At 36.1% G+C, this 57671-nt stretch carries 41 protein-coding genes and 8 pseudogenes (2 of these 49 running past the window's edge); all 49 read right to left on the reverse strand.

The window, feature by feature from the left end:
• Nucleotides 1-2347, reverse strand: a pseudogene (mutS, locus tag LC087_RS04685) (DNA mismatch repair protein MutS) (it extends 208 nt beyond the left edge of the window).
• A gap of 166 nt (nucleotides 2348-2513) precedes the next feature.
• The gene (locus LC087_RS04690; RefSeq protein WP_226538264.1) at nucleotides 2514-3056 is read right to left on the reverse strand and encodes an outer spore coat protein CotE; all 543 of its coding nucleotides are present in this window, start codon (nucleotides 3054-3056) and stop codon (nucleotides 2514-2516) included.
• A 213-nt stretch (nucleotides 3057-3269) separates the two neighbouring features.
• The gene (locus LC087_RS04695) at nucleotides 3270-3701 is read right to left on the reverse strand and encodes a YlbF/YmcA family competence regulator (RefSeq protein WP_226538265.1); all 432 of its coding nucleotides are present in this window, start codon (nucleotides 3699-3701) and stop codon (nucleotides 3270-3272) included.
• A gap of 3 nt (nucleotides 3702-3704) precedes the next feature.
• A complete protein-coding gene (gene miaB / locus LC087_RS04700) occupies nucleotides 3705-5237 on the reverse strand; it encodes a tRNA (N6-isopentenyl adenosine(37)-C2)-methylthiotransferase MiaB (protein ID WP_226538266.1) in 1533 nt (510 codons plus the stop codon).
• Between the two features lie 310 nt (nucleotides 5238-5547).
• A complete protein-coding gene (locus tag LC087_RS04705) occupies nucleotides 5548-6015 on the reverse strand; it encodes a hypothetical protein (protein ID WP_226538267.1) in 468 nt (155 codons plus the stop codon).
• 63 nt (nucleotides 6016-6078) lie between these two features.
• Nucleotides 6079-6945: a 2-oxoacid:ferredoxin oxidoreductase subunit beta gene (locus LC087_RS04710; protein ID WP_226538268.1), complete on the reverse strand. Its 867-nt coding sequence runs from the start codon at nucleotides 6943-6945 to the stop codon at nucleotides 6079-6081.
• The gene (locus tag LC087_RS04715; RefSeq protein ID WP_226538269.1) at nucleotides 6946-8682 is read right to left on the reverse strand and encodes a 2-oxoacid:acceptor oxidoreductase subunit alpha; all 1737 of its coding nucleotides are present in this window, start codon (nucleotides 8680-8682) and stop codon (nucleotides 6946-6948) included. It lies immediately after the preceding gene.
• Between the two features lie 173 nt (nucleotides 8683-8855).
• Nucleotides 8856-9779: a dipeptidase gene (locus tag LC087_RS04720; RefSeq protein WP_226538270.1), complete on the reverse strand. Its 924-nt coding sequence runs from the start codon at nucleotides 9777-9779 to the stop codon at nucleotides 8856-8858.
• Between the two features lie 271 nt (nucleotides 9780-10050).
• The gene (gene spoVS, locus LC087_RS04725) at nucleotides 10051-10311 is read right to left on the reverse strand and encodes a stage V sporulation protein SpoVS (RefSeq protein WP_119116493.1); all 261 of its coding nucleotides are present in this window, start codon (nucleotides 10309-10311) and stop codon (nucleotides 10051-10053) included.
• A gap of 174 nt (nucleotides 10312-10485) precedes the next feature.
• Nucleotides 10486-11285, reverse strand: a pseudogene (locus LC087_RS04730) (TIGR00282 family metallophosphoesterase).
• 84 nt (nucleotides 11286-11369) lie between these two features.
• Nucleotides 11370-12933 (reverse strand): annotated as a pseudogene (gene rny, locus LC087_RS04735) (ribonuclease Y).
• A gap of 302 nt (nucleotides 12934-13235) precedes the next feature.
• The gene (gene recA / locus LC087_RS04740) at nucleotides 13236-14279 is read right to left on the reverse strand and encodes a recombinase RecA (protein WP_226538272.1); all 1044 of its coding nucleotides are present in this window, start codon (nucleotides 14277-14279) and stop codon (nucleotides 13236-13238) included.
• A 571-nt stretch (nucleotides 14280-14850) separates the two neighbouring features.
• Complete coding sequence (locus tag LC087_RS04745) at nucleotides 14851-16095, reverse strand: competence/damage-inducible protein A (protein ID WP_226538273.1); 1245 nt, start codon at nucleotides 16093-16095, stop codon at nucleotides 14851-14853.
• A 40-nt stretch (nucleotides 16096-16135) separates the two neighbouring features.
• On the reverse strand, nucleotides 16136-16714 hold the full coding sequence (pgsA, locus tag LC087_RS04750; protein WP_226538274.1) for a CDP-diacylglycerol--glycerol-3-phosphate 3-phosphatidyltransferase: 579 nt from the start codon (nucleotides 16712-16714) through the stop codon (nucleotides 16136-16138).
• A 52-nt stretch (nucleotides 16715-16766) separates the two neighbouring features.
• Nucleotides 16767-17636 carry a helix-turn-helix domain-containing protein gene (locus LC087_RS04755; RefSeq protein ID WP_226538275.1) on the reverse strand — a complete coding sequence of 290 codons (870 nt, stop codon included), beginning with the start codon at nucleotides 17634-17636 and terminating at the stop codon, nucleotides 16767-16769.
• 20 nt (nucleotides 17637-17656) lie between these two features.
• Nucleotides 17657-18446 (reverse strand): annotated as a pseudogene (locus tag LC087_RS04760) (DUF3388 domain-containing protein).
• Nucleotides 18447-18762: 316 nt separating this feature from the next.
• The gene (locus LC087_RS04765) at nucleotides 18763-19020 is read right to left on the reverse strand and encodes a DUF3243 domain-containing protein (RefSeq protein ID WP_226538277.1); all 258 of its coding nucleotides are present in this window, start codon (nucleotides 19018-19020) and stop codon (nucleotides 18763-18765) included.
• A 97-nt stretch (nucleotides 19021-19117) separates the two neighbouring features.
• Nucleotides 19118-19819 carry an elongation factor P 5-aminopentanone reductase gene (gene ymfI / locus LC087_RS04770; protein ID WP_226538278.1) on the reverse strand — a complete coding sequence of 234 codons (702 nt, stop codon included), beginning with the start codon at nucleotides 19817-19819 and terminating at the stop codon, nucleotides 19118-19120.
• 227 nt (nucleotides 19820-20046) lie between these two features.
• Nucleotides 20047-21329: pseudogene (yfmH, locus tag LC087_RS04775) on the reverse strand (EF-P 5-aminopentanol modification-associated protein YfmH).
• Entirely contained in the window at nucleotides 21326-22597 is a 1272-nt protein-coding gene (gene yfmF, locus LC087_RS04780) for an EF-P 5-aminopentanol modification-associated protein YfmF (RefSeq protein WP_226538280.1), read from the reverse strand. Before yfmF ends, yfmH begins: the two are co-directional and overlap by 4 nt.
• A 361-nt stretch (nucleotides 22598-22958) precedes the next feature.
• Nucleotides 22959-23918: an ABC transporter permease gene (locus LC087_RS04785; RefSeq protein ID WP_226538281.1), complete on the reverse strand. Its 960-nt coding sequence runs from the start codon at nucleotides 23916-23918 to the stop codon at nucleotides 22959-22961.
• The gene (locus LC087_RS04790; RefSeq protein WP_306020768.1) at nucleotides 23919-24959 is read right to left on the reverse strand and encodes an ABC transporter permease; all 1041 of its coding nucleotides are present in this window, start codon (nucleotides 24957-24959) and stop codon (nucleotides 23919-23921) included.
• Between the two features lie 13 nt (nucleotides 24960-24972).
• A pseudogene (locus tag LC087_RS04795) lies at nucleotides 24973-26503 on the reverse strand (ABC transporter ATP-binding protein).
• 97 nt (nucleotides 26504-26600) lie between these two features.
• Nucleotides 26601-27686, reverse strand: coding sequence for a BMP family lipoprotein (locus tag LC087_RS04800; protein WP_226538283.1), 1086 nt, complete (start codon nucleotides 27684-27686; stop codon nucleotides 26601-26603).
• A 205-nt stretch (nucleotides 27687-27891) separates the two neighbouring features.
• On the reverse strand, nucleotides 27892-28620 hold the full coding sequence (locus LC087_RS04805; RefSeq protein ID WP_226538284.1) for a GntR family transcriptional regulator: 729 nt from the start codon (nucleotides 28618-28620) through the stop codon (nucleotides 27892-27894).
• Between the two features lie 312 nt (nucleotides 28621-28932).
• Nucleotides 28933-31272 carry an FtsK/SpoIIIE family DNA translocase gene (locus tag LC087_RS04810; protein ID WP_226538285.1) on the reverse strand — a complete coding sequence of 780 codons (2340 nt, stop codon included), beginning with the start codon at nucleotides 31270-31272 and terminating at the stop codon, nucleotides 28933-28935.
• A 186-nt stretch (nucleotides 31273-31458) separates the two neighbouring features.
• Nucleotides 31459-31692, reverse strand: coding sequence for a YlzJ-like family protein (locus LC087_RS04815; RefSeq protein WP_226538286.1), 234 nt, complete (start codon nucleotides 31690-31692; stop codon nucleotides 31459-31461).
• The gene (locus LC087_RS04820) at nucleotides 31689-32447 is read right to left on the reverse strand and encodes a ClpP family protease (protein WP_371932651.1); all 759 of its coding nucleotides are present in this window, start codon (nucleotides 32445-32447) and stop codon (nucleotides 31689-31691) included. Before LC087_RS04820 ends, LC087_RS04815 begins: the two co-directional genes overlap by 4 nt.
• A gap of 121 nt (nucleotides 32448-32568) precedes the next feature.
• A complete protein-coding gene (locus tag LC087_RS04825; RefSeq protein ID WP_226538287.1) occupies nucleotides 32569-34221 on the reverse strand; it encodes a ribonuclease J in 1653 nt (550 codons plus the stop codon).
• A gap of 562 nt (nucleotides 34222-34783) precedes the next feature.
• Nucleotides 34784-35656 carry a 4-hydroxy-tetrahydrodipicolinate synthase gene (gene dapA / locus LC087_RS04830; RefSeq protein ID WP_226538288.1) on the reverse strand — a complete coding sequence of 291 codons (873 nt, stop codon included), beginning with the start codon at nucleotides 35654-35656 and terminating at the stop codon, nucleotides 34784-34786.
• A gap of 114 nt (nucleotides 35657-35770) precedes the next feature.
• Complete coding sequence (gene dapG / locus LC087_RS04835) at nucleotides 35771-36985, reverse strand: aspartate kinase (RefSeq protein ID WP_226538289.1); 1215 nt, start codon at nucleotides 36983-36985, stop codon at nucleotides 35771-35773.
• 97 nt (nucleotides 36986-37082) lie between these two features.
• Nucleotides 37083-38126, reverse strand: coding sequence for an aspartate-semialdehyde dehydrogenase (locus LC087_RS04840; RefSeq protein WP_226538290.1), 1044 nt, complete (start codon nucleotides 38124-38126; stop codon nucleotides 37083-37085).
• A 241-nt stretch (nucleotides 38127-38367) separates the two neighbouring features.
• A pseudogene (dpaB, locus tag LC087_RS04845) lies at nucleotides 38368-38965 on the reverse strand (dipicolinate synthase subunit B).
• A 125-nt stretch (nucleotides 38966-39090) separates the two neighbouring features.
• A complete protein-coding gene (dpaA, locus tag LC087_RS04850; protein ID WP_226538292.1) occupies nucleotides 39091-39969 on the reverse strand; it encodes a dipicolinic acid synthetase subunit A in 879 nt (292 codons plus the stop codon).
• 197 nt (nucleotides 39970-40166) lie between these two features.
• Nucleotides 40167-40421 (reverse strand): YlmC/YmxH family sporulation protein, encoded by a 255-nt coding sequence (locus LC087_RS04855; protein WP_226538293.1) that lies wholly within the window; start codon nucleotides 40419-40421, stop codon nucleotides 40167-40169.
• Between the two features lie 98 nt (nucleotides 40422-40519).
• Nucleotides 40520-41752, reverse strand: coding sequence for a M16 family metallopeptidase (locus LC087_RS04860; protein ID WP_226538294.1), 1233 nt, complete (start codon nucleotides 41750-41752; stop codon nucleotides 40520-40522).
• 76 nt (nucleotides 41753-41828) lie between these two features.
• Nucleotides 41829-42791, reverse strand: coding sequence for a polysaccharide deacetylase family protein (locus LC087_RS04865; RefSeq protein ID WP_226538295.1), 963 nt, complete (start codon nucleotides 42789-42791; stop codon nucleotides 41829-41831).
• 304 nt (nucleotides 42792-43095) lie between these two features.
• Nucleotides 43096-45207, reverse strand: a complete 2112-nt coding sequence (pnp, locus tag LC087_RS04870; protein ID WP_226538296.1) for a polyribonucleotide nucleotidyltransferase — start codon at nucleotides 45205-45207, stop codon at nucleotides 43096-43098.
• A 466-nt stretch (nucleotides 45208-45673) separates the two neighbouring features.
• Nucleotides 45674-45943, reverse strand: a complete 270-nt coding sequence (gene rpsO, locus LC087_RS04875; RefSeq protein ID WP_226538297.1) for a 30S ribosomal protein S15 — start codon at nucleotides 45941-45943, stop codon at nucleotides 45674-45676.
• 159 nt (nucleotides 45944-46102) lie between these two features.
• Nucleotides 46103-47047 (reverse strand): bifunctional riboflavin kinase/FAD synthetase, encoded by a 945-nt coding sequence (ribF, locus tag LC087_RS04880; protein ID WP_226538298.1) that lies wholly within the window; start codon nucleotides 47045-47047, stop codon nucleotides 46103-46105.
• A gap of 51 nt (nucleotides 47048-47098) precedes the next feature.
• The gene (truB, locus tag LC087_RS04885; RefSeq protein ID WP_226538299.1) at nucleotides 47099-48010 is read right to left on the reverse strand and encodes a tRNA pseudouridine(55) synthase TruB; all 912 of its coding nucleotides are present in this window, start codon (nucleotides 48008-48010) and stop codon (nucleotides 47099-47101) included.
• Between the two features lie 70 nt (nucleotides 48011-48080).
• Nucleotides 48081-48437 carry a 30S ribosome-binding factor RbfA gene (rbfA, locus tag LC087_RS04890; RefSeq protein ID WP_226538300.1) on the reverse strand — a complete coding sequence of 119 codons (357 nt, stop codon included), beginning with the start codon at nucleotides 48435-48437 and terminating at the stop codon, nucleotides 48081-48083.
• An 89-nt stretch (nucleotides 48438-48526) separates the two neighbouring features.
• Entirely contained in the window at nucleotides 48527-50620 is a 2094-nt protein-coding gene (gene infB / locus LC087_RS04895) for a translation initiation factor IF-2 (RefSeq protein WP_226538301.1), read from the reverse strand.
• Between the two features lie 19 nt (nucleotides 50621-50639).
• Complete coding sequence (locus LC087_RS04900; protein ID WP_226538665.1) at nucleotides 50640-50942, reverse strand: YlxQ family RNA-binding protein; 303 nt, start codon at nucleotides 50940-50942, stop codon at nucleotides 50640-50642.
• Nucleotides 50942-51220, reverse strand: coding sequence for an RNase P modulator RnpM (gene rnpM / locus LC087_RS04905; protein WP_226538302.1), 279 nt, complete (start codon nucleotides 51218-51220; stop codon nucleotides 50942-50944). The genes LC087_RS04900 and rnpM overlap by 1 nt, the downstream gene beginning before the upstream one ends.
• A 15-nt stretch (nucleotides 51221-51235) precedes the next feature.
• On the reverse strand, nucleotides 51236-52351 hold the full coding sequence (gene nusA, locus LC087_RS04910) for a transcription termination factor NusA (protein WP_226538303.1): 1116 nt from the start codon (nucleotides 52349-52351) through the stop codon (nucleotides 51236-51238).
• A 19-nt stretch (nucleotides 52352-52370) separates the two neighbouring features.
• Nucleotides 52371-52838, reverse strand: a complete 468-nt coding sequence (gene rimP / locus LC087_RS04915; RefSeq protein WP_226538304.1) for a ribosome maturation factor RimP — start codon at nucleotides 52836-52838, stop codon at nucleotides 52371-52373.
• A 269-nt stretch (nucleotides 52839-53107) separates the two neighbouring features.
• Nucleotides 53108-57418, reverse strand: a complete 4311-nt coding sequence (locus LC087_RS04920) for a PolC-type DNA polymerase III (RefSeq protein WP_226538305.1) — start codon at nucleotides 57416-57418, stop codon at nucleotides 53108-53110.
• A gap of 89 nt (nucleotides 57419-57507) precedes the next feature.
• Nucleotides 57508-57671, reverse strand: a pseudogene (locus LC087_RS04925) (proline--tRNA ligase); it runs 1541 nt beyond the window's last position.

Here is a 57671-nt window from a genome sequence, read left to right on the forward strand (position 1 = left end):
ATATGGTTGGCTCTCTCAATTAACGATTTTGGTACTCTGCTAATTGTGCGACATGAATTCCGTAACTTTTATCCGCTGCTCCTTCGGCAATCTTATGAAGAAAAACAACTTTTCCATTTTCCTCAATAGCTTGCACATGAACATTTTGCAGGTTTGTTAATGCTTGATCGAGCTCCGTTAATTCGTGGTAATGAGTAGAAAACAACGTCTTTGCACCGATATGGTTATGAATATACTCTAGCATCGCTTGAGCTAAAGCCATCCCATCATAGGTAGATGTCCCTCTTCCAATTTCATCGAAAATGATTAAACTATTGGATGTCGCATTTACGATCGCATTTTTTGCTTCAAGCATTTCAACCATGAACGTACTTTGTCCAGAAATTAAATCGTCTGCTGCTCCGATTCTCGTGAAAATTTGATCAAATATTGGTAACGTCGCTTCTTTTGCGGGTACAAAGCAGCCTATTTGTGCTAGTATCGCCGTTAAGGCTACTTGCCTCATATACGTACTTTTCCCTGACATATTCGGTCCGGTAATTAACAGCATGTTTTGATTTTCTTTCATTATGCAATCATTGTTTACATATTCTTGTGTATCCATGACTTTTTCAACAACGGGGTGTCTACCTTCTATAATGACTAACTCGTTATCCTCAGACAAGTTTGGTTTCGAATAACTTCTTTGTTCACTGATGACAGCAAAGCATTGAAGGACATCCAGTTCACTAATCAGCTTCGCTAACTGCTGAAGTTTCGGGATATATTCTTTTATTTGTTCGCGAATTTGGATAAATAATTGATACTCAAGCTCAACCATTTTATCTTCGGCATCTAAAATAAGTCTCTCTTTTTCTTTTAGTTCTGGCGTTATATACCTTTCTGCGTTTGCTAACGTTTGTTTTCGTTCGTAACGTCCTTCTTCTAACAAATGCAGATTGGCTTTTGTCACTTCAATGTAGTAACCAAATACTTTGTTGAATCCAATTTTTAAAGATTTAATGCCCGTTTTTTCCCGCTCTTGCTGTTGAAGTTCAGCGATCCACTTCTTTCCATTCCGACTAGCATCACGGTATTGATCCAATTCCTGATGAAATTGATCTTTTATAATATTTCCTTCTTTTATGGAGAGTGGTGGTTCTTCTAAAATAGACTTGTCTAAGATGGAAACAACATCTTCACAGGGGTCCATTTCATTAGCTAAGTTTCGTATATCTGCATTGTCAAAGGAAGTAAGCAAGCCTTTTATAGAAGGAACTTGCATTAATGAATGCTTTAATTGAACGAGATCACGCGCATTCACATTCCCAAAAGCAACCCTTCCAGATAGTCTTTCTAGATCATAAACACTTTTTAACCGATCTCTTAATTCTTCGCGTTCAAAAAAGCGTTCTAGTAAAGCATCTACCATGTTTAAACGTTTTTGAATTTCCATGCGACTGAGCAAAGGACGATCAAGCCAATTTTTTAACATGCGTCCCCCCATCGCTGTTTTCGTTTCGTCAAGAAGCCATAGTAAGGAACCTTTCTTTCCTTTCGATCGAATCGTCTCGGTTATTTCTAGGTTGCGTCTAGAATACATGTCCATTTTCATGAAGCTTTCCATTTCATAAAAATGAACTGGCTGAAGATGATCAAGACCTCTTTTTTGCGTATGATTTAAATAGTGATAAAGGAGACTGAACGTTTTAACTTTTAACTGACTGTTCGCCTGTTTTGTTAATCTAATAACCTCTTCATTTTGTTCTACATGGTCTTGATAAGAAAAAGTCACTTGACATCGCCCTGATATTTGCTTTTTAAACTCTTCTGGAAAATCAGTCGCAATAACCACTTCTTTTGCTCCAACTGAGTATAATTCATTTATGATGCTCTCTTTTTCGAGCGCTGTTGTTAAAAAAGATTCCCCTGTTGTTAAATCGGTATAGGTTAACCCATACTCTTCATCCGCTTTAGAAATTGAAGAAATATAGTTGTTTTCTTTCTCACGAATTCCTTTTCCGTCCATCTGTGTACCAGGTGTAATCATTTGCACAACTTCTCTTTTGACCACACCTTTTGCGTGTTTTGGGTCCTCCACTTGCTCGCAGATTGCTACTTTGTAACCTGCTTCTATTAAGGGTTCAATGTAATTCATGGAAGAATGGTAAGGAACACCGCACATTGGAATTCGTTCCTTTCCTCCTCCATCTCTACTCGTCAAGGTGATCTCTAAAAGCTGAGAAGCTTTTAATGCATCTTCAAAAAACATTTCATAAAAGTCCCCTAAACGAAAAAATAAAAAAGCATCCTTGTATTGTGATTTTATTTTTAAATATTGCTGTATCATTGGTGTGTAAGCTGACATTTTTTAATCCTCCAACTGCAAAATATCCGTCTATTTCCATTTACATGAAAAGAGAGTCTTAGTTTATTAAACTAAAAGACTCCTCAAAGTATAGTTTATTATAACATATAAGCAACAGTAATTAGTCCACATAAAAAACTAGGAAGCAATCACTCCCTAGTTTTTATTATTCTTCGACGTCGCCTACTAAAAAGTCGGGGTCGATATCTTCTACTTCACTTTCTAAATCGTCTTCCCAGTTGTCTTCCTCTTCAGATAAACCATCTGGATCGATCATTACCACTAATTTCGTTTCTCCTACACATTCAACAAGGTGTTCTCTTTCCACTTGAACAACGATATTTTCTCCACTTGGAGAGATTGTTACCTCTAGACAATTAGGCTGTTGAAGAACACTTGCGATAACTTCCTGTTCATCATCCAAATAATCTTCATCTCGATATCTTAGTTTAATAACATCTTTGTAAGATACTGTCTCCGTCACGACTTCTGTTTTTGTATTATCATCGAACGAATACCAAATATTGCAATCATAAGTACCGTTAATTTCAACTTTTTTCCCCTGTTTTTCAGCTTCATATTTATGGTTAATACACCAACCACCTAAAATACTCGATGGTTTTTCACTTGGGGATAAAGTATGTGTCGCTTGTGTGAATTTACGCCCTTTTGCAACCACTGCCTTTGCAATAATTTCTCTTCCCGCCATACGAGCATATCCCTCCTCAAACAATCTTCAATTCTATCCTATGCTGGGGAATCATCATATGTGCCAAAATTTTATATACGTCTCTTAACTCATACATAAGACTTTATAATTTATTGTATGCGCGTGTGGGCGAAAATGTACAAAAATATTCATAGAAAAAGAAAAAAGAAACGATTTTATAAATCATCGCTTCTTTTTTACTATCATTTTCTTTTATGAACAAGATCTACCGAAAGAATTTTTTACTTTCGAACCCGTTTCTCCTCTTAATAAGTCTCCATCAGTAGACTTGATGATTTCTTTAGTCACATGATTAGAGATCGTATTGGAGACAAGTTGTAGTAATTCATTTACTTCTACTTGTGACTCCTTGAACTCTTGGATGATCGGAATTTCATCTAACTCTTCGTAAATCTTATCAATTTTCGCTTCTACCTGCTTTAACGCTTCAGTTTTCCCATAATGTTGAAAATTGACCGCTTGTTTTTGCAAGCTTTTAATACTTGCTATTTTTTCGCGAACTTTTTGATTTTCATTTAATTTCGCTTCCGCCTTTTTAAAGATGTCAACTTGCTCCATCTCAGAAATAACTTGAGCTAGTTCCTGTGCCTTGGTAATAATATCGTCTTTTGTATAATGACTCATAAATTATTCCACCCCGATTTCTTCCTCAATCATTTCTCCATTTAAGGACCATGTTTTCGTTTCTGTTATTTTCACTTTAACAATTTGTCCGATAGAAGTTTTTGGACCTTTGAAATTGACTAGCTTATTTTTTTCAGTATATCCAGCTAAAACATCCGGATTGTTTTTACTTTCTCCTTCAACTAATACGTTAACAATTTTTCCGTCATATTCCTTCATTTTTTGTGCAGAAGTTTCATTCACTAGTGCGTTTAAGCGTTGAAGGCGTTGTTTTTTCACATTCATTGGAACATTATCTTTCATTTTGGCAGCCGGAGTTCCTTCGCGAGGTGAATAAATAAACGTGTAGGCACTATCAAAACCTACTTCTTTATAAAGCGATATTGTTTCTTCAAATTGTTCGTCAGTTTCATTTGGAAAGCCGACGATAATATCTGTTGTTAAAGAAGCATTTGGAATCGCCTCTTTTATTTTACGAACAAGTTCTAAATAATGCTCTCTCGTATATTTACGAGCCATAATCTTTAAGCACTCTGAACTTCCAGATTGAACGGGTAAATGAATATGGTCCAGTAAATTTCCGCCTTTTGCTAATACGTCAATCAGATGGTCGTCGAAATCTCTAGGATGACTTGTTGTAAAGCGAATCCTTGGAATATCAATTTTGCGAAGTTCATCCATTAAGTGACCTAACCCATATTCCATATCTTTAAAATCTTTTCCATACGCATTCACATTTTGCCCAAGGAGCGTCACTTCTTTATATCCTTGAGCAGCTAGGTGACGAACCTCTTGAATAATATCTTCAGGTCTTCGGCTTCTTTCTTTCCCTCTCGTGTAAGGAACGATACAGTACGTGCAAAATTTATCACACCCGTACATGATATTAACCCAAGCTTTTATATTTCCTTTTCTTTTACGAGGAAGGTTTTCAATGACATCGCCTTCTTTAGACCATACCTCAACTACCATTTCTTTAGACTTATAGGCATTATCTAAAATTTCTGGTAAACGGTGAATATTGTGTGTACCAAAAATCATATCCACGTGCTGATACGTTTTTAAAATTTTGGACACGACAGACTCTTCTTGCGACATACAGCCACAAACCCCTAATAATAAATCTGGACGCTCTCTTTTTAATGCTTTAAAATGACCAAGTTCACCAAACACTTTGTTTTCCGCATTTTCCCTAATGGCACACGTATTGAGCAAGATCACATTTGCGTCGTCTACTGAATCCGTATGTTCGAAACCTAAAGCAGTAAAAATCCCTGCCATGACTTCTGTATCATGTTCGTTCATTTGACAGCCATACGTGCGAATGTAAAACTTTTTCCCTGTTCCTAGACCACGATACTGCTCTGAAATTTGGAAGTTCTCTTGGTAAGCAACCTCTTCTTTTCCCCTTTTCTTTGCTTCTTTTAAAGAAGGAGGTACATACGTTGTATCAAAATACTTGCTGTAATCTTTAACGGATTTTTTGTCCGGTGATTTAACAGCCGTTTGTTGTTGTTTTCTTTGTTCTTCGTTCATGGTTATTCTCCTTTCAAAAAACCCCAGTTGTTCTTTCCAATCACAAGTACACAACTTCACTTACGGATTTCGAACATCCTCTAGTATATAAGGAATGTGGCGATAATACAATAATAGGGCCATCATTGTCACTAACTGATCAAATAAAAACTTATTATTTAAAGAAGGAAGAGGATCATTTTTAGAAATCAAGAATCTATATGTTTCGATTTTATTTTTCAAACTATGTGTAGCATTATAAGTGTAAAAAGTGATAGATTTTACTACCTAGCAATATTGTACGAAAAAAACCCATTCATAAAGAATGAGCTTAAGATTGTGACAGTTGTTTTTTCGTCACAATCATTTTTGTTGATAATTGTTTGGATCGATCAACTATTTTGCCAGTGTAATAATTAAGTTCAAAAAGTAACGATACTAACCTCTGTTCATCAATAGGTGTTTGTTCGCTCTTAAGCTTACTTACTGTATCATTCCAATTCATAACTACTGTAGCATAAGTAGAGGACAATCTTTTAGCTGAGAGATTTTTCACAGGAAAGTAGTTTTCTAAACTTTTATAATGAGTATGTGGGTTATGAAGTTGTAACGTATGAAGTTTGATTTCTTCAAGACAATGTAGAACAATTGATCCAATAGAATATTGATTAGGAGGAGCTTTCCATAAATCATTATCACTTAATTGGTCTAAACAAATGATAATATTAGGGGCAATTATTGATGTCATTCGTTCTTTACATAGTTGAATAAGGTCTCTTTCATATTGATTTTCTTTCATCCTTTAACCTCCATATTAATATCTTTTTGGGACCTACCATAAAAAAGTAGGCCCCCTATAAGTTTACATAAACTCTGAAACTAACTTGTCAAATTGATTCTTCTCTAAGGATAATTCTAGATCTTTTAACGGTTTTTCACTGTAACCTTCTAAAAGCTCTTGGTAGGAAGGTTGGTTTTTGTTCTGATAGATAAGACCTGTTACCAAACCGTCGTGCTCCATGACCGTTTGCATTGCTTTTAAGCGGTCATTTGGATTATAATCCTCAATATCTTTCAATTTTGTTAAATTTTTCTTAAACCAGTCATATGTGTTCACTTTATTGTACGTCACACAAGGGCTAAAGACATTGATAAATGAAAAACCTTTATGATTGATTCCTTGCTCAATTAATGATGTTAAATCTTTTAAATCTGTGGAAAAACTTTGGGCTATGAAGGTAGAACCAGCGGTTAAAGCCATTTCAATAACAGAAACAGGCGCCTCGATTGACCCTTCAGGTGTACTTTTCGTTTTAAAGCCAACTTCACTACGAGGAGAGGTTTGCCCTTTTGTTAAACCGTATATTTGATTATCCATGACAATATAGGTAATATCTATATTTCTACGAATGGCATGAATCGTATGTCCCATCCCAATCGCAAAGCCATCACCATCTCCACCAGAGGCAATAACCGTTAAATCGCGATTGGCCATTTTCACACCTTGCGCAATCGGCAACGCTCTTCCGTGAATTCCATGAAAACCATACGAGTTAATATAGCCTGATATTCTCCCTGAGCATCCAATACCTGAGACAATGGATAATTGATGTGGTTCTAATCCAGTATTTGCTGCTGCCCGCTGAATAGCCGCTTGAACAGAAAAATCACCACAGCCTGGACACCAATTCGGCTTTACTTGATTACGAAACTCTTTAAACGTAGCCATTTATTTAAACTCCTTTACAAAAGAATAAATATCACTAGGTAAAAATGGAGTGCCGTCATATTTCAGAAGGGAAGTAATCTTTTCTGAAAAACCAACATTCATTTTGATTAAATTAGCCAATTGAGCTGTTGCATTATTTTCGACAACAATTACTTTCTTCGCCTTTTGCATTTCTTTGAAAACTTCTTCATTAGGAAACGGATGAATGAGTCTAATATGAACGTGATTGACAGATAAACCTTCTTCTATTAATCTATTCATCGCTTCTTCAATTGCTCCTCTAGTAGAAATAAAACCGATTAACAACACATCAGGACTCTCAAAGTTTTCAACCGAATGGATCGCATTTTTAAAAGAAAGGTTCTGTAGCTTCCTCATTCGCTTTTCCATTTGTTGCTTGCGGTTAAGCGCAGATTCCGAAGGTTTTCCAGTTTCATCATGTTCAACACCTGTCACATGAAAAATAGCGTCTTTCGTTCCTGGAAGTACTCGTTCTGAAACACCTTCCTCCGTCAACTCGTATCTCTTAAAATATTCTTTTTCCTCTGTATTTCCGACTCCATCTGTCATGAGCTTTCCACGTCTAATATGAATCTTGCTATAATCTAAAGGTTCAACCGTTTGTTTCCCTAACGAAAGTTGCAAGTCAGTCAAAATGATAACTGGGCACTGGAATTCTTCCGCAATATTAAAAGCTTCAATCGTATCGTAAAACGCCTCTTGTACGGTACTTGGTGCAATCACCACTTTCGGAATTTCTCCATGCGTACCATAAACTATGGCTAACAAATCGGATTGTTCTTGTTTTGTTGGTAAACCCGTACTCGGTCCCCCTCTTTGGGTATCTATAATAACGAGAGGGGTCTCCGTCATCCCTGCTAATCCAATGGCTTCCATCATCAATGATAAACCAGGACCTGCTGAGGCAGTAAAACTTCTAGCTCCTGCATAATTAGAGCCAATCGCCATTGTACATGCGGCTATCTCATCTTCTGTCTGAATGACCGCACCTCCAAATTGAGGTAGTTTACTTATTAAGTATTCCATAATTTCTGATGCCGGTGTAATGGGATAAGCAGCCATAAAGCGAGACCCCCCCGCCAGCGCTCCTAGAGCAATGGCATCATTTCCGATCATAAACATTCGTTTATGTCCGTCCGCTTCGTTTAAGAATAAGTCCGTTCGATCAAACCCTAGTTCATCTTTTAAAAAGGAAGCACCTGCTTCAATAGCCTTCATATTATTTTCAACAACCTTCTCCCCTTTTTTTCCATATGTATCTATCACTACTTCTTTAAAAAGGGAAGGATTTAAATCTAATACGGCACTTGTTGCCCCTATAGCAACCATATTCTTCATTAATGAAGTGCCAAGTTCCGTTGCAATTTCCGTAAAAGGAACAGAGTAAAGAGTAATGTGCTCATTCTCCTCTATGGAAGGCTTACATTTGGCATCAGCCAAAATAATTCCACCTTTCCTTAACTCTCTGCTATTTACATCAATTGTTTCTTGATCAAAAGCAACTAAAATGTCTAGATCATCGGAAATCGCTCTAACTGGACTTGTACTCACCCTTATTTTATTATTTGTATGTCCTCCTTTTATACGAGAGGAAAAATGCCGATATCCATACAAATGATAGCCTAACCTGTTTAAAGTAGTAGCAAAAACTTCTCCTGTACTTTCAATACCCTCACCTTGTTGACCTCCAACTTTCCATGAAAGTTGATCCATCATTTTCTACACCCCTTTTAAGACTGCTTGAAAGTTTTCTGCAAAAATTTCTCCTTCATACTATTAGTATATGAATAATATTTGATAGATCTAAACGCTTCCATTTTAGACTTAATGACAAAAAAAAACAAGAGAAAACCCTTATTTTTTCGAAAAATCCGATTTTTCGGAATGTTTTAGGCAATAAAACGAGTCATGAAATTTTCAAACAATATCTTCTTTACTACGGTTTCCGAATAATGTTGTTGCAAGAGCTCAATCAAATTGGAATAACAATCATATCTTTCTAATTCAGCAACACATCCATCCATCCCATCAAAATCTGAACCTAACCCTATATGGTCATCTCCAACTATTGAACCTATATAATCAATATGTTTTAATACATCCGACAGTTTTACAAATCGGTTTTCATTTAAAAATTCTGGTACAAAGGTTACACCAATTACTCCATTTTTGTTGGCCATTTCGAGAAGCTGCTCATCGGTTAAATTTCTTGGATGAGGACAAATTTTATAAGCATTTGAATGAGTAGCTACAGGATATTTAGCTACTGTCATGACATCCCAAAAGCTTTTTTCGTTTAAGTGCGATAAGTCTGTCCATATTTTAAAGGAATTGAGTAGTTCACACACTTTTTGTCCATAAAGCGATAACCCACCTCTTGATTTTTCAAGCGCACCATCTGCAACTAAGTTGGAAAAATTCCACGTTAATCCTACCGAGCGGATTCCTAAATGGTATAAATGATTAAGCCGAGAAGGTTGATCACCAAGTGCTTCACATCCTTCTAAAGTAAGAATAATCCCTATTTCATCAGTTTGAATTTTTTTTATATCCTCCTTTAAGAGAATAAGTTTAATAAATGAATATTTATGAAAAATCTTCTTATAAAAGATGTCTATTTGCGCAAGGGCAATATCCCATTTTTGATCACTAGGAATCGTTTCAGGCACAAATATAGCTAAACATTGTATAGATTGTTGACTTTCCTTTAGCATTGATATTGTCGTTTGCAACCTTGGATCGTCCCATTCATTTATCGATGGATCTTTCCAAAGCTTAAACAATAAGTCACAATGGGCATCAAACCTTCTCATCAATTCACCACCATTTAAGAGCTGATCTTAAGAAAACCGCAAGCTAAATAGAGACCTATTTATATACTCCCTCATTAAAGTAACGTTTTCTCTAAATATTTCTGTTTTTCTCAGGATTTCATTTTTCATAAGAAACTGATTGAAAGAAATCATGCGTATAGATTGTCATTTTGGACATGAGGGTATACTTTCTTACTCTGTAAAAATGAACCTGCTTACCTAAAGGCAAACAGGCTCATAGTAATTGTTTTTTTCAAGTTTCATTTCTATTTTATCGAGGTTCAATAATCAGCTTAATTGCCGTACGTTCTTCACCATCAATTTGTATATCAGTAAAGGCTGGAATACAAATTAAATCAACTCCACTAGGTGCAACAAACCCACGTGCAATTGCTACTGCTTTAACCGCTTGGTTTAAGGCACCTGCTCCTATCGCTTGAATTTCCGCAGCTCCTCTTTCACGTAAAACTCCTGCTAAAGCACCTGCAACAGAATTTGGATTTGATTTCGCTGATACTTTCAATATTTCCAATTAGAGTTCCTCCTTATTTTCCATTCGTTAGAACAGACATTATTAGAATAATTGCAAATACAAGGTCTACTTGACCCTAAGATGGTTTTCTAATAAATACTATATTCACTAAGGAGTAACAGTATTCCTGCATTGTAAAAGCCTTTTTCAAAAAATTCTAAAATTAAGGACGATTTACTCAAAAAACATATGATCGTCATTAATTAAAATTCGGTCAATTTTCTTAGATTTCCCCGTGCGATCATCAATTTGAATCACAACTCCACTTAATTGTGTTCGACCAGTGTCAACATCAAATCTAACAGGCAGGCTTGTCTGAAACTTTTTTATCACTGCTTCTTTATTTACACCTAGTACACCGTCATAAGGTCCTGTCATTCCTACATCTGAAATATAGGCAGTTCCTTGTGAAAGGACACGGTTGTCTGCGGTTTGAACATGAGTATGTGTTCCTACTACTGCAGACACTTTTCCGTCAAGAAACCAGCCTATCGCTTGCTTTTCACTTGTCGCTTCAGCATGAAAATCAACAAAAATATAGTTTGTCCTTTTTGAAGCCTCTTCGACCAATGGCTCGATCACTTTAAATGGGTCATCAATTGCAGGTAAAAAGGTTCTCCCTTGAAGGTTAATAACCGCCACTTCTTTATTTCCAGATAAGGGATAAAAAGCAATCCCTTTCCCTGGTGTTCCTTCAGGATAATTGGCAGGCCTAACTAAAAATTTCGCTTCATCTATGAACTCAAATATTTCCCTTTTATCCCATGCGTGATTTCCTAAAGTAATGATTTGCGCACCAGTTTCACGAATTTGATGATAAATTTTTTTGCGTAATTCCTTTGCCATGCGCAGCCATTTTCTCCATTGACAATCGTCAAATCAGGTCTATATTTATTCTTTAACTTAGGTAAATACTCACCTAACATTTCACGACCGGGTGATCCAACTACATCACCTATAAATAATATTTTCATTTTATGTAACCCTTTCTTATGTATTCTATTTTGAAATTTCAAATACTATCTACACAAAAATAAAGTGGCACTTAAAGCACCACTTTATTTCGCATACTCAACAGCCCTTGTTTCACGTATTACCGTAATTTTAATGTGCCCTGGATAGTCCAAATCATTCTCAATCTGCTTTCGGATATCTCTAGCTAAACGGTGTGCTTCAAGGTCATCCACTGAATCAGGCTTCACTAATATTCGAATTTCTCTCCCTGCTTGGATAGCAAAAGATTTTTCAACTCCTGCATGAGATTCGGAAATTTCTTCTAGTTTTTCTAAACGTTTAATATAATTTTCAAGTGTCTCACTTCTTGCACCAGGACGTGCGGCAGATAAGGCGTCTGCTCGCTGCTGCGACTAACACTGCAATAACAGATGTTGCTTCTGTATCTCCATGATGTGAAGCAATACTATTAATTACAACAGGATGCTCTTTATACTTGGTAGCAAGTTCAACACCTATTTCAACATGACTTCCTTCTACCTCATGGTCTATTGCTTTTCCTATATCATGAAGCAATCCTGCTCTTCGTGCGAGCATTTGGTCTTCTCCCAATTCTGCTGCCATTAAACCTGTTAAAAAGGCAACCTCTATTGAGTGCTTTAACACATTCTGACCATAACTTGTTCTAAATTTTAGTCTTCCTAAAATTTTAATTAAGTCTGGATGAAGTCCATGAACTCCTACCTCAAAGGTGGTTTGTTCACCTGCCTCACGAATGTATTCATCCACTTCTCTACGAGACTTTTCAACCATTTCCTCAATTCGTGCCGGATGAATTCTTCCGTCTTGAACGAGTTTATCTAATGCAATCCTAGCCGTCTCTCGACGAATTGGATCAAATCCTGATAAAATCACCGCTTCTGGAGTGTCGTCAATGATTAAATCGATCCCAGTTAAAGTTTCCAGTGTACGGATGTTGCGACCTTCTCGACCAATAATACGACCTTTCATTTCATCATTCGGTAAATTGACTACAGACACGGTTGTTTCTGCTACATGATCTGCTGCGCATCTTTGTAAGGCAAGCGATAGAATCTCTTTTGCTTTTTTATCTGATTCTTCTTTCGCATGTTGCTCTGCTTCCTTAATTTTCACAGCTACTTCATGAGAAAGCTCCTTTTCCGAACGGTCAAGAATAATCGATTTGGCCTGATCTTTTGTTAAGCCGGAAATACGTTCAAGCTCGGATTGCTGTTTACGTACCATCTCGTCCACTTTGCTTTCCATCTCTTCAATATGCTGTTGTTTATCCGTCAGTACACCTTCTTTTTGTTCAAGTGTATTCTCACGTTTATTTAAAGTGCTGTCTTTTCGATCTAAGTTCTCTTCTTTTTGAACTAACCGATTTTCAAGTTTTTGAAGCTCATTTCGGCGATCACGTATTTCTTTTTCTGCTTCTGTTCGCAGTTTATGAATTTCGTCTTTTGCTTCTAACAAAGCTTCTTTCTTTGTTGCTTCAGCTTCACGCTTAGCATCATCTAAAATTTGCGTTGCGGCAGCGGTAGCTCCCGCTATTTTAGCCTCTGCAAATACTTTCCTGATAAAATAGCCAACAACGACACCGACGATAAGGAGCAAAATGGAGATGATCCACCATAACAGATCCATAATGTCACCTCCTCTTGCTATGAACTTTATTCATTTCATTTCATTTAAATTGGTTAGCATGTACATTCTTTAAGTTCAAAGTCAGCGCTTTAATCGCTAATCTACGAAGTGTTAAATATACAATCTAATTGTAATTGTGGGAATTTTTATTGTCAAGCAAGCAATAAGTAAGTAAAAATTCCTCTATATGAAACTACAATCTTCATTATTGTAACACATTTTTTATTTATTAACGAATTTCTTAACTTGCTTTATTCATAAAAAATTAAAACCAGACTTTGTCTGGTTTTAATCGTTCATTCTTATTTATTTTCATCTAGTTCAAGCTGCTCTTGACCTTCCTCTAACTCGTCTGCACCTGTTTGCAAACCGTAATGTTTACGGATTTCTTCTTGAACAGTTTGAAGTATATCTGGGTTTTCTTTAAGGAACAGCTTCGCATTTTCTCTACCTTGACCTAGTCTTTCATCATTATAAGAATACCAAGAACCACTTTTTTGAATAATATCTAAATTAGAACCTAAATCGATAATTTCACCTTCTTTAGATATCCCTTCTCCATACATGATGTCGACTTCAGCTGTTCGAAATGGCGGTGCCACTTTGTTTTTGACAACTTTAATTCTCGTCTTATTTCCTACCATTTCATTTCCTTGTTTTAACGTTTCAGCTCTTCTAACCTCTAGACGGACAGATGAGTAAAACTTTAACGCTCTTCCACCAGGTGTCGTTTCTGGATTCCCAAACATGACACCAACCTTTTCACGAATTTGGTTTATAAAGATGGCAATTGTTTTCGATTTATTAATGGCACCTGATAACTTTCTTAATGCTTGAGACATGAGTCTTGCTTGAAGCCCAACATGCGCATCTCCCATTTCACCTTCTATTTCAGCCTTAGGAACTAATGCCGCCACTGAGTCAATGACGATAATATCTACAGCTCCACTTCTTACTAAGGCTTCAGCAATTTCAAGCGCTTGTTCCCCTGTGTCAGGCTGTGAAAGTAATAATTCTTCAATGTTTACACCTAAGTTTTTAGCATAGGTAGGGTCTAAAGCATGCTCAGCATCAATAAATGCAGCTTGGCCTCCTTGAGCCTGAACCTCTGCTATCGCGTGCAATGCAACAGTCGTTTTACCTGAGCTTTCTGGACCATATGTTTCAATGATTCGTCCACGAGGATACCCACCTATACCTAATGCAGCATCTAGTGCTAGAGATCCACTTGGGACAGTCGAGACTTTTCTGTCTGTTTGCTCACCTAACTTCATTATCGATCCTTTACCGAATTGTTTTTCTATTTGTTTAAGTGCCATATCTAAAGCAGCTTGGCGATCACTCATATTATTTTTCCTCCTATCCCTGTATGGAGCTTTGCAATTAACAAAACTCTTTCAATTAAACGGTAAGTTTAAGAATATTTAAACAGTGCTTTCGTTAGTATTTAGTCCTAGAACATACAGCGATGAACAGGATGTTCTAGCGCAGGCGTTAGTCACAAGAAGTGATTGCACTTAGTTGACGTTCTTTGATACTTGATAATCGCATCTTATGCTTATCGTGTCTTTTCAAAGCCCTTCAGCTTTTCTAATTTCCACTATCCTTACTATACCGTTATTTTTTCTATTTGCCAAGTGAAAAACGAATAAATGTTCGTTTTTTATATTTTTAAAAAAAACATTATTACACTAGAAAATTTAATTTTAATAGGATGTATTAAGACTATTTTTAACTCTCAAATACAGAAAACATTTTATTTAAGTGTGTAACAGCCTCTTTAAGTGTGTGTTCAAAAAGTAAGGAAAAAAGAGCCGAGAAGAACGAGGCGACGGAGCTATGAGCACCACAGTGTACGTTCTTTGTACATGAGGAGTGGAATAGCGAGACAACAAAGTTATTCGACTTCAATTTTTTCTAGGACTTTTTGAACAGCCTCTTTAATAAAATATAACAACCATAATTTGCTGAATACCTTCTAATCATTTCCCTTGTTCCAGATAACTTCAAAGAAAATGCTTCCGTTTGTTGGTTTCTTATAGATAACCCAACATAGACTGTACCAGGTTCATGATCCTCAAGCGCTTCTGGACCTGCAACCCCAGTAAAACTGATCCCAATATCCGTATTCGATATTTTTCTTACCTTCTCTGCCATTGCTTTTGCACATTGTTCACTTACTACTCCGTGTTTTTCGATCAGATCTGTTGGAACACCTAGAACTGTCATTTTCACCTCGTTCGAATACGACACAATGCTTCCTTTGAAAACAGAAGAAGCGCCCGATATTGCCGAGATCCATTGTGAAAAAAGGCCTCCAGTTAAACTTTCAGCGGCAGCGATCGTTTGTTTACTTTCAGTCAACTTTTTCATCAACTCAATCGGTAAAGTCGTCTCACCATAGCCGTAAAAATAATTTCCTACTCTTGCATGGATTTTTTGTTCAAGATGATCCAGATTTTCATCGATTTCATTTCTCTCCTTGCCTTTTGCAGTTAGACGAAGAGTTACCTCACCGCTTTTAGCTAAAGGAGCAATGGTTGGATTTTTTTGCATTTCTAAAAGATCGAGTATGTCTTCTTCTAATTTCGATTCCCCGATCCCAAAAAATCGCAAGACTCTTGACTTAATCATCTCTTCCATTTTTAATTGTTCTTTTACATAAGGAACTACATAATTCAAAACCATTGGTTTCATTTCACTTGGTGGCCCAGGTAGTAACAAATAATAGTGATCGTGATAGTTTAAAGCCATACCCGGTGCCATTCCATAATCATTTTTAAGAACATGGGCACCTTCTAAAACGAGCGCTTGCTTTTTATTATTTTGAGGCATTTCTTTATTTACTTTTTGGTAGTAGCCTTTTATAAAGTTTAGTGATGGTTCATCGTATATTAAAGGAATTCCCAACCGTTTTGATACCGTTTCTTTTGTTAAATCATCTTTGGTCGGACCTAATCCTCCAGTTAGTATGATAAGAGATGCCCTTTTTTCTGCCACGTTTAAAGCATCTAAAAGCCTTTGTTCATTATCTCCTACAACTGTATGATAATAAACATCCACACCCATCTCAGCAAGATATTCACTAATAAATTGAGCGTTTGTATTGGCGATTTGACCAAGTAGTAATTCCGAACCTACCGCGATTATTTCTGCGTTCATCATTCTTCCCCCTTTTAAAACCTAGTCTATTATTTATTAATTACTTAGAATGAATAAACGCATCTTTGTTTTTCGCAAAATAGTCCCAACCTGAAATAACAGTAAAAAATGTAGCGATCCATAAAAAGATCGTCGCGACTGGAATATGGATCAAATTAAATGGAATGTTATGTAATAAAAGTGCTGATACGGCAACAATTTGCGTCCAAGTTTTAATTTTCCCGAGCATATTTGCGGCAACCACTTCTCCGCTACCAGCAAGAACTAATCTTAACCCTGTTACAGCAAATTCCCTACTAATGATAATAATAACGATCCATGATGGAGCTAATCTGAGCTGTACTAAAATAATTAGCGCCGAAGAAACTAATAGTTTATCAGCTAGTGGATCTAAAAACTTCCCTAAATTGGTGACTAAGTTATGTTTTCTTGCCAAATGTCCATCAATCCAATCAGTAGTGGATGCAATAATAAATAATATCGCGCCCGCTAAATGAGAGATTGGTAGTGCTTCATTGCCAACTTGAATGGTGCCCCAATTAAAGTCGACAAGCATTAAGATCATAAATATTGGAATAAGCATAATTCGACTAATAGTAATTTTATTTGGTAAGTTCATTTTCATTTCCTCCATCACTATCACAATAAAAGCCATCGGCCTTCGATGACTTTTATTGTTCAGCTTGTTTATTTATAATTTTTATATTTTGAGGAAAATCCTCAGATTGGTACTCTAAATTAATTCCATTTACTTTTATTATTGTATTTGGAATACTTCCAATTCTTATGGTGGTGAACGAACTGTCCTTTAAAGGTATATTTCTTTTTTCACCTTCTGGAATCTCACCTTCAAACAGTTTTTCTTCGTTATCATTCGTAATTCTAACCCATGTTTTTGAATTTACAGCTTCTATTTCCACCTCAAATGAATCAGCATTTAAAAGCTCATAAACCCCTTCAAAGCCTGATTCAGCTTCCCCTACTTTTAGATCTACCTCAGGAGTCTTCTCTTCTTCTTCAGGCTGATCTTGCTCCTCATCTACAGGCTTTTCCGCCGGTTCTTCCTGGTCGCTCTCCTCATTATTTAATTCACTGCTTTGTTCTACCATTGTCTTTTCTTCAGGAGACGTTTGACTAGAACCTGGCCAATATGCTCTAAACGCCCAATAAATAAATACTAAAATCATTATGATGATAATCCAAACAAACAACTTAGGTAAAAGGTCTAATAGCTTAGCAAATGGTTTTGACAGTTCCCCCGTTGAATGCATTTGTGCAACTACATCTGTACGTTCTTGATTATTTGTAGAAGGAATCTCTTTTTGAAATTCTTGAAATAACTCTTCTACATCCAAATCAACAGCTTCAGCATATTGTTTAATAAAAGCTCTAATATAAAACTTTCCTGGTAATATATCATAATTCCCTTCTTCAATGGCAATTAGATAACGTTTTTGTATTTTCGTTAGACGTTGTATATCATCTAAAGTGTAATTTTTTTCAACCCTCGCTTCTTTCAAACGATTTCCTAGTTCTCCCAAAAACAAACACCTTCCAATGCTTAAAAATCAAATCCATTAAAACCTGAATGATCAAATAACCTGTGATCTTCAGTTTCCTCATATGTAATCACTTCGTCAGATGAATTCCTCAATTCAATTATATAATCGAAATCCTTTAATGTGTACTCGGTATTTTGAATAAAAATATCTGGATGCTCAACAACCTTTGTGGATGAAAGCCTCATGATTTCACGGACAAGTTGCAAATGACGCTCTGATCCTCTTCTTGTAGAAACGATGCCATCAATAATAAAAACATTTTCTTCGCTATACTCATCAGCAATTAACTGGCTACGGATCGTTTGTTTTAATAAGGTGGATGAAACAAAAAGCCATTTTTTATTCGCACAAACGCTTGAAGCCACAATTGACTCTGTTTTTCCAACCCTAGGCATCCCTCTAATTCCAATGAGTTTATGACCATCCTTTTTAAATAGCTCAGCAAGAAAATCAACTAGAAGCCCTAATTCATCACGTACGAAGCGAAAAGTCTTCTTATCATCAGCATCTCGTTGTATGTATCGCCCATGACGAACAGCTAAACGATCTCTTAATTTAGGTTCTCTAAGCTTTGTAACAACGATATTATTCATTGTTAACAAAATTGATTCTAAGCGCTTGATTTGTTCGTATTGCTCGCACTTTAGAAGAAGCCCCCCGTCTCGAATCATCCACACCGTTAATTGTAATAATATTAATAGAGAGCATTCCTAAAAGAGAAGATATATCTCCAAGTAAACCGGGCCGGTTCTTTTGTATTTGATATTCTAAGTACCATTCTTTATTCATAAAGTAGCCCCCTAAAAAACTCACCTTTACTATTAATAATAAGGGATTTTCTTCATTTAAGAAAGGCAATTTATTTATTGACATTAAATAATATGCATAATATAAAACAGAATAACAATCATTTCTAATATTATGATTACAAAAAAGAAACAATAGTAGCTGATCTCCCAATAATTCGCATCCTTTTTACTTTAAAATGGCGTAAAAATCTTTTATAACACTGTATGTGTCTAAATATTATATGATGAAATAAAAAATGATAAACATCAATTTAGATTAAAACCAATGTAAAAAGAGGATGTATAAACCATCCCCTTTAGTGTGTTCCATTATTTTGAACAAGTTTCACCATCATATTAGCAATGGCATGCTGTTCCTCACTAGAAGCAACACTCCATAGATCTGCTAATACTTTCTCTTGTGGATTTTTCGCCTCCACACTTTCGGCTAAATAGCTACCGATTTCATAGGCTAATGAAGATATCATCTCTTGATTTACTCCTTCATGTTCAGCACTATGAAGCCTGTCACCTAAAAAATCCTTCCATTGATCCCAGTTTTCTAAAACAGACATGTCAATATACCTCCTTAAAAAGTGAAGTATTACAAGGTTAGTTTGGCATTGATTTGATCATTTATACTATATTCCTCTCATTTTTTGAACAATCTCTTTAACAATACCACCCTCCATTAACTGACAACACTTGTCCGGTGATATAACTAGCTTCGTCCGATAATAAATAAGACACTGCACTAGCTACTTCTTTAGCATCACCAAGCCTCCCCATTGGGATTTCTTCCTCTATAGTTTCGAGCTCTTCTTTTGAATAAACATCCATCATCTTTGTTTGGATAGCGCCTGGAGCAATGGCATTCACTCGTATGTTAGACATTGCCAATTCCTTAGCTAACGCTTTTACAAAAGAAATTTGGCCTCCTTTTACCATTGAATACGCTACTTCTAGTGCAGCTCCAGTTTGCCCCCATATGGAAGATGTAACAACAATCGATCCTTTTTTGTTTTGTATCATCGAAGGAATCAATTTCTTCACGAGCATAAAAGGACTTTTTAAATGTAAATGTATTAAATGGTCTAACTTTTGCTCAGAAACATCTTGAATCATTCCAATAAGGTCCGTTCCACTATTAAGAACAAGCGCATCAACATGACCGATTGACTTAACTAGTTGTGAAACACCTTCTATAGTCGATAGATCGGACTGGATAGGAAATAAACATTCATCCTTAAGTTGCTCAAGTGGACGGGCGTTTGCAAAATAGTGAGCAAAAACGATGTAACCGTCGGCCAATAATTTTTGTACGATCTCTAAACCAATACCACCACTTGCTCCTGTAACTAAAGCTGTTTTCATATCATTCACCTGCATTTTTACATAATAAAAGCTGTCAGCATAAAGGTGACAGCTTCCGCTTATTTTAGTGTCTAGCTCCTGCGCCCAGCGACTCGGAAGTTTTTACACGCAGAGGAAGTGCTAGCCTCATCGTTAGCTCGGACGTCTTGGCTGTACTTAGTTGATGATCCTTTGTAAATAGTCTTCGTTTATACCCCTTCCTCGCTAAACGGGCGCTTCCGCTTTTCTTACTTCGGGACTACTTTGCATACAGTTAGATATTCTGCCTTGATTGTTTCTGATATGACTTGGTTAATGTCGTTAAATGTAATACTTTCTAGCATAGGAACTACATCAAATAAATCCATTTCATTAAAGGCATATCTCGTGAACTGATTAGCAATAAATTCAGGAGAATTTAAAGACCTTAAAAAAGAACCGATATTTTTCTTCTTAACTAATTGTAATTGCTCTTCTGAAATATAATCAGTTGCCTTAAGTAGTACATTTTGAATATGTTCTGCTAACTCATCTGGTTTACTCGAATCTCCCCCCAATAATGGCAAAACCGAAGCTATATTCTTCTGTATAGTCATAACTAAAGGAATCATCAATTAATCCTAATTCATATAAATGTTGATACGTATTTGAGCTTTTACTAAAAAGCAGATCTAATAACATATTCATCGCAAGCTCATGCTTTAATAGTTCAGATCCTTTTCTAAATGGGTTATGAGCCTTTAACCCCACTAAACATTTAGAGGACTGAACATTCATGGTAATCACTTGTGATTTTTCAGCAACCGCCTGTTTTTCATCGACGATTTCTCGTTTGATGTCTTCTTGAAGCTGATATTTTTTTAGAATCTTGATTTTCTTTTATTTGATTAATAATCTTTTCTGGATCAACTGGACCTACAACGAAGACAAGCATGTTACTCGGATGATAAAAAGTGTGGTAACATTCATAAAGAAGATCTTTCGTAATAGTGTCTATCGATTCAACCGTTCCAGCTATATCAATATGTACAGGGTGTTTATCATAAAGGTTTTGAATGACGCCAAAGTAAGCTCTCCAATCAGGATTATCTTGATACATTTGGATCTCTTGGCCAATGATTCCCTTTTCTTTTTCTACAGTCTCCTCTGTAAAATAAGGATCTTGAACAAAGTCAATTAACGTCTCTAAATTTTTTTCGACATTATCCGTACTTGAAAATAAATAAGCCGTTCTTGTAAATGAAGTGAATGCATTGGCAGATGCGCCTTGTCTACTGAAGTCATGGAACACATCCCCCTCTTCCTTCTCAAATAACTTATGCTCTAAAAAGTGTGCAATACCATCAGGAACCTTTTTCATGTCTTTACTACCTAAAGGGATAAACTCATTATCAATAGAGCCATATTTTGTCGTAAAAGTCGCATATGTTTTATTAAAATCTTCCTTAGGTAATACATAAACATCAAGCCCATTAGCCATTTTTTCATAATAAAGATTTTCTTGAAGTTGTTTAAAAGGAATTGTTTTCATCGAGCATTCCCTCCTCCTTTTAAAAAATAAATCGTATCCAACTGAATTTGGCTCGCAACTTTTTCAATATCATTCTTGTCAACTCTATCGATCCCCTCAATTAACTGTTGAAATGAACGATCTGTACCTGCAATGACATTGTGATATAAAAGTTCCACCATCCCAAAAGAAGTATCAATCGTTTCTAAAAGTTGATTTTTAATAACGGCCTTCGTTTGGGAAATTTCTTCATCTGAAAAATTCCCTGCTTGCATCTCCTTAAATTGCTCTTTAATAATCGTAACTGCTTTATTAAAGTTCCCAACATCAATACCTGACATGACCATCAATAATCCTTTATGACTTTCCACTCTTGATGCTGCATAATAGGCTAAACTTTCCTTCTCCCTCACATTCCGAAACAGTTTTGAATGAGAGAATCCACCGAAGATCCCGTTAAATAATTGAAGAGCAAAATATTGATCAGAACCATAACTAACATTTGTTCGAAAACCGATGTTCAGCTTTCCTTGGCTAACATCTTGTTCTTCAACAACTTCATTTACTTCCACTATATTTGTTGCAGTCTGTTTAACCTCTCGTTCTTTTGGTGTTGTTTTAAGATGAAATGAGCGATCAACTGTTTCGTTCACTGTATATTCATCAATATCCCCTACTACAAACAAATCGATCTTATCCTCAGAGATCACTTTATTATAATAGCTAAAAAGTTGCTCTGATTGAATTTGATCAACTCGATCTAGTTCTCCGTTAACATGCAGAGCATAAGGCTCGCCTTCACACATTTCTTGAACCAGTCTTAAATTGGCATATCTCATTTTATCATCGTATACTGCCGTAATACGTTGTTTTAAATTTGCTTTTTCTTGTTCGACCACGGCTTCATCAAAGGGGTGTTCTCGCTTTTCTACAAATTCTGCTAAAAGCTCGATCCCTTTTGATAAAAGGGGCGTTTTATCGGAGAGGAATTTCTCGTTTGGTATATCTAATCGAATCGAAATGATATGTTCCTCTCCTTTTTTCGCTAAATCTACATTTAAAGCTGCACCGTAAAGATCATCTAGGTATTTTCTTAAGCTCATTGAATTTGGATGAGATTTTGTTCCCCTTTGTAATACATGTGGGAGAAGTGCTCTTAACGTAGATGTTTCCTCTTTTAAAGGAGCTTTAAATTTTAAAGTAATTGCATTCGTTTTAAACTTCGTTGTTTTAACTGTATGTAACGTTACCCCACCAACTTGTGAGCGATGTTCTTTTAAGTAGTCCATTCTAGACCTCCTTGTTTTTTACTTTTACTATAACCTAATTTAACTTTATTAATCTAAGCGATTCAAAACAATTTTATTAATGTCATTATAGCAATAGCAGTTGAATAAAGGAAATATTATTGCTATATCATGGTACTTTAATTACAACGAAAGACACCTTTGATAGGTGTCTTTCGTAAAGAGAATTTATCGTCTAATAGTGCGTGTTCAAAAAGTAGGGGAAAAAGAGCCGAGAAGAACGAGGCGGTGTAGCTTTGAGCACTCGGAGTGTACGTACTCTGTACATGAGGAGCGGAAAAACAAACCAACAAAGTTATTCGACAGCAATTTTTCATGACTTTTTGAACAGCCTCTAATAAGGTTATCTCTTTCCCTTTTCATAAGGCATACCCAATGCTTTCGGTGAATCTGCCCGACCAATAAAGCCCGCTAAAGCCAAAATTGTCAAGACATAAGGGGCAATTAATAAATAAACAGAAGGAATATCTTGTATAACAGGTAAGCTTGAACCAACTATACTAAGTCCTTGAGCAAACCCAAAAAATAAGGCTGCACCTAACGCCCCTAAAGGATGCCATTTACCAAAAATCATTGCTGCTAATGCCATAAAACCTTGTCCACTAATGGTTGCATGGCTAAAATCTCTCGAAATGATTTCTGAGTATACAGCTCCGCCAATTCCAGCAAACCCACCACTGATCATGACAGCAATATAACGCATTTTCACTACATTGATTCCCATTGTGTCAGCAGCCAGCGGATGCTCACCTACTGAACGCAATCTAAGTCCAAATGGTGTTTTAAAAATGACATACCAAACAATAATCGCCGCAATAATAGCTAAATAAGAAGTAATATAACCTCCTGAAAAGAACATCTTCCCTACTATCGGTATATCACTTAAAAATGGAACGTCCATCTTACTAAAGCTAGTTGTAATCCGATCCGTTTGACCTTTATCGTATAGAAGCTTCACTAAGAATAACGTCAATCCTACTGCTAAAAAGTTTAATGCTACTCCACTTACAACTTGATCAGCTCGAAATGAAATAGAGGCTACAGCGTGAAACAATGAAAATAAAGCTCCAACTACCATCGCCGCTAAGATCGCTAGCCAAGGTGTTAGATTCCCAAACGTATCGGCAAACGTTAGGTTAAACACAATACTAACAAATGCGCCTACCACCATTAATCCTTCCAAGCCAATATTGACAACACCAGACCTTTCACTAAACACCCCTCCTAGTGCCGTGAAAATAAGTGGCGCTGCAACAAATAAGGTCGTAGGAATAATAATATTGAGAATATCAATTAAACTCATTTATTTCTCCTCCTTTTTAAAACGGAGTAGAAGCCAGCGAATAAAATAATTCGATGCAACAAAGAAAATAATTAGTGCGATCACGATATCAATGACCTCATTAGGAACACCTGCTTCTAATGGCATATTTAATGAGCCTACCTTTAAGCCACCAAATAATAGGGCTGCTGCTAACACGCCAATGGCTGTATTTCCTCCTAAAAGTGCAACGGCAATCCCATCAAATCCAATACCTGTAAAGCTTCCTTTAACAGATGCATATTCAAATGTTCCGAGTCCTTCCATCGCTCCAGCTACACCTGCAAATGCACCTGAAATAATCATGGATACTACAATATTACGATTGACATTCATCCCTGCATATTCTGATGCATGATTAAACCCAACAGCTCTCAGCTCAAATCCCATGGTTGTCTTTTCTAAAATTAACCACATAATCACACAACCTAATAAAGCAATAAAAATGCCCCAATGAAGTCGTGAATAATCCGTCATCTGCTCTAAAAAGCTCGAACGTAATGAGGCGCTTTCATAAATTTTTTCTGTTTTATCTCCATTGTCTGAAAGAACGGTATGAATAAGTGCGTTTGTCACATGCAAGGCAATATAATTCATCATAATGGTTACAATAACTTCATGAACACGAAAACGCGCTTTTAATATTCCCGGGATAAATCCCCACAAGGCTCCTGCAAGTGCACCAGCCAAAATAGCCATTACGCTGTGAACTCCAGGTGGCAATTCAAAACTAACCCCTACCCACACAGCTGCAAGCCAACCTACAATCAATTGTCCTTCTACACCAATGTTGAACAAGCCAGTTCTAAAAGCAAAGGCTACAGCAAGTCCAGAAAGTATGTATGGTGTAACTTGCCTAAGCGTTTCACCAATGTTATATCGATCGCCAACCATGCCATATATAAGGGCTCTATAGCCTTCTATTGGATCATAACCGCTCACCCACATAATGATTCCGCCAAATAACAGGCCCAACAAAACAGCAATAAAAGGAATAACCAAGTTTTTCAATGAATCTAACAATTTTTTATTCAAATCATTGAACATGACCTCCACCTCTTTTCTGACTACCTGCCATTAATAAACCTAATTCTTGTTCTGTCGTTTCTTTTGGATTTACAATCGCAACAATTTCCCCTTCATATATAACAGCAATTCGATCACTTACATTTAAAATTTCATCTAGTTCAAACGATACTAGCAAAACGGCTTTTCCATTATCCCTCTGTTCAATTAAACGTCTATGAATGGTTTCAATTGCCCCTACATCTAAGCCTCTCGTTGGCTGTGCAGCAATTAACAAATTAGGGTCTCTATCCACTTCCCTAGAAATAATGGCTTTTTGTTGATTCCCCTCCAGATAAAGATCGAGCGAGTGTAGAAGAACTAGGTGTTCTTACATCGAATTCCTTTATTAATCGATTCGCTTTTTGATAAATAGCTTTATAGTTTAGAAAACCATTTTTTGAATTTGGAGACTGATAATACGTTTGGAGGACTAAATTTTCCCCGATTGGAAAGTCTAAAATTAATCCATGCTTTTGACGGTCTTGTGGTATATGTCCAATCCCCGATTCCGTCCTTTTTCTAGGTGATAAGTTTTGAATTTCTTTTCCATTGATTGAAATGGTTCCAGAATACGTTTTTTTTAATCCAGTTAAAGCTTCTATCAACTCAGTTTGACCATTTCCATCCACACCTGCAATCCCAACGATTTCCCCTGCCTTAACAGTTAAATTCAAGGCGTTTACCGCGTTTATATTTCTACTATCCTTAACGGTCAAGTCTTTAATCTCTAAAACATTACCTTTAGGTACGGCCTTTTTTTTCTCCGTCTTAAATTGGACTTCACGTCCAACCATTAAGGAAGCTAATTCATTTACATTCGTATCCTTGACTGATAATGTTCCTATCCCTTGACCTTTACGAATAACCGTGACTCGATCACAGACTTGCATGATTTCTTTTAATTTATGTGTAATTAAAATAATCGATTTTCCCTCTTTTATTAATTCCTTCATGATTTGACTAAGCTCATGGATTTCTTGAGGAGTTAACACGGCTGTAGGTTCATCTAAAATTAAAATATCTGCGCCTCGATAAAGTGTTTTTAATATCTCTACCCTTTGTTGCATACCTACTGATATATCCGCAATTTTTGCATCAGGGTCAACCTTCAATTTATATTTTTCTGAGATCTCTTTCACTTTTTTCCTTGCTTCATTCATATTTATTTTTGTATTTTTCTTCGGTTCACGTCCTAAAATAATATTCTCGGTAACTGTAAACGTATCCACCAGCATGAAATGTTGATGTACCATTCCTATCCCTAGATTATTGGCGATAGTAGGATTAGTAATTTTCACAGGCTGACCATTCATTTTTATTTCTCCCTTTTCAGGTTGGTACAAGCCAAATAAAACATTCATCAACGTTGACTTACCCGCACCATTCTCACCTAGTAAAGCATGAATTTCTCCCTTTTTTAATTGTAAATTGACATTATCATTTGCCACAATTCCTGGGAATTCTTTGCGGATACCAAGCATCTCAATTACATAGTCCAACGTAGTCAAACCCCCCTTAAGTATGAGATGGAAGAAAAATGAATGCCTATCTAAAAGATAGGCCATTCATTAAGTAAACTCTTAATGTCACTTCATTTTATTCTACTGGTTCAGTTGGAACCTCAATCTCACCATTAATTATTTTTTCTTTGAATTTTTCTACTTCTGCTAGGACATCTTCAGAAACATTGTCTTGAGTCGGGGCAATACCAATTCCGCCTTCTGTTAACCCATACTCAATAATTTCACCACCGGGAAAATTATCTTCTTTTGTTTTTTCAGCTAAGTCTTTTACAGCAACGTCCACACGTTTAACCATCGACGTTAACGTTATGTTAAACTCTTCTCCATCTTTTGTTTTTCCATTTCCTTCTTCATGTTGATCCTTATCTACACCAATGACCCATAGCTCTCGGTTAATATCTTTCGCTTTTAAATCAATCGCTTCTGTAAACACTCCATTTCCAGTTGCTCCAGCCGCATGATAGATGATATCGATGTCTTTACTATACATACTGTTTGCGATCGTTTTTCCATCACTTGCATTATTAAAGTTTCCAGCATATTGTACCGTTACTTTTGCATCTGGATTGACTTCTTTTACTCCAGCAATAAAACCAGCTTCGAACTTTTTAATTAAAGGAAGCTCCATACCTCCGACAAAACCAATTTCATTTGTCTTTGTTGTTAAACCTGCAACTACTCCTACAAGAAATGATCCTTCATGTTCTTTAAATGTGATACTAGCAACATTATCCTTTTCAACCACTTGGTCCACTATAGCAAACTTTGTATCTGGCTTTTGTTCTGCTATTTCACTTACAGGCTCTTGTAGTAAGTAACCAATTCCATATACTAGGTCAAAACCACTACGAGCTAGTTTATTTAAGTTAGGTAAATAATCTTGATCACTATTTGATTGCAAGTAATCATAACCGTCTTTTCCTTTCTCTAATCCATTCTCTTCTCCAAACTCTGTTATTCCTTCCCAAGCAGATTGGTTAAATGATTTATCATCTACCCCACCACTGTCTGTTACCATCGCAACAGTAAAATCACTTTTTTCTTCCACTTTTTTATCGTTCGATTCTCCAGTCGTTTCTTCACTTCCACTTCCACATGCAGATAAAATGGCACTTGTCGCTAATAGTAAGGATAGCGCAATCGTTTTTGTTTTTTTCATTTCATTTCCCCCTAATTTTAAATAAAAATTTACATATGAATGAACAACCATTCATTTTTGAGTTGATCACCCCCTTAAAATGATTGACTGCAACACTAATGCCTTCATGGAGTTATATCAATATAGGTCTTTTTGACTAGTTTTTGAAAAAGGCTGTCCATACGAGCTTTCTTTTTAGTCAGTCTCGTTATGCACAGCAAAACCTTTATGTTAATCGTTTTCTAACAACATGGAAGCTAAATTTATCTGCTCTAAAATAGTTATAAGAGAATAAGACAGGTCGATCTTGATCATCGTAGTGAACTTGCTTTAATAAGAGCAAGGATGTATCACAATCGCATTCTAATATTGGAGAGATTTTGTCATGATAGCCTAAAGGTTCAATATGAGTGACAGCATAACTAATAAAGTGCCCTGCATCATCTTCTAAAAGCTGCAATAGAGATTCTTTATCATGAACAAATTGCGGGGGTAAAATATTTTTAGGAATTCGATCTAAACAATAGACAACAGGTTCTTCGTTTGCTGTCCGTACACGTTCCAATTGAAGAATTTCGTCATTATAGTCACAACGCAAATGTTTTAGATCTTCATCTGATGGATTAACAAGCGACGTTGAGAGAAAAACGGTACCTGGCGACATATCACCTTTTTCAATCATTCCAGTAACACTGTCTAATTCTTCAATACCAGAAGTAAACACAGGCTTTGTATTAACAAAGGTACCTACCCCATGTTTTCTCACAATAACGTTTTCTTCTTCTAAGATTCTTAAAGCCTCTCTTAAAGTAGCTCGGCTTACGCCAAGACGTTTCGATAATTCGAATTCAGAAGGGAGTTTATCTTTCTCCTTATAAACCCCGCTTTCTATATTTTCTTTAATAAAATCTATTACTTGTAAATATAAGTGACGATTATCCGATTTTATGCTCATTGTAATACTCCTCCGAAAATGAATTCCGATCTAAAATGATAGATTAAATGAAAGCGATTTTATATGTGTCTATACAAAAAACACCTTTTTCAGCAGACTTCTTCTTAGATCAGACATCAGAAGTTAGATGTTTTACCCATATATTCAATTCCAAATTACTATACCATGTTTATTTAAATAAATAAATACCAATTCACACAAAAATAGTAGAAATTTATCGAAAAATGCAAATAAGCTTGTTTCAATTAATATTATTTTAATATAAAAACACAAAAACAAGGTGTGATTTGATATCACGCCTTGTTTTTATTCTTATGAACTTAATTGGTCATATTGATCTTTTGTAATCAATACTCCCCTTGGTTTACTTCCCTCATACGGTCCAACAACATTGCGCTTTTCCATTTCATCTATTAAGCGAGCCGCTCTTGTATAACCAATTCTGAAACGTCTTTGTAACAAAGATACACTTGCAGTCTGCATCTCGACAACTAATTGTACGGCATTATCATAAAGTTCATCTGTGACTTCATCAACATCCTCGTTTACATCACCGGTAATAATCATTTCCTCTTGGTATTGAGCTTTTTGTTGTTCTATTACATGGTCAACCACTTTTTCTACTTCTTCATCTGAAAGGAACGCTCCTTGGACACGTACAGGTTTTGAAGCTCCAGAAGGTAAGAAGAGCATATCTCCTTTTCCTAACAGTTTCTCTGCCCCACCCATATCTAAAATAGTTCGTGAATCCGTTTGAGAAGAAACACTAAAGGCAATACGAGAGGGGATATTCGCTTTTATTACTCCTGTTATGACGTCTACTGAAGGTCGTTGTGTCGCTATGATTAAATGAATACCTGCCGCCCTCGCCATTTGTGAAAGACGAGTAATCGCATCTTCTACATCAGAAGAAGCAACCATCATTAAGTCTGCTAACTCATCGACAATCACAACAATATAAGGTAACTCCGGTTGCTTACTTTCTTCTTCATATTGATTCATATTACGCACATACTGATTATATCCTTCTATATTCCTCGTCCCACTATGAGAGAAGAGCTCGTAGCGCCTTTCCATCTCATTCACCACTTTTTTCAAAGCTTGGGATGCTTTTTTTGGATTAGTGACAACAGGTGCTAACAAATGGGGAATCCCATTGTACACATTTAATTCAACCATTTTTGGATCAATCATCATTAACTTTACTTGATGAGGTTTGGCTCTCATTAAAATACTTGTAATAATCCCGTTTATACAAACACTTTTACCGCTTCCAGTAGCACCTGCAACAAGTAAATGGGGCATTTTATTTAATTCTGCTAAAACAGCCCCCCCTGTTATATCTCTACCCAATCCAATAGATAATGGGCTTACGTGCTTTGTATTTACTTCTATAACTTCCCTTAGCGAAACCATCGCAATTTCTGAATTAGGGACCTCAATTCCAATGGCCGATTTCCCTGGTATTGGAGCTTCCATTCTTATATCTTTTGCGGCGAGTGCTAAGGCTAAATCATCACTTAAATTTACGATTTTGCTTACTTTCACTCCAACATCGGGGTACACTTCATATTTTGTTACCGCGGGCCCAAGGTGTACTTGTGTCACTTTCGCCTTCACACCAAAACTATGAAACGTTTTCTCTAATTTACGTGCATTTTCATAAATATTTTGCTTATCCGCTTGTTGACCATTGTAAGAAGGTGATGATAACAACTCAAGAGAAGGGAGCTGATAATCTTTGTTTTCTAGCTCAGATACTGTTAGTTGCTCCACTTCGGTAATCTCTTGTTTTGGTAATTCTGTTGATTCTTTCGATTTCTCATTTTTATCATCCGTCTCTTCTGGTTGAGCTTGATCAGCAAAGCTTGATATAATAGGAGGATTTTCGTCCACTGCTGTTACATCAACTGTCATGAATTCTATGTTCTCATTATCAACAGTTGGATCTGTCATTTTCACTGGTTTTTCAGAAGATTTCTTTTCAATTTTAGGCTTATACTCTTTTATTCTTGTCCAAAAATTTTTCAAATCTTCAAAAAAAGCTTTCCACTGATTGTTTAAGAAGGCTCCGAAGGGTTTGAATACAGTATACAGAAATTGTCCTAGAGAACGACCTGAAATAAGCATGCCCCCAATAATAAGTGCAACAATCGCAACAATTCTTGATCCCTCTGCAGAAAAAAGGAAATAACTAAATGCAAATAATATCGCTCCAATCATTCCTCCACCGAGATCAGGTGTACTAATTTCACCTTTCATTTCCATCCAAAACAAACTCCATGTATTTTCAACAACACTATTAGACAAAAATTCTCCACCGTTTGACAAATTATCGAATAGCTTAATATGACTTAACAGGAGGATGGCTGCAATTACTAAATAGACTCCCGATAATTTTTTTGTGATAAAAATCGGCTTCTGTTTCTTCCAAAATAAATAGATAGACAAGCAGAATAAGTATATAATTCCAAGGATAAACCACTCTCCGATGAAGAAACGAAATAATGAAACGGATGCTGAACCAACAGCCCCGTAATTCGCCATCGATATAATAGAAAAACAAAAGAGTATGAGTCCAACAATTTCAAATTTGAGTTTTACTTGCCAATCGCCTTTCTTTTTTCTTTGCTTTCGCTTCTTTTTAGCCATAAGATCACCTTAACTTTATCAAATAAATTTCTTAGCTACCTCTTGTACTCGTTTAATCAAATCATATTATGTATCTTTTCTAAATTAGACTATACATTTCCTTCATGTAGTTTTTAAAAGATCAATCAAATAAAGAAGCAGCCGGATGGGCTGCGAACGATTGTTTGTATTTCAATTATAACATAGTTATTGTAACGGTTGTATACTTTGTCCTTCAAAGCTAGAGATCATTTGTCCTGGATAATGTTCTAAGTAGTCTTTGGGATCTGTACTTAACACTCGTATTACTTGCATTTGTTGATTATCCATTTGTTTAACCATGACGGGTACACCGTTCATCATTGCAACCCTTTGTTTGCCTAACTCCTGTTCATCAATTGGAAAAACCATTTCAAAAGGCATGGATGTATAAAGAATCATTGGACTAATTGTTCACCTTCCTCTTCCTGTTTATTCTTATCAATAAATTCATTTAACTTTTTTAATGCAAGCCCTACACCACCGACATCATCAATCAGGCCGTAACTTACGGCATCATTCCCAACCACATTCGTCCCAATATCTCTTGTTAAATTCCCCTTTGATAACATCAACTCTTTAAACTTCTCTTCCTCTATATTTGAATGTTTGGTTACAAAGTTAATAACTCGATCTTGCATTTTATCTAAATATTCAAATGTTTGGGGGACACCTATTACTAAACCTGTAAGCCTTACTGGGTGTATAGTCATTGTCGCAGTCTCTGCTATATATGAATAATCACAACTTACAGCAATGGGCACTCCAATCGAATGTCCTCCACCTAAAACTACAGAGACAGTAGGTTTAGATATAGAAGATAAAACCTCTGCAATCGCAAGACCTGCCTCTACATCCCCACCAACCGTATTTAATATAACGAGCAACCCTTCAATTTTCGGATTTTGTTCAATTGCGACGATTTGTGGAATGATATGTTCATATTTTGTGGTTTTATTTTGAGGTGGCAGTTGAATATGCCCCTCTATTTGACCAACAATGGTTAAGCAATGAATAGATGAATCATTAGGCACTTGGGGAACATTTGTCGTTCCTAATTGCTGAAGTTTTTCAACAATAGTTCCTTCCTTTTGTTGGTCTTTTTCTTCATTTTCCTGCTCACTTTGTTTCATATTACGTTCTTGATCAAAAGTCATTTTTTTACCCTTCCCTTTCCACAGTATCTCCCCTAGTATGTACTTAAATAATCATCTTCATGCTTGTTATTGATGTATATACAACAAAAAGTACTGCAAATGATTACAGTACTTTTTCAAATTAAACTTCCATAATGATTGGTAGAATCATCGGTCTTCTTTTTGTTTGTTCAAATAAATATTGATTCAATGATTCACGAATATCTTGCTTTAATGCTGCCCATTCAATGGGACGATGACTTAACGAGTCATTTATTGATTCATTGACCATTTTGGTTGCTTCACTTAATAATTCACCCGATTGCCTAACATAAACAAACCCTCTTGAAATGATTTCTGGTCCGGCAATTACCTTTCTCTTTGAGCGGCTTATTGTTACAACAACAAGTAATATACCATCTTGAGACAATAGTCTCCGATCTCGTAAAACAATATTGCCAACATCCCCGATTCCAATTCCATCAATCAAAACATTTCCAGACATGACCTTTCCAACTTTCTTTACATAACGTGAACAGGCCTCAACCACTTCTCCTTTTTCAACAATGAAAATATTATCTGTTTTGATTCCGATAGCTTCAGCTAGTTTAGCGTGAGCTATTTGCATCTTATATTCTCCATGGACTGGAATAAAATATTTAGGTTTCATTAGGTTTAACATTAATTTTAATTCTTCTTGATGACCATGACTTGAGACTGTAACATGATGATTTTTCCCAAAGGTAACATCAGCTCCTGCTCTATACAACAAATCAATTGTTCTAGAATAGGCGAGCTCATGTCCAGGGTAAGGGGAGCTTGAAATAAGAACAGTATCTCCTCTTTTAACGTTATAATATTTATGTGTCTGTTCAGCCATTTTTGATATCTCTTCGAGAGGTTGAGCAGAGTGACCTCCAACTAGGACCGTTACTTTTTCTAACTTACTAGCTTGATTAATGGGAACAAAATGCTCAAAATAGTCTGGCAAGTACTTCAACCTTACAGCTAACTTTATTTGATTTAATAAAGTTTGTTCAGAAATGGAAATTTTCCGATCATTTATAATGGACGACTCAATAACTTGTTGTATCCGGTAAATATCAGACGTATAAAGGGCTACAAGAACAGGGCCATGTGTATTATATATTGTATCAGCTATTTCTTCTGCTACAACCGATTCAGATCCAGAATAACCCGGTTTTTCAGCGTTCATACTTCCAGACAATAAAAAAAGAACCCCTTTAGAGCCTATTATGGCCATCTTATCAATATCAGCTTTTTTATTATTGACAGGTGTTTGATCAAATTTAAAGTCACCAGTATTCACAATTGCACCTTGAGAAGTTTTTAAACAAATACCAACGGAATCTGGAATACTATGATTGACGTTAAAAAAAGAAACATCAGTACGCTCAAATGGAATGATTGAGTTTGTATCAATTTCATGAAATTGAACAGAACTCTCTATGTTTTTTAGTTTTTCTTTAACTAAGGCTAAAGTCCATTTTGTTCCATAAACTGGCACCGTCACATTCTTTAATAAATAAAATAACGCGCCAATATGATCTTCATGACCGTGAGTTAAAAAGATCGCCTTTACGCGTTCTTTATTTTCTTGAATGTAAGTAATATCTGGAATCACTCCGTCAATTCCAAACATATCTTCATCTGGGTACATTAATCCTGCATCCAAAATAAATAAATCTGAATCTAGTTCAATCACATGCATGTTTTTTCCAATTTCTCCAACGCCACCTAAGGCTATTATTTTAATATGTTCTGTCTGCTTCATAATTGTTTTGTCCTCCCCAACTTAACTTACCCGTACAATGACACTTAGAAATATTATACACGAAGAAAGATTTGGAAGACAAGAAAATTATTTGTTGTAAGAAAAGTGGAAGCGCTTTGAACAGCCACGACAAGCATAAGATAAAGGAAACACGAAAAGCCATACTGCTGAAGATCTACTAACTGCTGCCACGTCCTGTGGCAACGTAGATCCACCTCCCTCCTGGAGGCGTCTCCTGGCTAAGCGCTGGAGCTAGACAGTAAGAAAAGCGGAAACGACCGTTTAGCGACGAAGGGGCTTGAGCACTCCGTATGAGATAAAGGAAACACGAAAAGCCGCAGGCTTCGATGTTGACTTATCATAGACAAATGGAACATCATCTAAAGACGTCCACGTCCTGTGGACAACGATGATGCTAGCACTTCCTGTGCGTCGAAAAACTTACGAGTCGCTGGGCGCTGGAGCTAGACAATAAGAAAAGCGGTAGCGCCTGTTTAGCGACGAAGGCAATACACTTAACATTTATACACAGAAAAACCTTCTAAAAATGAAGAAGGTTTTCTCACAAAATCGTTTTTAATTTTTCATAAAGTTTCATTCGCTCATTTTCATTGAGAGGAAGCAGAGGAAGTCGAACAGATCCAACATCAATCCCCTTCATTTGTAGAGCTGTTTTTACAGGAGCGGGACTTGGAGCTGAAAATAATTCTTTCATTACCGGTAATAATTCACCATGTAGTTTGGCAGCCTGCTTTAGTTCACCCGTTTGGAAGCTTTCAATCATATCTTGCATTTGGTTACCAATGATATGGGATGATACAGAAACAATTCCCTTTCCACCAATCGACAAGACTGGCAATGTAGAGCTATCATCTCCACTATATAATACGAATTCATCTGACGTTTGAGAGATGATCATAGCCATATTGTCTAAATTCCCACTAGCTTCTTTAACAGCAACAATATTGTCTATTTCAGACAAACGAATAATCGTTTCTGGTTCAATATTTATTGAAGTTCTTCCAGGAATGTTGTAAAGCATAATTGGCAATTCAAGATTTTTAGCTATTTCTTTAAAATGAGCATACATTCCTTCTTGGCTTGGCTTGTTGTAATAAGGTGAAACAAGCATAATAGCATCCACACCAATTTCTTGAGCTTTAACGGATAATTCAATCGATGCTTTTGTATTATTTGATCCGCAACCTGCAATGACAGGGACTCTCCCATTAACCTTTGAAACAACGTGTTTAAATAAAGCAAGTTTTTCTTCTTTTGTTAAGGTAGGTGATTCACCTGTTGTACCTGCTACTACTAAAGAATCAGACCCATTTTGCAGTAAGTATTCAATCAATAAAGAAGTTTTATTAAAATCAATATTTCCCTTTGTATCAAAGGGAGTAACCATTGCTGTTGAGATATTACCAAAATCCATTTTCGTCACTCCTTAAATAACTGCAACATCTAATAATGGGTGTTCAAATCTATAGGAAAAACGACGCTAAATAGAAAAGCTTAAACCCACTTTTTTGAACACGCACTTGAAACGTTATTTATTTAACTCAAAAACATCGTGAAGAGCATTTACAGCTTTATTCATATCTTTCTCTTTCACTAAGACCCATATTGTCGTGTGACTATCCGCCGATTGTAAGATTTGAATATCATTTTCTGATAAAGCTGTTACAATTTTTGCTGTTACCCCCGGAACACCTTGAATACCAGCTCCAACAGTTGATATTTTTGCGCAATTTGAAATAACGGTTGGAGAATATCCTAATTCTTTCAAAATGTCAACCGCTTTGTCAGTCATACTACCTTGAACTGTGTACACGACTCCTTTTGGCGTTATATTGAAGAAATCGACACTTATTTGATTACTAGCCATTGCTTTAAACACTTCTGTTTGTATTTCGTAATGTCCTTCTTTCGTATCCACTTTAATTTGCGTTACATTTGATACATGGGCAATACCAGTAATTAAACGTTCTTGAATATCACTTCCTACATTTACATTTTGCTGTGATGTAATTAAAGTTCCTTCTGATGTAGAATATGTTGATCTAATCCGGATTGGAACTTTTCCATGCATCGCAATTTCAACTGCTCTAGGGTGTATTACTTTTGCTCCTTGATAAGCCATATTGCAAATTTCAGTGTATGTAACCACTGTTAAAGCTTTTGCTTGATCGACAATGCGTGGATCTGCTGTCATCACACCATTAACATCTGTAAAAATATCAATATACTCTGCATTTAATGCTGATCCGATAGCAGCTGCTGAAGTGTCACTTCCACCTCGTCCTATCGTCGTCACATCTCCATTTATTTGTGCTCCTTGAAAACCTGCAACAACAACAACATCGTGAGTGGCTAATGTTTCTGTTAATCTGTTACACTTCATTTCAACTATTTTTGCATTTGTATGCTCGTTAGTCGTAACAAATCCCGCTTGTGCTCCATTCAAAGCTGCTGCCTTTACTCCATTTTTATTTAACATACTTGTAAACACAACAGATGAAATCGTTTCTCCGCAAGAGAGAAGCATATCTTGTTCTCGTTTAGAAATAGATTGGCTCCCGCCTTCTAATAGTTCAAGCAACGTATCTGTTGCATATGGTTCACCCTTTCTCCCCATTGCAGAAACAACAACAACGACTTTATAGCCATCCTTGATTGCGTTTTGAATATGTTTTAAAGCATGTTTCCGACCATTTTCATCTCTAACAGATGTACCTCCAAATTTTTGTACAATGGTTTTCATCTTCTACACCTCTAACCCTTTAGTAAAACTTCAATTCATTTATTGAAGACAGTATAGAAGAGAGCAAGCGGATTACCACTCCTCTCTTCTCTTATTTTTAAATAAGCTCTAGTTCAATCATTGATTCTGCTATCTGTACAGAGTTTAATGCGGCGCCTTTTAATAAATTATCTGAAACAATCCATAAATGAAATCCATTTGGTTGGTCTAAATCTTTTCTAATCCTTCCAACAAATGTAGCATCTTTTCCTTCAGCATCGAGTGGAGTAGGATACACTTGATTGCTTGGATCATCCTTCAATTCTACTCCTGACGCAACAAGTAATTGACTCTTTATTTCTTCCACAGATAGATCATTTCTGTCTAATTCTATATAAACGGATTCTGAGTGTCCAGTAATAATTGGCAACCTAACACATGTAGCTGCTACTTGGAGATCGGTACGATGCATAATTTTCTTTGTCTCATTGATCATCTTTATTTCTTCGAAAGTGAATCCATTATCTTGAAAGACATCAATTTGAGGAATCGCATTAAACGCAATTGGAAAATGCTTTTTTTCACCTTTCACTGGTAAAACAGATGCTTCATAAGGGCGATTACTTAGCATCCTACTCGCCTGTTCTTGCAATTCCTCAATCGCTTCATGACCAGCACCCGACACAGCTTGGTAAGTAGAGACAATGACCTTACGTAAACCGAATGCCTGATCAAGTGGCTTTAAAGCTACGACCATTTGAATAGTGGAACAATTAGGGTTAGCGATAATACCATTATGATTTTTCAAATCCTCTTTATTAACCTCTGGAACTACAAGGGGTACATGATGATCCATACGGAATGCACTTGTATTGTCTATGACAATGGCGCCTCTATTGACCGCTGCCTCTGCTAACTGTTTTGATACACTACCTCCAGCAGAAAAAAAGGCAACCTCAATTCCTTCAAAGCTTTCTGGTCTTGCCTCTTCAACCTTTATAGGTTGGCCTTGAAAATAAATGATTTTCCCTGCGGATCTAGCGGAAGATAGTAATTTAAGAGTGGCAATTGGAAATTTACGTTTAATTAACGTGTTCATTATTTGCTCACCAACAGCTCCCGTAGCACCTACAATGGCGACATTATATTGTTTCATAGTCATGTTATTCTCCTTCCAAATCTTCATTTCCTTAGAAGATCTCCCTATATATTATACTAGTAGTTCATGTTCAAAAATGAAAAGGGTGCATTTATAAAAGCCCGCATCCATTTCGACTTTACTATCCCTTAAAGTCACATATGCAATTTCTAAATACTTTTTGAACAATATCTATAATATTATTAGTTTAAGAAATATTTTATCATAGAAGAAGAGATAATTGACCATCTTTCACTCTTTTCATTTATGTTTTTAACCAGCGCTCAATAATCACTGGTTGTATTTGCCTTCCTTCTAGTGCTTCTTCGACAGTATTTACTAACAATTCCATATAGGCAACCATCGATTTAGGTTTTTTTTTCTGGAGCGTCTTGGCCGAATGGAATAAAATATATATCTTTTGTGGACATTAATTGCATTAAATTGGCCCCGTTTAAACCTAGAGCATCATTTGTTGAAATTCCTAATACTACTGGCCGGTAATTCCTTAAAGTCGCTTTCGCAGCCATTAACACTGGAGATTCATTCATCGCATTAGCAAACTTACTCATCGAATTACCTGTTAAAGGTGCAATGACCATGCAATCTAATGGATACTTAGGCCCTAAAGGTTCGGCATCAACAATAGAATCAATAACTTTATTTCTTGTCACCTCTTCTATTTTGCTAATCCATTCAAAACCCTCACCAAATCGTGTATTTGTTGTTTTTACCGTTTGACTAACGACAGGAACAACTTCTGCTCCTTCCGAGACGAGTTTTTCAATTTGAGGAAAAACTTCTTCATAAGTACAATGAGAACCAGTTATTCCAAACCCTATTCTTTTATCGAATACTTTCATTTTTTACTCCCCCCATCGGAAAGGTAATAATGACGTTCACATATCAAAAGCATTTCAGTTAAAGCTACTCAATAACTTTGCTAGTACGTCTCAAGTTATTCGCTTAATAACTTTGCCAAAACATCTCATTTATTGCTGCTCAATAACTTTGCTAGTACATCAGCGATGATTTTTCCTGCTGTTTTTGGTGCAACAATACCAGGTAAACCGGGTGCCAATAAGGCTTTAATTCCTCTCTTCTCTGCATAACGAAAATCTGTTCCGCCCGGTTTAGATGCTAAGTCAACAATAAATGCTTGAGTGGGCATGTTTGAAATTACTTGAGCAGAAAGAACTTCAAATGGAATAGTATTAATGCAAATGTCTACATTACAGCACTCTTTTTCCAGTTCGTTTATATGAAATGGCATGAGTCCCATTTCATATACTCTTGCTAAGTGAGAAGATTTTCTAGCTCCTACTTTCACTTTTGCACCTAATGCTGAAAATGCCCTAGCCACACTCATCCCAACTCTACCTAAACCAAGCACGATCACATTAGATCCATGGATAGTGAAATCTGTATGCTGAATGACCATCATGATTGTACCTTCTACCGTAGGAATAGAGTTATAGATAGCTACATCATCACGATCAAATAATTGAATATGCTCTCGATTCGTTTTTTCAATTAACTTTTCTAAATAAGGATTCGTGATTCCTGAATAAATGGTGCAATTTTCAGGTGTTTGTTCAATCATCTCGACTGTCAAAAATATTTTCTCGTTTGAAAAAACGGTGTCCACTTCACCTTCTAAATTTGTCCCCGGAACAGGTAATATAATGGCATTTAGTGAACTAAAGTCCACTTCATCAATTTTTTGTTTATCTGCTCCAACATAGCCATGGTCAAGCTGATCAAAGCCAACCAGTATGATCTTTGCATCAAGCTCTTCTAGCTTTCTAATCACTTCGAGCTGTCTAGCATCTCCACCAATTAAAGCAACATTCAAACCTGTTAGCATCTTTTCTTCATCACCTTCTCTAATAAAGTTAGTGAATGATCTTTTTACTTACTTCAACATACTATGAATCAGAAATTAAATTGGTGAATCAGATAAACTTGTTCAATTTGATTTTGATGAAAAACGTAGAAACAGAGCATAAAAAAAGAACCTATAAAAGGTTCTGATCCTCAATAATTAGGCTCATTTATATTGAATTATTCCTCTTCTTTTTCTACTTCAGCTAAATCTAAAATGACCATATCAGATCCGATTTTTTTTATATGATCCCAAGGCACTCGAACTTCAGACTGTTGCTTTCTCATTCCGAACCACTTATTTGAAGGTATAATTAAAGTGGTAATTTGTCCAGTTCTTTCATTAATCTCCAAATCTGTTTGTCCAAGAACGCCAAGTCTTTCTGCCCTTTTCACATCAACAATCTCTTTACCACTTAACTCACTTAATCTCAACTTTATCCCCTCCAAGAAATAACAATAAAGCTATTCCTCATAACTATATGGTCTAAAGTGTTAAAAAATACGGAAGAAACGCTTAATAAAGGTCTTTTTTAAAGTGTCGGCCAAGTGTCACTCGGACTAATTAAAGCTTTACTAAAAGGCTTTGAAAAGATCATTTCAGATAATAATTTGATGCTTTCTTCATTTACTTCATCCAGCTTACTTATCATCTCATCTAAGGTCCGATGTCTTCCTAACAGAAGTTCATTCCTTCCATTTCTGCTCATTCTACTATTGGTGCTCTCTAGGCTGAGCATTAAACTCCCTTTCATCTGTTCCTTGCTATTTATTAATTCTTTTTCCGAAATTCCATCATTTTTCAATTCTTCGATTGTTTTCATAATCGTGTCGTATAACAGTTTTGTCTGCTGTTCGCCTGTTCCACCATATACTGTTAACATTCCATTGTCTTCAAAAGCTGAGTGATAAGAAAAGATGGAATAGGCTAAGCCTTTTTGTTCTCTAACTTCTTGAAACAACCGACTACTCATACTCCCACCTAATATATTATTTAAAATAATAAGGTCATATACATATTTATCACCAACAGGCAATCCATCAAACCCTAGGCATAAGTGTGCTTGTTCTGTATCTTTTTTACGAATAATCTGATCAGCAATAAAAACAGGTTTATTAAACTCTTCCCTCTTAAAGCCCGTTTGGTAAGACCCAAAATATTCCTCTACCTCTTTAATAAATGAATCCTTAATGTTCCCTGCTACGGAGATAACAATATTATCTGGTGTATAAGTCTTTTTCATGTAGTCTCTTAACATCTCTCCACTAAAAGACGCTAACGTTTTGTCTGTTCCTAAAATTGGAAATCCTAAAGGGTGCTCTCCATAAGAAGCTCTACTTAATAAATCGTGAACAATATCGTCAGGAGTATCTTCATACATCTTAATTTCTTCAAGAACTACATTTTTCTCTTTTTCCATCTCACCTTCATCGAAAGAAGAATGGAAAAACATATCAGCTAAAACCTCTAATGCAAAACTTGCATGATCATCTAAAACTTTTGCATAAAAACATGTATATTCTTTTGATGTAAATGCGTTTACTTGACCACCAATTCGATCAAAAGATTCTGCAATATCTCTCGCATTACGGTTTTCTGTCCCTTTAAAGAACATATGTTCCAAAAAATGTGAAATACCGTTATTTTGCCTATCCTCATTCCGAGATCCTGTTCCAATCCAAATGCCAATCGCAACTGATCGTACAGTTGGAATTTCTTCTAGCACTACTCTTACCCCGTTTTTACAAGTATATTTGTTGACCAAATTACTACCTCCTCGAACTGCGATGTTTTTACAAAGTCGTATGTGAAAAGTAAGGAACTAATAACTTCAATTGAATTTATTTAAGTATCCTCTCTTCTTCAAACAAAACTGATAAAGAACCAATAGCTAACCTTTTATTTTTTATTGACATAATTAAAGTTTCTAAACTTTGAACAGTGGAAGATGTTGGGTGCATTAAAATAATAGCTCCATTATGAACTTTATTCATGACTCTTTCTATTAACACATGGGGGGCAGGGCGCTGCCAATCAACGGTATCGACGCTCCACATAATGGTAAAAAGGCCTAACTCGTCCGCTGCTTGAATAGTTTCCTTATTAAAACTTCCTGAAGGAGGTGCAAACCATTTCACTTGATCACCTGTTAGCGACTGAATGACGTCATTTGTATTTTTTAATTCTTTTAAATTAGATTGAAATGATAAGTTCTCCATTTTTGGATGGGTATAAGAATGATTTCCAATTTCATGGCCTTCCTCTTTAATCATTTTCACTAACTGTGGGTTATTTTTTGCCCATCTTCCTTCAAGAAAAAATGTTGCTTTAACATGGTTTTGATTAAGGATTGACAACATTTCTGGTAAATATTCATTACCCCATGCTACATTTATAATAAATGATACCATCGGTTTTTCTGGATTTCCTCTATAAATAGGGGCAGGATCTAGATCTTCCATATGTATAGCAGGTGGAATTTGTTCAAAGGCTAGCAACTCTTTATTAAATTGATTTCCATTCCTTTTCATTACTTGATAAGACTCAGAAACATTAATTTTTAATCCATTATAACCAGGAGTTAATTTCCACACTTCATCATTTATTGCATCTATTGGTTTTATTTCGTATAGGCTAGCACGATCCATTATTTGCTTATATAGTTTATCTTGCTTTTCCCCAGCAACCGTCTTTAGGTCATTAGCATGATCTTGATAGTTTAAATAAATTGGGTTTGAACTTGATCCAAAACAAAGAAAAATTAAAGCAACACAACCTACAAAGTGCAATAAATTTTTCCGCATATAAAATCCCCCTTTTCACTAAAAAATATGTGAAAAAAGGAAGGGGTAGAACAAGCTTCCTATTGATTATAAGAAAAGCGCAAGCGCCCGTTTAGCAACGAAGGGGCTTGAGCACTCCGTATGAGATAAAGGAAACACGAAAAGCCGCAGGCTTCGATGTTGACTTATCATAAGGAGGAGGGCGAAAACTTACGAGTTGCTGGGCGATGGAGCTAGACAAAAATAATAGCACCATCTGAATAAGGACAGATTTTTATACTTTCTTACTCTAAAAGTAAAAAGCCAGGTTTCCCTTGGCTCCCTACTAAGAATTTTGTTTTTCTTTCTCTTCTTTTAAAACCGCTTTTCTTGAAAGGTTTACACGGCCTTGCTTATCAATTTCCGTTACTTTTACGAGAAGTTGATCTCCAATTGAAACTACATCTTCAACTTTGCCAACTCTTTCTTCTGCAAGTTCAGAAATATGAACAAGTCCATCCTTTCCACTAAACAATTCGACGAAAGCACCAAATTTTTCAATTCTTTTCACTTTTCCTAGATACATTTGCCCAACTTCAACTTCTCTTACAAGATCTTCAATGATCTTTCTTGCTTTTTGGTTCATTTCTTCATCAGTTGATGAAATAAAAATTGTTCCATCTTGTTCGATATCAATTTTTACTCCAGTATCCTCAATTATTTTGTTAATTTGTTTTCCACTTGGTCCAATAACATCCCGGATTTTATCTGGATTGATTGACATCGTTAAAATTTTAGGTGCATATTTGGACAGTTCTTTCTTAGGTGAAGAAATCGTTGCGATCATCGAATTTAAGATATGTAATCTTCCTGTTTTCGCCTGAGTAAGAGCTTCTTCTAAAATTTCTTTTGATAAACCATCTATTTTAATATCCATTTGTAAAGCAGTTACACCTTTTTCGGTACCAGCGACTTTAAAGTCCATATCTCCTAAAGCATCTTCCATTCCTTGAATATCTGTTAAGACCGTATAGTGATCACCTGACTTCACTAAACCCATTGCAATACCGGCTACAGGAGCCTTAATAGGAACACCAGCATCCATCATAGCAAGCGTACTCGCACAAATACTTGCCTGAGAGGTAGACCCGTTGGACTCTAACACCTCTGAAACTAAACGAATCGTATATGGAAAATCTTTTTCAGATGGAATAATTGGTTCTAACGCTCTTTCACCTAAAGCACCATGACCAATCTCTCTCCTACCTGGACCTCGCATTGGTCTTGTTTCACCTACACTAAATGATGGGAAATTATAATGGTGCATGAATCTTTTTGATTCTTCGATACCTAATCCATCTAAAATTTGTACATCTCCAAGAGCTCCTAATGTACAAATACTTAACACTTGAGTTTGTCCTCTTGTGAACAATCCTGAACCATGTGTACGAGGCAACAGATTAATGGATGAAGACAAAGGTCGAATTTCATCTGGTTTACGACCATCCGGACGAATTTTCTCAACCGTAATAAGTCTGCGAACTTCATCTTTCACTTTTTTAGATAGTATGTCCTTTACTTGTTTAAGAACATCCGCTTCTGCTTCTTGTTGTTCAAAATGAAGAGTTACACGTTCTTTTACAGCATTTATCGCTTCTTCACGAGCGTGTTTTTCCTCTGTTTGAATAGCATCAAGCAATTCTTCTCCAGCCATATTAATGACTTCTTCTTCAAGTTGTTCATCTAATTGGTATAAATCCACTTGCGTTTTTTGCTTGCCTACTTCTTTTATAATTTCCTCTTGAAATTCAATTAATTTTTTTATTTCTTCATGACCAAACATGATTGCCTCGAGCATTGTTTCTTCAGGTACTTCATCTGCTCCTGCTTCAACCATATTAATAGCATCTTTTGTTCCAGCTACAACTAAGTGAATATCACTCTTTTCTAATTGAGTTACCGTAGGGTTGATAATAAAGTCTCCATCAATTCTACCAACCGTTACACCTGCAATTGGACCTTCGAATGGAATATCGGACACTGATAAAGATAAGGAAGAACCAAACATAGCTGCCATTTCTGAAGAACAGTCTTGATCAACACTCATCACTATACTAACGACTTGAACTTCGTTACGAAAGCCGTCTGCAAATAAAGGACGAATGGGTCGATCAATGAGTCTACTCGCAAGAATCGCCTTTTCACTCGGTCTACCTTCTCTTTTTATAAAGCCGCCTGGTATCTTACCTACAGCATATAATCTTTCTTCATAATTAACAGTAAGAGGGAAAAAATCGACTGCTTTCGGTTCATCTGAGGCTGTAGATGTACATAGTACAACTGTATCCCCATACTTTACTTGGACTGCCCCATTAGCTTGTTTAGCTAATTGGCCCGTTTCAACCGTTAATTTCCTCCCAGCCCACTCGTGAGTAAAGACTTGTTTTTCTTGTCCCATAAAAATTAAACTCCTCTCATTACATATATGTACCAATACAATTATTATAGACTAATTACCCTTGATCAATCATAACATTTCACTGCATGCGTAATTTCTCCATTATACTAGCTATTTAAAACTAAATTTAATTCAGCAAACACGATGAAGGTCATAAAACAGCTTTAGTAAAAGAAAGAAAACAGATTCTTTCGTAGAAGCACTAGATTGAAATCAGTCATTAATTAAAGCTACCTCATTGATATTCTTTTGTTCCTTTATTAAGGCTGTCAAAAAAGTCTGACTCATACAATGGTGGCTTAGCACCATCACTTCAATGTGTATTTCATAGCCAATCTATAGAATTTACTTTCTTATATATTATTTTACCAATATGTATCGTTTACAAACAACCCATCATATAAAACTTGAGTATATACCAAAACCATAACATTGAAAAAAGCGGGATTACTCCCGCTTTCATGCATTAACGACGTAAGCCAAGTTTATTAATTAATTCACGGTAACGTGTAACATCTTTATTACGCAAATAAGTTAATAAATTACGGCGTTTACCAACCATTTTCAAAAGACCACGACGTGAATGATGGTCTTTCTTATGAGTACGTAAATGGTCATTCAAAGTATTAATTTGCTCTGTTAAAATTGCGATTTGAACTTCTGGAGAACCAGTATCCGCCTCATGTGTTTTAAATTCATTAATTAATTCATTTTTACGTTCTTGAGTTAAAGCCACGTAAATACACCTCCAAAAATATTTACTTAAGCGCCAATTACCTAGCAAGCGTCGGTGTTATCGCAAAGCCAAGCAACGGTTTTAAGTTTCATTTTATAGAATACATGATTGGCTTATAAAAAGCAACAAATAGAAACAAATTATTTCGTAGACTAATCGTTAAATATTTCTCAAATAGTCGTATGCTTCCTTTTTATCTCGTTTAATTTGTTTTACCAAGTTATCTATTGAGTTAAAACGTTTCTCACTTCTTATTCTTTTCATCCAAGAAAATTCGATTTCTAAATCATATATTTGACTGTTGAAATCAAAAATGTGAACTTCTATCGAAGGTTGAGCGCTTTTTTCTTGATGAAACGTTGGCTTATAGCCGATATTACAAACACCATTATATGATTCTCCTTCAATCTGTACCTTAACCGCATACACACCAGTAGGAGGAAGTATATAATCTTTATTCACAAAAATATTTGCTGTAGGAAAACCTATTTTACTGCCCCTTTTTTCGCCATGTATAACTGTTCCTGTCGAGCCATGAGGACGCCCTAAAAGCTGATGAGCATATTCAACATTCCCGCTTTGAATAAGCTCTCGAATTAACGTAGAGCTAATTTTCCGATCATGGTCCGTTTGTTTTTCTACTATAGTATGATTAAAAAAATCCCGAGAATGAAAGGGAAGTGTTTCCATCGTCCCTTTTCCAAGCTTTCCATATGTAAAGTCAAATCCTGCAACAACATGCTTAACATTAAGATTAATAATGTACTGATCAATAAATTGTTGTGGTAAAAGATCTGCAAAGTCCTCGGTAAATTGGACGACAAATATATAATCCACAGATAATTCTTGTATCAAATGAATCTTTTTTTGGACAGGAGTTAATAGCTGTATAGGTTTGCTATTTTTTCTTAAAACAACGGAAGGGTGCGGATCAAACGTCATCACACCGCTCTTCAAATTAAATTCTTTCGCCTTTTCTTTTGCGGTTTGAATTACTTTTTTATGCCCTTTATGTACACCATCAAAATAGCCTAAAGCTAAAACCATTTCAGGTAGCTCAATTTGCTTAAGATTATGAGGATGCGTCAACCTTATTATTTCCATTTCACATAACCCTCTTCTCTCTACTCGCAAGTACTATATAATCACATTTCTTTATATTAGTACTTTGACTGGCTTAAGTAAATGATCATCTTTAATATAGGATTGGTATATTGCTAGGCAAGTTCCATGTTGGTTAAATACTGCAATCACATCATCTTGGTTCATTTCTCTTGTTTCATCTGTCTTACTTAACAAAATACCATTTTTCACTTTCTCTGCTAATGTATCATTAATTACTAATTTCGGCAAATGTTTTATGGCATCACTAATAGATAGGAACCCTTTTTGAAACTGCCCTAAACCGTGGAATTGTTCTAGTTCTTCAAACGATATGCACTCATCTATTTTGATGGTCCCAGAAGCTACTCGTTTTAAATGAGACATATGAGCTGGATAACCAAGTTTTTCTCCAATCATTACAGCTAACGTTCTCACATAGGTTCCTTTTGAACAATGAACACGAAAAGAGAAAGAGAGGGTGTCTTCTTTATCGTATATATCACTTAAAAGATCCATGTTATATATTTCAATCTGTCTTTCAGGTCTGTCCACCTCAATTCCCTTTCGTGCATATTCATATAGTTTTTTTCCATTCACCTTCACTGCGGAATACATAGGTGGTTTTTGTTTCAGTTTTCCTTGTAAACTCTTTAATAGTTGTTCAATTTCTTGTTTATCTATCGTTTGAATGACTGGGACTTTATCCACCATTTTACCAGATTGATCTTCTGTTGTGGTTGAAATGCCAATGGTTACTTCTGCTTCATATGTCTTTGAAGCATTTAATAAATACTCTACTATTTTTGTCCCTCTTCCTACACATAGAGGTAACACACCCGAAACGTCAGGATCAAGTGTTCCTGTATGCCCCACTTTCTTCGTATGAAGGATTTTTCGAGCTTTCATCACACAGTCATGCGAAGTCATTCCTACCGGTTTGTGAAGCAATATAACCCCATCCATTTAATAGACCTCCTATTTATGTTCCTTCAAAAAAAGTCAGTAGGAGAAACTTTCTCCTACTGACTATCCATCAAGATTCATCACTATTTTGTTTCTTAACTTCATGAATGAGTTGATCAATTCGATTTCCATACTCAATCGATTCATCAAACTCAAACTCTATTTCAGGAACTTTTCTTAGGCGAATTCTTTGACCAACTTCAGACCGAATAAACCCTTTTGCTTTCGCAAGTCCTTGTAAGGTCTCTTTGCGTTTACTTTCATCGCCTAATACAGAAATATAGACAGTCGCTATTTGAAGATCTCCTGTTACTCTCACATCAGTTACTGTTACGAAGCCAACACGTGGATCCTTTATTTTTTTGCTGATTATATCACTTAATTCCTTCTTCATTTGTTCTGCAACTCTTGTTGCTCTTATGTTCATCGCTCAATCACCCTTCATATAGAGGTTGTTCAAAAAATCCTTTTTTTTTATATTTTGAACACGCACATATAGCGATTTAATTACCTATTTTATTTCCGTTCAATTTCTTGCATAATATAAGCTTCGATAACGTCGCCTTCTTTAATATCATTGAAATTCTTTACCGTTATTCCACATTCATAGTTTTGTGCAACTTCTTTCACATCATCTTTAAAACGTTTGAGTTGATCAATTTCACCTTCGTAAATAACGATCCCATCACGAATAACACGGACACCACTATCTCTAGTTATGCGACCATCTGTTACATAACTTCCAGCAATCGTTCCAATTTTAGAAACTTTAAAGGTCGTACGAACCTCTACTTGACCAATTACTTTTTCTTCGAATTCTGGATCAAGCATCCCTTTCATAGCAGCTTCAATTTCTTCTACAACTTTATAAATAATACGGTGAAGTCTTATATCAACATTTTCTGCCTCTGCTGTACGTTTTGCATTCGTATCTGGACGCACGTTAAACCCTATAACAATGGCATTGGATGCGGAAGCTAAAATGATATCGGACTCAGTAATAGCCCCAACACCAGTATGAATAATCTTAACCTTCACGCCTTCTACTTCTATTTTTTGCAAGGAAGCGGTTAAGGCTTCAGCTGAACCTTGAACGTCCGCTTTCACGATTAAGTTAATATCTTTTACTTCACCTTGTTTTATTTGTTCAAATAAATCATCTAAACTCAATTTAGCCTTATCACTACGCTGTTCTAACACTTGCTTTTGCGCACGTGCCTCACCGATGGTTCGTGCTTGCTTCTCATCAGCGAAAGACATAAATTGATCGCCCGCTTGTGGAACATCATTTAATCCTGTAATTTCAACAGGTGTAGAAGGTGCAGCTTCTTTTACTCTTCTACCTAAATCATTTACCATTGCTCGTACTCTACCAAATGTGTTACCAACGACAAGTGGTTGACCGACTTTAAGCGTACCATTTTGTACTAACAGTGTAGCAACAGGTCCACGGCCTTTATCAAGTTCAGCTTCGATAACTGTTCCTTTTGCTAATCGATTCGGATTTGCTTTAAGCTCCTCTACTTCACTTACAAGCAGGATCATTTCAAGAAGCTCATCAATTCCATCCCCTTTAATAGCTGAAACAGGAACAAAAATCGTATCTCCACCCCATGATTCGGGTACAAGTCCGTGTTCTGTTAATTCTTGCATCACTCGATCTGGATTCGCTGTTGGCTTATCCATTTTATTAACCGCTACAATGATCGGCACTTCAGCAGCTTTAGCATGATTAATTGCTTCTTTTGTTTGTGGCATAACACCATCATCAGCTGCAACAACTAAAATGGTGATATCTGTTACTTGAGCACCGCGAGCACGCATCGTTGTAAAAGCAGCATGACCTGGAGTATCAAGGAAAGTAATTTTCTTTCCATTTTCTTCAATTTGATAAGCTCCAATATGTTGAGTAATACCTCCCGCTTCACCTTCAACGACTTTTGTTTTTCTAATGGAGTCTAATAGGGTCGTTTTCCCATGGTCAACATGACCCATAATGGTAACAACTGAAGGTCTTATCACTAAGTCTTCTTCACGATCCTCATATTCATACTTTTCAAACTCAGAAATGTCATAAACAACTTCTTCTTCAACTTCTACTCCATATTCACTAGCAATTAGTTCAATGGAATCGCCGTCCAAATCTTGATTGATTGTCGCCATTGTTCCTAAAAGCATTAATTTTTTAATAATTTCAGATGGTTCTTTTCCTAACTTCTCTGCTAATTCTCCTACCGTAAGGGTTCCAGAATAAACAATTTTACTTGGTAATTCTTTCGGAGCTGGTTTTGGTTGTCTATATTGAGTATTCTTTTTTTGTTTTGGTTTATTCTTTGTTTTTTTATTTACTTGTTTTTGCTGTTGGTTAGGCTTAGTAGGGTTTTGTTTCACATTTGATTTCATAGATACATCCTTTTGTTTAGATTCTTTGTTTTCATTAACTTGTGCTGAATTTCCGCTTTTTTCATTTTTCAGCTTCTTGATTTCCTCTGGTCCAATCATTGACATATGATTGGACACTTCAATGTCCATTTTTTTCAAAGCATTGATTACTTGCTTACTTGATAAATTATTTTTTTTAGCATATTCGTATATTCGCATTTTTTCCATACGTTCACCCCCGGATTTATTAATCAAGCAATTCGCACAATTTGGAAGCAAAACCTGAATCTAGAATTCCAACTGTCACCCTAGCTTCTTTTCCTATTGCTTGACCTAACTCAAGTCGATTTTCAACAAATCTAACAGGTATTTGGTAGTAAGCGCATTTATTAAGGACTTTTTTTCTTGTGTTTTGAGAGGCATCGTTTGATAAAAGGACAAGATGGGCACGTCCATTTCTCACTTGCTGAATGACTAATTCCTCACCAGAGATTACTTTGTTCGCTCTATAGGCTAAGCCTAATAATGACATCCACTTTTTATTTGACATCATGAGTGTCCATTCTTTTGATTAGCTAAGTTTATTAATTGTTCATATATAGACTCTGATACTTCAGCATTTAATTGTGAGGAAAGAATGTTCTTTTTCTTCGCTTGTTCAATTATTTGAGCATCTAAAGTTAAGTAAGCGCCTCTCCCATTTTTCTTTCCAGTTGGATCAATGGAAACTTCGCCTTCTTTTGATCGAACAACTCGGATTAACTCTTTTTTAGGTTTCATTTCTCCGGTAATTAAGCATTTACGTAGAGGAATTTTTTTTTGCTTCATTTTGATTCCCCCCCTTTATTCTAGTTCATCATCAGCTAAGAAAAGTGGTTCTTCATCATCTACTATTTCAATATTTCCACGAGGGTAAATCTCTTGATCTCTTGCCTCAGATTCGCTTTTTATATCAATTTTCCAACCTGTAAGTTTAGCCGCAAGCCTTGCATTTTGTCCCCGCTTTCCAATCGCAAGTGATAATTGATAGTCAGGGACAATAACAGTCGTCGCCTTATCCTCTTCATCTACAATAACATCTAATACTTTGGAAGGGCTTAATGCATTGGAAACAAATATAACAGGATCATCTGACCAACGTACAATATCTATTTTTTCCCCTTTTAGTTCATCCACAATGGCTTGAACTCGCTGACCTTTTGGCCCTACACATGACCCTACTGCATCTACTTCCTCTAAATCTGAGTGAACAGAAATTTTCGAACGATCACCTGCTTCTCGAGCAACAGATCTAATTTCAACCACTCCATCATAAATTTCAGGGACCTCTAGCTCAAATAGTCTTTTTAACAACCCTGGATGAGTTCTAGAGACGAAAATTTGTGGGCCCTTCGTTGTTTTTTCAACCTTAGTTATAAAAACTTTAATACGGTCATGTGGTTTGAATCGTTCATTCTGCATTTGCTCATTTACGGGTAGTAAAGCTTCAATCTTTCCTAAACTAACATAAATAAATTTAGAATCGAGGCGTTGAACAATCCCTGTCATAATATCTTCTTCTCGATCGATATATTCAGAATAGATCACGCCTCTTTCCGCTTCACGCACCCGTTGGGTAACGACTTGCTTAGCCGTTTGTGCTGCAATTCGACCAAAGTTTTTTGGTGTTACTTCTAATTCAACAACATCTCCAATTTCATATGTTGGATAAATACTCTTTGCTTCCTCTAATGAAATTTCTAATCGTTGATCAAAGACTTCTTCCACAACGTCTTTGCGCGCAAAAACTTTCATTGCTCCTGTTTCACGATTTAAATCCACACGAACATTTTGTGCTTGATTAAAATTTCGTTTATAGGCAGAAATAAGTGCCGCTTCAATGGCATCAATAATGACTTCTTTACTTATTCCCTTTTCCTTCTCTAAAATCGTAAGAGCATCTAATAGCTCACTAGCCATCTTCTTTCTTCCCCCTTTATTAAAATATGATTGCTAAACGTGCACTCGCTATTTTCTCTTTCGGGATTTCCACGAGCTTTTTTGAAGCCTTTATTTTAACTGATAGTGTAACTATATTTTCTTCAAACTTTACAAGTTCACCTTCAAAATTCTTTTTTCCATCGATTGCTTGGTACAGTTTAATGGCTACATTCTTACCAATCGATTGAACAAAATCCGAATCATTTTTTAGAGGTCTCTCCGCGCCTGGTGAAGAAACTTCAAGATAATATTGATGAGGAATAGGATCAATTTGATCTAGCTTTTCGCTTAATCGTTCACTTACTAACCCGCACTCTTCTATATTAATTCCTGTATCGGAGTCAATAAAAATTCGAAGGAACCAGTTCGGACCTTCTTTTACGTATTCCATATCAACTAGATGTAAATTAAGCTCCTCTAAAATGGGTAAAACTAAAGGTTCAACTTCTTCTACTACTTTACTCATAGCTTCCCACTTCCCTCCTAACCACTTTAGGAATAAGTATGTACTAATTTTATTGATTAAATCAACTTTCCATATACAATACGAAAGAGTGGGCTGGGTCCCCACTCTTTAAACAGTGAAATATTTAAGATTCCATCTCAAATTATACCACGTTCTTTAGTATGAAGCAATTATTTCAATTTGAGAGTGTACAAAAATGACGGAAATAGTGCCTAATAAAAATTTAAAAACCGCACTAAATTCATGAAGGAAATTTTGAACAATCCAAACTAAAATAGTGAAAGCTGATTTTTTTCAGGTAATCCCCCTAAACAACCGTGTTGATCTAAAAACTCCATAATCGTCTTTGTCACACGACCGCGTTTTTGCAAGTCTTCTTTCGATAAGAATTCTCCATCTTCCCTTGCTTTGACAATATTAAAGGCCGCATTGGTTCCAAGCCCCGGTATGGAATTAAAAGGAGGAATTAGTGAGTTACCTTCAATAATAAATTCGTTTGCACTAGAACGATATAAATCAACTTTATCGAATGAAAACCCTCTCTCACACATTTCAAGAGCAATCTCTAAGACCGTAAGTAAACTTTTCTCTTTAGGGGCAGCATCAAGACCTTTTTGATTGATCTCTTCAATCTTCGCTCTTATTGCGGTAGACCCTTTGACCATCGTATCAATATCAAAGTCACTCGCTCTTACGGAAAAGTAAGTTGCATAATACAAAATAGGATGATGAACTTTAAAATAGGCAATTCTAACAGCCATCAGTACATACGCTGTTGCATGAGCTTTCGGGAACATATATTTAATCTTTTTACATGAATCAATATACCAGTCAGGTACATCATTTTTTAACATTTCTTCTTCCCATTCTGGCTTTAATCCTTTTCCTTTACGCACAAACTCCATGATACTAAAGGCTAAGGATGGTTCTAGCCCCTTATAAATTAAATAAACCATAATGTCGTCACGACAACCGATTACTTCGCTTAGTGTACATGTCCCAGCAGCGATCAGTTCATTGGCATTTCCTAACCAAACGTCTGTCCCATGTGAAAGTCCAGAAATTTGAACTAATTCTGAAAAGGTAGTTGGCTTTGTTTCTTCAAGCATTTGCCGTACAAATCTTGTTCCAAATTCAGGAATACCAAGAGTCCCCGTTTTACACATGATTTGTTCTTCCGAAACTCCTAAAGAGGATGTCCCGCTAAATATCTTCATCACTTCTGGGTCGTCAGTTGGGATCGTTTTAGGATCAATCCCACTTAGATCTTGAAGCATACGGATTGCTGTTGGATCATCGTGTCCTAATATATCTAATTTTAGTAAGTTGTCATGGATCGAATGAAAATCAAAATGAGTCGTTTTCCACTCTGATCCCGTTTGATCAGCAGGAAATTGAATGGGTGAAAAATCATAAATATCCATGTAATCTGGCACAACAATAATTCCACCTGGATGTTGTCCTGTCGTTCTTTTTACTCCAGTACAGCCTTTAACAAGACGATCTACTTCTGCTCCTCGGAAGTGAATGTCGTTGTCACTCGCATACCCTTTCACAAAGCCATATGCAGTTTTCTCAGCAACCGTTCCAATTGTTCCCGCCCTGTACACATTATCTTCACCAAAAAGCTCTTTCGTATAATTATGAGCCTTTGGTTGATATTCGCCTGAGAAATTCAAGTCAATATCGGGAACCTTATCTCCTTTAAAACCTAAAAAGGTCTCAAAAGGAATATCGTGACCGTCCTTCTTAAGCGTATCATCACAATTTGGGCATTTCTTGTTCGGTAAATCAAATCCTGAACCGACTGAGCCATCATCAAAGAAATGAGAATATTTACAGCTAGGACAAACGTAATGAGGAGGCAATGGGTTTACTTCGGTAATTTCAGTCATCGTTGCTACAAAAGAGGAACCGACTGAGCCACGTGATCCTACTAAATATCCATCATTCAAAGATTTTTTCACTAATTTATGTGAGATTAAATAAATAACGGCAAAGCCATGACCAATTATGCTTTTTAATTCCTTTTCTAGCCTTTCTTCGACAATCGTTGGAAGAGGAGTCCCATAAATGCTCTCCGCCATACCATAACTCATCTCTCTAATTTCTTCATCTGCACCTTCAATTTTCGGGGTATATAAATTGTCTTTGATTGGCTTAATGTCATCAATGATCGAAGCAATCTCTTTCGTTTTTTCGACTACGACTTCTTTTGCCTTATCCTCCCCTAAAAAGTTGAAAATTTCAAGCATCTCATCTGTTGTTTTGAAATGAACACTAGGAAGCTGATGGCGATTTAAAGGGTTCCCTCCTCCTTGCGTTCGAATTAGTATTTTCCGGTAAACTTTATCTTCTGGATGTAAATAATGAGCATTTCCGGTTGCCACGACAGGTTTGCCAATCTTGTCTCCTAGTTTAACAATGTTTTTGATCGTTTCTAAAATCGTCTTTTCATTCGGAACGATGTCTAATTCGATCAAATGTTTATAGTTTTCAGGTGGCTGAACTTCTAAATAATCATAAAACTCTGCTAGTTCTTCGACTTCATCTGGAGACTTTTGTAACATGCCTTCAAAGATTTCCCCTTTATCGCATGCGGAGCCAATTAAAATACCTTCTCGATGTTTCTCTAACAAAGAACGAGGAATTCTAGGAACACGATAAAAATATTCAATATGAGATAGAGAGACTAGCTTAAATAAATTTTTAAGCCCGGTTTCATTTTGTGCAAGCAAAATAGCATGAGAAGGACGAGAACGCTTATAGGCACTGTCACCACCCATATAATCGTTAAATTGATCGTGATAAGTAATCCCCTTTTCCGTCGCTTGTTTTAATAGATGAACGAGCAAATAACCTGTTGCTTCGGCATCATAGATGGCACGGTGATGCTGAGTTAATTCGATGTTTAACTTTTTACATAACGTATTCAGCCGGTGATTTTTCATATCTGGAAATAAAAACCTTGCTAGTTCTAACGTATCAACTACTGGATTAGTCGCTTTTTGTTCATTTAACAATTTTTTATAAGCGGCATTTAAAAAGCCCATATCAAAGCTTGCGTTGTGAGCAACTAAAATGTCATCACCAATCCAGTCTTTAAAATTCGACACAACTTCTGACACTTCAGGAGCATTCCTCACCATATCATCTGTAATTCCTGTTAATTCCACTGTCGTAGCAGACAAAGAATGATGTGGATTCGCAAACGATTCAAAACGATCGATAATTTCACCCTTTTTTATTTTCACTGCGGCAAGTTCAATAATTTGATCGTAAACGGCAGACAATCCTGTTGTTTCAACATCAAAAACAACAAACACTTCTTCTTCTAAAAGTCTATGCTGTGCGTTATAGGCAATAGGAACTCCATCATTGACAAGGTTTGCTTCGATTCCATAAATCATCTTTATGCCATGTTTTTTACTAGCTGAATACGCCTCTGGAAATCCTTGAGCAACTGCATGGTCAGTTATTGCGATTGCTTCATGTCCCCATTCCTTAGCCTGTGCTACATAGCTACTAATGGAAGATACAGCATCCATCTGGCTCATAGGAGAGTGAAGATGTAATTCGACCCTCTTTTCTCCTTCTGGAGACTGATCCACCCTTCCTTTCATTTTGACTTCATTGATATCATTTGCAATCATCACAAGATCACGAACAAATGTATCATTTTGGATACTTCCTCTTACCTTTACCCACATTCCTTTACTTATATGCTGCAAGAGAGCGGCATCCTCTTTGTCTCGTCCAAACATTTTTACCATGATCGAATTTGTATAGTCCGTTATTTTGAACGTACACAATGTTCGGCCACTTCTTAATTCTCTTATTTCTGAATCAAATACATAGCCTTGAACAACCGTTCTTCTTTCTTCATCATTGATCGAATCAAGTGTACGCACATCTTCATCTTGTTTAATTTGATAACCAATCAATAAAGGCCCTTGAAGGGCTTCTTGTCCCTCTTCCTCTTGCTTTTGTTGCATACTTTGAATAGCTTCTCGCATCTTCTCTTCGTCCTCTAAACGTTTTTGACTTTGAAACTTTTCAATTTCCTCCGTATCGACGTTCACCTTCACTTCCAATTGCAAAAGAGGAAAACCTAAGTTTTGATAGAGGTCACCAATAAGAGGAGCATATTTTCGTTTGATTTGTTCCATTTCTGTTTCGGTTTTTGTTTCGATGTATATTTTTCTTCCTTCTACCTTGGGAACTTGGTTCATGAGAATGGATTGCATATGTGGAGATAAGCCTTGTAACTCTTCTATACAAAACCCCCAATAATCAACCACTATATCTTGTTCAATCTTTTCTTCTACAGATTGAATGGAAAAATCGACATCAGCGATCTGTGAAAATGTCTTTCTTAGTTGTGCTGTAAATAATTGAAAAACATTGAATGGGAGTATATGTTTGAATAAAAAATAAAAGTGCCATTTCTTTTCTTCTTTATGAACAACAAGTTTCGTTATCGCTGCCTGTTCAAAATGAGGATAAATAGAATCATCCATTAATTGTAAATTTTTTAGTAATAGTAAAAATCTCTCTTTTTGTTCTTGGGTCGCATCCATTTTTATCCTCCTTACTCAAAACGTCTTATCAATCTTAACTAAAATCAAGGTACCTTAAATGTAAGGTACCTTTCAAATATTTTTTATCATTATGATTGGAAAAAGTCATTTACATATGAAAGAAGTTCGTCAACCTCAACTTCAAGGCTCGTTCCTGTTCTTCGATCCTTCACTTCAACAATACCTTGAGCAGCCTTTTTCCCGACAGTGACTCGGAGTGGAAGTCCTATTAAATCCGAATCAGCAAATTTTA

Source organism: Bacillus carboniphilus, assembly GCF_020524035.2.
In the GTDB taxonomy this organism is placed as follows: Bacteria; Bacillota; Bacilli; order Bacillales; family JAIVKR01; genus Bacillus_CC.

What these genes read in the sequence shown, in the direction of transcription:
- LC087_RS04690 (WP_226538264.1), bottom strand. Translation starts at nt 3,056, where the DNA reads ATGGCGGGAAGAGAAATTATTGCAAAGGCAGTGGTTGCAAAAGGGCGT.
- LC087_RS04695 (WP_226538265.1), bottom strand. Translation starts at nt 3,701, where the DNA reads ATGAGTCATTATACAAAAGACGATATTATTACCAAGGCACAGGAACTA.
- miaB (WP_226538266.1), bottom strand. Translation starts at nt 5,237, where the DNA reads ATGAACGAAGAACAAAGAAAACAACAACAAACGGCTGTTAAATCACCG.
- LC087_RS04705 (WP_226538267.1), bottom strand. Translation starts at nt 6,015, where the DNA reads ATGAAAGAAAATCAATATGAAAGAGACCTTATTCAACTATGTAAAGAA.
- LC087_RS04710 (WP_226538268.1), bottom strand. Translation starts at nt 6,945, where the DNA reads ATGGCTACGTTTAAAGAGTTTCGTAATCAAGTAAAGCCGAATTGGTGT.
- LC087_RS04715 (WP_226538269.1), bottom strand. Translation starts at nt 8,682, where the DNA reads ATGATGGATCAACTTTCATGGAAAGTTGGAGGTCAACAAGGTGAGGGT.
- LC087_RS04720 (WP_226538270.1), bottom strand. Translation starts at nt 9,779, where the DNA reads ATGAGAAGGTTTGATGCCCATTGTGACTTATTGTTTAAGCTTTGGAAA.
- recA (WP_226538272.1), bottom strand. Translation starts at nt 14,279, where the DNA reads ATGAGTGATCGCCAAGCTGCTTTAGATATGGCACTTAAACAAATAGAA.
- LC087_RS04745 (WP_226538273.1), bottom strand. Translation starts at nt 16,095, where the DNA reads ATGAACGCAGAAATAATCGCGGTAGGTTCGGAATTACTACTTGGTCAA.
- pgsA (WP_226538274.1), bottom strand. Translation starts at nt 16,714, where the DNA reads ATGAACTTACCAAATAAAATTACTATTAGTCGAATTATGCTTATTCCA.
- LC087_RS04765 (WP_226538277.1), bottom strand. Translation starts at nt 19,020, where the DNA reads ATGTCTGTTTTAGAAAACTGGGATCAATGGAAGGATTTTTTAGGTGAC.
- ymfI (WP_226538278.1), bottom strand. Translation starts at nt 19,819, where the DNA reads ATGAAAACAGCTTTAGTTACAGGAGCAAGTGGTGGTATTGGTTTAGAG.
- yfmF (WP_226538280.1), bottom strand. Translation starts at nt 22,597, where the DNA reads ATGGACTACTTAAAAGAACATCGCTCACAAGTTGGTGGGGTAACGTTA.
- LC087_RS04785 (WP_226538281.1), bottom strand. Translation starts at nt 23,918, where the DNA reads ATGAGTTTAATTGATATTCTCAATATTATTATTCCTACGACCTTATTT.
- LC087_RS04800 (WP_226538283.1), bottom strand. Translation starts at nt 27,686, where the DNA reads ATGAAAAAAACAAAAACGATTGCGCTATCCTTACTATTAGCGACAAGT.
- LC087_RS04805 (WP_226538284.1), bottom strand. Translation starts at nt 28,620, where the DNA reads ATGAGCATAAAATCGGATAATCGTCACTTATATTTACAAGTAATAGAT.
- LC087_RS04810 (WP_226538285.1), bottom strand. Translation starts at nt 31,272, where the DNA reads ATGGCTAAAAAGAAGCGAAAGCAAAGAAAAAAGAAAGGCGATTGGCAA.
- LC087_RS04815 (WP_226538286.1), bottom strand. Translation starts at nt 31,692, where the DNA reads ATGATTCTTTATACATCCATGCCTTTTGAAATGGTTTTTCCAATTGAT.
- LC087_RS04820 (WP_371932651.1), bottom strand. Translation starts at nt 32,447, where the DNA reads ATGACTTTTGATCAAGAACGTAATATGAAACAAAGTGAGCAGGAAAAT.
- LC087_RS04825 (WP_226538287.1), bottom strand. Translation starts at nt 34,221, where the DNA reads ATGAAGCAGACAGAACATATTAAAATAATAGCCTTAGGTGGCGTTGGA.
- dapA (WP_226538288.1), bottom strand. Translation starts at nt 35,656, where the DNA reads ATGGATTTTGGTAATATCTCAACAGCAATGGTTACTCCCTTTGATACA.
- dapG (WP_226538289.1), bottom strand. Translation starts at nt 36,985, where the DNA reads ATGAAAACCATTGTACAAAAATTTGGAGGTACATCTGTTAGAGATGAA.
- LC087_RS04840 (WP_226538290.1), bottom strand. Translation starts at nt 38,126, where the DNA reads ATGACTATGAAACAATATAATGTCGCCATTGTAGGTGCTACGGGAGCT.
- dpaA (WP_226538292.1), bottom strand. Translation starts at nt 39,969, where the DNA reads ATGCTAACAGGTTTGAATGTTGCTTTAATTGGTGGAGATGCTAGACAG.
- LC087_RS04865 (WP_226538295.1), bottom strand. Translation starts at nt 42,791, where the DNA reads ATGCGGAAAAATTTATTGCACTTTGTAGGTTGTGTTGCTTTAATTTTT.
- pnp (WP_226538296.1), bottom strand. Translation starts at nt 45,207, where the DNA reads ATGGGACAAGAAAAACAAGTCTTTACTCACGAGTGGGCTGGGAGGAAA.
- ribF (WP_226538298.1), bottom strand. Translation starts at nt 47,047, where the DNA reads ATGGAAATAATAAGGTTGACGCATCCTCATAATCTTAAGCAAATTGAG.
- truB (WP_226538299.1), bottom strand. Translation starts at nt 48,010, where the DNA reads ATGGATGGGGTTATATTGCTTCACAAACCGGTAGGAATGACTTCGCAT.
- rbfA (WP_226538300.1), bottom strand. Translation starts at nt 48,437, where the DNA reads ATGAACATAAGAGCAACAAGAGTTGCAGAACAAATGAAGAAGGAATTA.
- infB (WP_226538301.1), bottom strand. Translation starts at nt 50,620, where the DNA reads ATGGAAAAAATGCGAATATACGAATATGCTAAAAAAAATAATTTATCA.
- LC087_RS04900 (WP_226538665.1), bottom strand. Translation starts at nt 50,942, where the DNA reads ATGTCAAATAAAAAGTGGATGTCATTATTAGGCTTAGCCTATAGAGCG.
- rnpM (WP_226538302.1), bottom strand. Translation starts at nt 51,220, where the DNA reads ATGAAGCAAAAAAAAATTCCTCTACGTAAATGCTTAATTACCGGAGAA.
- nusA (WP_226538303.1), bottom strand. Translation starts at nt 52,351, where the DNA reads ATGGCTAGTGAGCTATTAGATGCTCTTACGATTTTAGAGAAGGAAAAG.
- rimP (WP_226538304.1), bottom strand. Translation starts at nt 52,838, where the DNA reads ATGAGTAAAGTAGTAGAAGAAGTTGAACCTTTAGTTTTACCCATTTTA.
- LC087_RS04920 (WP_226538305.1), bottom strand. Translation starts at nt 57,418, where the DNA reads ATGGATGCGACCCAAGAACAAAAAGAGAGATTTTTACTATTACTAAAA.